This is a genomic window from Devosia litorisediminis (genome assembly GCF_018334155.1).
GTDB lineage: Bacteria > Pseudomonadota > Alphaproteobacteria > Rhizobiales > Devosiaceae > Devosia > Devosia litorisediminis.
On the sequence record NZ_JAGXTP010000001.1, the window covers coordinates 1 to 56,523 of the forward strand.

The 56,523-nt window shown below is 60.2% G+C and carries 57 protein-coding genes and 1 tRNA gene (1 of these 58 only partly in view); 31 read left to right on the forward strand and 27 right to left on the reverse strand.

The genetic code is table 11. From position 1 onward, the window contains the following. A partial coding sequence (locus KD146_RS00005; RefSeq protein WP_212656725.1) for a hypothetical protein occupies positions 1–309 on the reverse strand: 309 nt, incomplete at its 3' end. A gap of 81 nt (positions 310–390) precedes the next feature. On the opposite strand from KD146_RS00005, the gene KD146_RS00010 reads away from it, so the two are divergent. The 5 genes from KD146_RS00010 (at position 391) to KD146_RS00030 (ending at position 6,225) form a co-directional block, all read left to right on the forward strand. Beyond that, complete coding sequence (locus tag KD146_RS00010) at positions 391–717, forward strand: hypothetical protein (RefSeq protein WP_212656726.1); 327 nt, start codon at positions 391–393, stop codon at positions 715–717. 62 nt (positions 718–779) lie between these two features. After that, entirely contained in the window at positions 780–3,038 is a 2,259-nt protein-coding gene (locus tag KD146_RS00015; protein WP_212656727.1) for a mechanosensitive ion channel domain-containing protein, read from the forward strand. Positions 3,039–3,172: 134 nt separating this feature from the next. Beyond that, a complete protein-coding gene (locus KD146_RS00020) occupies positions 3,173–4,390 on the forward strand; it encodes a lytic murein transglycosylase (protein ID WP_212656728.1) in 1,218 nt (405 codons plus the stop codon). Between the two features lie 180 nt (positions 4,391–4,570). Next, the gene (locus KD146_RS00025; protein WP_249327536.1) at positions 4,571–5,581 is read left to right on the forward strand and encodes an alpha/beta hydrolase; all 1,011 of its coding nucleotides are present in this window, start codon (positions 4,571–4,573) and stop codon (positions 5,579–5,581) included. A 32-nt stretch (positions 5,582–5,613) separates the two neighbouring features. After that, on the forward strand, positions 5,614–6,225 hold the full coding sequence (locus tag KD146_RS00030) for a nucleotidyltransferase family protein (RefSeq protein WP_212656729.1): 612 nt from the start codon (positions 5,614–5,616) through the stop codon (positions 6,223–6,225). A gap of 73 nt (positions 6,226–6,298) precedes the next feature. Here the strand turns inward: KD146_RS00030 and bfr are convergent, their stop codons facing one another. The 3 genes from bfr to KD146_RS00045 form a co-directional block, all read right to left on the reverse strand. Then, positions 6,299–6,784 carry a bacterioferritin gene (bfr, locus tag KD146_RS00035; RefSeq protein WP_212656730.1) on the reverse strand — a complete coding sequence of 162 codons (486 nt, stop codon included), beginning with the start codon at positions 6,782–6,784 and terminating at the stop codon, positions 6,299–6,301. Beyond that, on the reverse strand, positions 6,750–7,040 hold the full coding sequence (locus tag KD146_RS00040) for a (2Fe-2S)-binding protein (protein ID WP_249327537.1): 291 nt from the start codon (positions 7,038–7,040) through the stop codon (positions 6,750–6,752). Before KD146_RS00040 ends, bfr begins: the two co-directional genes overlap by 35 nt. A 111-nt stretch (positions 7,041–7,151) precedes the next feature. Beyond that, entirely contained in the window at positions 7,152–8,516 is a 1,365-nt protein-coding gene (locus tag KD146_RS00045; RefSeq protein ID WP_212656732.1) for a putative bifunctional diguanylate cyclase/phosphodiesterase, read from the reverse strand. Between the two features lie 151 nt (positions 8,517–8,667). On the opposite strand from KD146_RS00045, the gene KD146_RS00050 reads away from it, so the two are divergent. Continuing rightward, on the forward strand, positions 8,668–9,498 hold the full coding sequence (locus tag KD146_RS00050) for an alpha/beta hydrolase (protein WP_212656733.1): 831 nt from the start codon (positions 8,668–8,670) through the stop codon (positions 9,496–9,498). Here KD146_RS00050 and KD146_RS00055 read toward each other — a convergent pair. Next, complete coding sequence (locus KD146_RS00055; RefSeq protein ID WP_212656734.1) at positions 9,437–10,204, reverse strand: DUF599 domain-containing protein; 768 nt, start codon at positions 10,202–10,204, stop codon at positions 9,437–9,439. The genes KD146_RS00050 and KD146_RS00055 overlap by 62 nt on opposite strands. Before the next feature lie 63 nt (positions 10,205–10,267). Then, positions 10,268–11,305, reverse strand: coding sequence for an aldo/keto reductase (locus tag KD146_RS00060; protein WP_212656735.1), 1,038 nt, complete (start codon positions 11,303–11,305; stop codon positions 10,268–10,270). Positions 11,306–11,519: 214 nt separating this feature from the next. Here KD146_RS00060 and KD146_RS00065 point away from each other — a divergent pair. After that, positions 11,520–11,596 (forward strand) — tRNA-Met (locus KD146_RS00065). A gap of 55 nt (positions 11,597–11,651) precedes the next feature. On the opposite strand, the gene KD146_RS00070 is transcribed toward KD146_RS00065, so the two are convergent. Both KD146_RS00070 and KD146_RS00075 read right to left on the reverse strand, forming a co-directional pair. Then, on the reverse strand, positions 11,652–12,440 hold the full coding sequence (locus KD146_RS00070) for a creatininase family protein (protein ID WP_212656736.1): 789 nt from the start codon (positions 12,438–12,440) through the stop codon (positions 11,652–11,654). Between the two features lie 11 nt (positions 12,441–12,451). Further along, positions 12,452–12,841, reverse strand: a complete 390-nt coding sequence (locus KD146_RS00075) for a RidA family protein (RefSeq protein WP_212656737.1) — start codon at positions 12,839–12,841, stop codon at positions 12,452–12,454. Between the two features lie 214 nt (positions 12,842–13,055). Between KD146_RS00075 and KD146_RS00080 the strand changes: the two genes are divergently transcribed. The 11 genes from KD146_RS00080 (at position 13,056) to KD146_RS00130 (ending at position 25,267) form a co-directional block, all read left to right on the forward strand. Beyond that, positions 13,056–14,066: an ABC transporter substrate-binding protein gene (locus KD146_RS00080; protein WP_212656738.1), complete on the forward strand. Its 1,011-nt coding sequence runs from the start codon at positions 13,056–13,058 to the stop codon at positions 14,064–14,066. Between the two features lie 75 nt (positions 14,067–14,141). After that, positions 14,142–14,963: an ABC transporter ATP-binding protein gene (locus KD146_RS00085; protein WP_212659037.1), complete on the forward strand. Its 822-nt coding sequence runs from the start codon at positions 14,142–14,144 to the stop codon at positions 14,961–14,963. Further along, entirely contained in the window at positions 14,963–15,823 is an 861-nt protein-coding gene (locus tag KD146_RS00090; protein WP_212656739.1) for an ABC transporter permease, read from the forward strand. Before KD146_RS00085 ends, KD146_RS00090 begins: the two co-directional genes overlap by 1 nt. 1 nt (position 15,824) lies before the next feature. Beyond that, a complete protein-coding gene (locus KD146_RS00095) occupies positions 15,825–17,141 on the forward strand; it encodes a cytosine deaminase (RefSeq protein ID WP_212656740.1) in 1,317 nt (438 codons plus the stop codon). After that, positions 17,138–18,538 (forward strand): FAD-binding oxidoreductase, encoded by a 1,401-nt coding sequence (locus tag KD146_RS00100; RefSeq protein WP_212656741.1) that lies wholly within the window; start codon positions 17,138–17,140, stop codon positions 18,536–18,538. Before KD146_RS00095 ends, KD146_RS00100 begins: the two co-directional genes overlap by 4 nt. After that, positions 18,538–19,128, forward strand: a complete 591-nt coding sequence (locus KD146_RS00105) for an NAD(P)H-dependent oxidoreductase (protein WP_212656742.1) — start codon at positions 18,538–18,540, stop codon at positions 19,126–19,128. The genes KD146_RS00100 and KD146_RS00105 overlap by 1 nt, the downstream gene beginning before the upstream one ends. 252 nt (positions 19,129–19,380) lie before the next feature. Next, entirely contained in the window at positions 19,381–20,331 is a 951-nt protein-coding gene (locus tag KD146_RS00110) for a BMP family protein (RefSeq protein ID WP_249327671.1), read from the forward strand. Between the two features lie 50 nt (positions 20,332–20,381). Continuing rightward, positions 20,382–21,929, forward strand: coding sequence for an ABC transporter ATP-binding protein (locus tag KD146_RS00115; RefSeq protein WP_212656744.1), 1,548 nt, complete (start codon positions 20,382–20,384; stop codon positions 21,927–21,929). Further along, positions 21,926–23,008 carry an ABC transporter permease gene (locus KD146_RS00120; protein ID WP_212656745.1) on the forward strand — a complete coding sequence of 361 codons (1,083 nt, stop codon included), beginning with the start codon at positions 21,926–21,928 and terminating at the stop codon, positions 23,006–23,008. Before KD146_RS00115 ends, KD146_RS00120 begins: the two co-directional genes overlap by 4 nt. A gap of 3 nt (positions 23,009–23,011) precedes the next feature. After that, positions 23,012–23,959 carry an ABC transporter permease gene (locus tag KD146_RS00125; RefSeq protein ID WP_212656746.1) on the forward strand — a complete coding sequence of 316 codons (948 nt, stop codon included), beginning with the start codon at positions 23,012–23,014 and terminating at the stop codon, positions 23,957–23,959. Positions 23,960–23,980: 21 nt separating this feature from the next. Then, entirely contained in the window at positions 23,981–25,267 is a 1,287-nt protein-coding gene (locus KD146_RS00130) for an amidohydrolase family protein (protein ID WP_212656747.1), read from the forward strand. Here KD146_RS00130 and KD146_RS00135 read toward each other — a convergent pair whose 3' ends face one another. The 5 genes from KD146_RS00135 to KD146_RS00155 all read right to left on the reverse strand — a co-directional run bounded on the left by KD146_RS00135 (position 25,268) and on the right by KD146_RS00155 (position 31,863). Beyond that, the gene (locus KD146_RS00135; RefSeq protein ID WP_212656748.1) at positions 25,268–26,350 is read right to left on the reverse strand and encodes an ABC transporter ATP-binding protein; all 1,083 of its coding nucleotides are present in this window, start codon (positions 26,348–26,350) and stop codon (positions 25,268–25,270) included. A 34-nt stretch (positions 26,351–26,384) separates the two neighbouring features. Then, on the reverse strand, positions 26,385–27,212 hold the full coding sequence (locus KD146_RS00140; RefSeq protein ID WP_212656749.1) for a carbohydrate ABC transporter permease: 828 nt from the start codon (positions 27,210–27,212) through the stop codon (positions 26,385–26,387). After that, positions 27,209–28,093, reverse strand: coding sequence for a carbohydrate ABC transporter permease (locus KD146_RS00145; RefSeq protein WP_212656750.1), 885 nt, complete (start codon positions 28,091–28,093; stop codon positions 27,209–27,211). The genes KD146_RS00140 and KD146_RS00145 overlap by 4 nt, the downstream gene beginning before the upstream one ends. A gap of 76 nt (positions 28,094–28,169) precedes the next feature. Then, complete coding sequence (locus KD146_RS00150) at positions 28,170–29,453, reverse strand: ABC transporter substrate-binding protein (protein ID WP_212656751.1); 1,284 nt, start codon at positions 29,451–29,453, stop codon at positions 28,170–28,172. Positions 29,454–29,502: 49 nt separating this feature from the next. Next, a complete protein-coding gene (locus KD146_RS00155; RefSeq protein WP_212659038.1) occupies positions 29,503–31,863 on the reverse strand; it encodes an alpha-L-rhamnosidase in 2,361 nt (786 codons plus the stop codon). Positions 31,864–32,021: 158 nt separating this feature from the next. On the opposite strand from KD146_RS00155, the gene KD146_RS00160 reads away from it, so the two are divergent. The 5 genes from KD146_RS00160 (at position 32,022) to KD146_RS00180 (ending at position 37,558) form a co-directional block, all read left to right on the forward strand. Continuing rightward, entirely contained in the window at positions 32,022–33,050 is a 1,029-nt protein-coding gene (locus tag KD146_RS00160; RefSeq protein WP_212656752.1) for a LacI family DNA-binding transcriptional regulator, read from the forward strand. A 99-nt stretch (positions 33,051–33,149) separates the two neighbouring features. Continuing rightward, positions 33,150–34,175, forward strand: a complete 1,026-nt coding sequence (locus KD146_RS00165) for an Ldh family oxidoreductase (RefSeq protein WP_212656753.1) — start codon at positions 33,150–33,152, stop codon at positions 34,173–34,175. Next, positions 34,172–35,398 carry an iron-containing alcohol dehydrogenase gene (locus KD146_RS00170; RefSeq protein ID WP_212656754.1) on the forward strand — a complete coding sequence of 409 codons (1,227 nt, stop codon included), beginning with the start codon at positions 34,172–34,174 and terminating at the stop codon, positions 35,396–35,398. Before KD146_RS00165 ends, KD146_RS00170 begins: the two co-directional genes overlap by 4 nt. A 12-nt stretch (positions 35,399–35,410) precedes the next feature. After that, entirely contained in the window at positions 35,411–36,886 is a 1,476-nt protein-coding gene (locus tag KD146_RS00175; protein ID WP_212656755.1) for an NAD-dependent succinate-semialdehyde dehydrogenase, read from the forward strand. After that, positions 36,887–37,558 (forward strand): GntR family transcriptional regulator, encoded by a 672-nt coding sequence (locus KD146_RS00180; protein WP_212656756.1) that lies wholly within the window; start codon positions 36,887–36,889, stop codon positions 37,556–37,558. It begins immediately after the preceding gene. Between the two features lie 12 nt (positions 37,559–37,570). Here the strand turns inward: KD146_RS00180 and KD146_RS00185 are convergent, their stop codons facing one another. Next, on the reverse strand, positions 37,571–38,965 hold the full coding sequence (locus tag KD146_RS00185; protein WP_212656757.1) for an L-serine ammonia-lyase: 1,395 nt from the start codon (positions 38,963–38,965) through the stop codon (positions 37,571–37,573). Positions 38,966–39,003: 38 nt separating this feature from the next. Continuing rightward, positions 39,004–39,717 (reverse strand): SDR family NAD(P)-dependent oxidoreductase, encoded by a 714-nt coding sequence (locus tag KD146_RS00190; protein ID WP_212656758.1) that lies wholly within the window; start codon positions 39,715–39,717, stop codon positions 39,004–39,006. 148 nt (positions 39,718–39,865) lie between these two features. Here KD146_RS00190 and KD146_RS00195 point away from each other — a divergent pair, with 148 nt between their 5' ends. The 4 genes from KD146_RS00195 (at position 39,866) to KD146_RS00210 (ending at position 43,112) form a co-directional block, all read left to right on the forward strand. After that, positions 39,866–40,474, forward strand: coding sequence for an alpha/beta hydrolase (locus KD146_RS00195; RefSeq protein WP_212656759.1), 609 nt, complete (start codon positions 39,866–39,868; stop codon positions 40,472–40,474). 185 nt (positions 40,475–40,659) lie between these two features. After that, entirely contained in the window at positions 40,660–42,369 is a 1,710-nt protein-coding gene (locus KD146_RS00200; RefSeq protein ID WP_269370081.1) for a GGDEF domain-containing protein, read from the forward strand. 84 nt (positions 42,370–42,453) lie between these two features. After that, positions 42,454–42,903: a hypothetical protein gene (locus tag KD146_RS00205; protein WP_212656760.1), complete on the forward strand. Its 450-nt coding sequence runs from the start codon at positions 42,454–42,456 to the stop codon at positions 42,901–42,903. 2 nt (positions 42,904–42,905) lie between these two features. Then, positions 42,906–43,112, forward strand: coding sequence for a hypothetical protein (locus KD146_RS00210; RefSeq protein WP_212656761.1), 207 nt, complete (start codon positions 42,906–42,908; stop codon positions 43,110–43,112). Positions 43,113–43,116: 4 nt separating this feature from the next. Here KD146_RS00210 and KD146_RS00215 read toward each other — a convergent pair whose 3' ends face one another. Further along, complete coding sequence (locus KD146_RS00215; protein WP_212656762.1) at positions 43,117–43,395, reverse strand: GNAT family N-acetyltransferase; 279 nt, start codon at positions 43,393–43,395, stop codon at positions 43,117–43,119. 79 nt (positions 43,396–43,474) lie between these two features. Further along, positions 43,475–44,176, reverse strand: coding sequence for a DedA family protein (locus KD146_RS00220; RefSeq protein ID WP_212656763.1), 702 nt, complete (start codon positions 44,174–44,176; stop codon positions 43,475–43,477). A gap of 112 nt (positions 44,177–44,288) precedes the next feature. Here KD146_RS00220 and KD146_RS00225 point away from each other — a divergent pair, with 112 nt between their 5' ends. Next, positions 44,289–44,675: a RidA family protein gene (locus KD146_RS00225; protein ID WP_212659040.1), complete on the forward strand. Its 387-nt coding sequence runs from the start codon at positions 44,289–44,291 to the stop codon at positions 44,673–44,675. On the opposite strand, the gene KD146_RS00230 is transcribed toward KD146_RS00225, so the two are convergent. From KD146_RS00230 to KD146_RS00240, 3 genes are all read right to left on the reverse strand, one after another. Then, positions 44,672–45,523 carry a fumarylacetoacetate hydrolase family protein gene (locus KD146_RS00230; protein ID WP_212656764.1) on the reverse strand — a complete coding sequence of 284 codons (852 nt, stop codon included), beginning with the start codon at positions 45,521–45,523 and terminating at the stop codon, positions 44,672–44,674. The two genes, KD146_RS00225 and KD146_RS00230, sit on opposite strands and share 4 nt — an antisense overlap. Positions 45,524–45,623: 100 nt before the next feature. After that, on the reverse strand, positions 45,624–46,058 hold the full coding sequence (locus tag KD146_RS00235) for an RbsD/FucU family protein (RefSeq protein ID WP_212656765.1): 435 nt from the start codon (positions 46,056–46,058) through the stop codon (positions 45,624–45,626). A gap of 12 nt (positions 46,059–46,070) precedes the next feature. Then, a complete protein-coding gene (locus tag KD146_RS00240; RefSeq protein ID WP_212656766.1) occupies positions 46,071–46,757 on the reverse strand; it encodes a GntR family transcriptional regulator in 687 nt (228 codons plus the stop codon). A 187-nt stretch (positions 46,758–46,944) separates the two neighbouring features. On the opposite strand from KD146_RS00240, the gene KD146_RS00245 reads away from it, so the two are divergent. Beyond that, positions 46,945–48,495, forward strand: coding sequence for a UxaA family hydrolase (locus KD146_RS00245; RefSeq protein ID WP_212656767.1), 1,551 nt, complete (start codon positions 46,945–46,947; stop codon positions 48,493–48,495). A gap of 10 nt (positions 48,496–48,505) precedes the next feature. Here the strand turns inward: KD146_RS00245 and KD146_RS00250 are convergent, their stop codons facing one another. Then, on the reverse strand, positions 48,506–49,033 hold the full coding sequence (locus KD146_RS00250) for a class I SAM-dependent methyltransferase (protein ID WP_249327540.1): 528 nt from the start codon (positions 49,031–49,033) through the stop codon (positions 48,506–48,508). A gap of 107 nt (positions 49,034–49,140) precedes the next feature. Continuing rightward, positions 49,141–50,055, reverse strand: a complete 915-nt coding sequence (locus KD146_RS00255; RefSeq protein WP_212656769.1) for an SMP-30/gluconolactonase/LRE family protein — start codon at positions 50,053–50,055, stop codon at positions 49,141–49,143. A gap of 215 nt (positions 50,056–50,270) precedes the next feature. On the opposite strand from KD146_RS00255, the gene KD146_RS00260 reads away from it, so the two are divergent. Beyond that, positions 50,271–51,455, forward strand: a complete 1,185-nt coding sequence (locus KD146_RS00260) for an alpha-hydroxy acid oxidase (protein WP_212656770.1) — start codon at positions 50,271–50,273, stop codon at positions 51,453–51,455. On the opposite strand, the gene KD146_RS00265 is transcribed toward KD146_RS00260, so the two are convergent. From KD146_RS00265 to KD146_RS00275, 3 genes are read right to left on the reverse strand one after another with little or no spacing between them, the layout of a single operon-like run. Next, positions 51,452–52,252 carry an anti-sigma factor family protein gene (locus tag KD146_RS00265; RefSeq protein ID WP_212656771.1) on the reverse strand — a complete coding sequence of 267 codons (801 nt, stop codon included), beginning with the start codon at positions 52,250–52,252 and terminating at the stop codon, positions 51,452–51,454. The genes KD146_RS00260 and KD146_RS00265 overlap by 4 nt on opposite strands. Beyond that, a complete protein-coding gene (locus KD146_RS00270) occupies positions 52,249–52,755 on the reverse strand; it encodes a sigma-70 family RNA polymerase sigma factor (RefSeq protein ID WP_212656772.1) in 507 nt (168 codons plus the stop codon). Before KD146_RS00270 ends, KD146_RS00265 begins: the two co-directional genes overlap by 4 nt. Before the next feature lie 15 nt (positions 52,756–52,770). Then, entirely contained in the window at positions 52,771–53,157 is a 387-nt protein-coding gene (locus KD146_RS00275; protein WP_427857075.1) for a COG4315 family predicted lipoprotein, read from the reverse strand. Positions 53,158–53,410: 253 nt separating this feature from the next. Here KD146_RS00275 and KD146_RS00280 point away from each other — a divergent pair, with 253 nt between their 5' ends. After that, complete coding sequence (locus KD146_RS00280; protein ID WP_212656774.1) at positions 53,411–54,508, forward strand: TRAP transporter substrate-binding protein; 1,098 nt, start codon at positions 53,411–53,413, stop codon at positions 54,506–54,508. A 75-nt stretch (positions 54,509–54,583) separates the two neighbouring features. On the opposite strand, the gene KD146_RS00285 is transcribed toward KD146_RS00280, so the two are convergent. Together KD146_RS00285 and KD146_RS00290 are read right to left on the reverse strand one after the other, a co-directional pair. Continuing rightward, complete coding sequence (locus tag KD146_RS00285) at positions 54,584–55,975, reverse strand: TRAP transporter large permease (RefSeq protein WP_212656775.1); 1,392 nt, start codon at positions 55,973–55,975, stop codon at positions 54,584–54,586. Continuing rightward, positions 55,972–56,523, reverse strand: the 3' portion of a protein-coding gene (locus KD146_RS00290; RefSeq protein ID WP_212656776.1) for a TRAP transporter small permease subunit. The gene runs 15 nt beyond the window's last position; only the last 552 of its 567 coding nucleotides appear in the window; its start codon lies off the right edge, out of view — the gene reads right to left on this strand; the stop codon is at positions 55,972–55,974. The genes KD146_RS00285 and KD146_RS00290 overlap by 4 nt, the downstream gene beginning before the upstream one ends.

Sequence of the window (56,523 nt, forward strand, 5' to 3'; positions counted from 1 at the left end):
CTGCCAAAAACGTATGATCTCATTACGATGTCGAAAAAGAATAAAAGAAGCCCTCACTGGAAACAGTGAGGGCTTCTTGCGTTCAAAAAACCAAAATAACAAACAAAACAAACGCCAAGGGCTGCCGGAACAACGCCGTGCTGAGAGGCTTGCACAAGGGGAGAGGCCGAGATGGAGCAGGACAGGCTGAAACCCGACTGCGACAGCTGTGCAGCATTGTGCTGCATTGCCCTGGCGTTCGATCGTTCCCTGAAATTCAGCTTCGACAAGGCGGCCGGCGAGGTGTGCCGGAACCTTGATGGCTGCCATGCCTGCACCATCCACAGTTCGTTATCTGCGCAGGGCATGGGCGGATGTGTCCAGTTTGATTGCCACGGCGCGGGTCAGCGGGTGACCCAGGATTTGTTTGGCGGTCGCTCCTGGCTGGACGAGCCCGCCATTGTCCCTGCCATGTCTGCCGCCTTCCTGAGCATGATGGATGTTCACGCGGTGCTGGCGCTGATTGATGCTGCCAGGCAATTGCCCCTTTCGGCGGCGCGTGAGCGAGAGAGGGCGACCATAGCAGCAACGCTTGCTCCATCTGAGCCGTGGACCCTGAGTTCGTTGCGTGAAGCGGTCGCGGGCGACGTGGTGCCGCGTGCGCGCGCGTTTCTCAAATCACTGGCAGCAGAGCCACAGGTTGAGAGTTTACGGGGTTCTGCCCGGTCGATACGTTGAGGGGGCGGGTGACATCAGAACCCGTTCGTCGTGTCTGTCTCCTACACATGCAAAGTTGGTCAATGCGCTACTTCTTCATTCTCGTCAGTTTGCTGGCCCTGATGTTCCCCGCCCATGCACAGACGAGCCTGTTGGGGCTTGGGGAATCGAGTGAGACCGCCTCTGAAGCGACAGGGAGCACCGACGCCAGTATCGATGCGCTGATCAAGATCATCGAGAATGACGAAACCCGGGCAGCGCTGATCGAGCGGCTGCAGCAGGCAGAGGGCGGCGAAGCGAGTGCGTCCGCCGGCGAACCGGCGTCTGCGGATCTGAGCATTGTCCGACAGGTGGCGGAATATACCCAGGCAGCGGCCGAAGGGGCTTCGGCCACCATTCTTTCGCTAGGCGCGGTGTTCATGGATCTGCAGGCCGGAATCAGCGGGACCGATGGCGCCAGCCTGTCGATGTTCATGGATGTTGTCGGTCCGGTTCTGCTGGTGGCTGTTGGGCTGTTCGGCAGCTATCTGGTGCTGCGCATGCTGGCGCATCTCTTGAGCGGCCGCATGGCTGCCGGCCTTGAGCGCAAGGGATGGCTGCGTCGTGTGGTTGGTGCCTTGCTCGCTGTGCTGATTGACCTGAGTACCGTGTTACTGGCCTGGGGCATTGGCTATGTGGTGGCCCTGAATTTTTCCGGCGCGACGCCGGGCCGGATGGGTATCAACCAGTCATTGCTGCTCAATGCTTTCTTGCTGGTGGAAATTACCAAGCTTGTGGTGCGTGCCGTATTGGCGCCGCGACTGCCAGCGCTGCGCATGCTGCCGGTGACTGATGACAATGCTGCCTATTGGTTTTTCTGGATCAGCCGGATCATTTCGCTGATTGGCTATACGTTCCTGTTTATCGCGCCGCTACTGGCAGCCAATCTGTCCCCCGCCATGGCCGCGGCGGTCAAGGTGCTGGTCATGGCCACGGCGGCCACCATTGCCATCATCATCGTGATGCAGAACCGGGATGATGTCCGCAACTGGCTGAACAGCCGTGCGGAAAAGCGTGAGGACGGCCTGGGTCACTTTCTGGTGGCGCTGGGGCGCTCCTGGCACGTAATCGCCATCGTCTATCTGCTGGCCCTGCTGGTGGTGTGGTTTGCCAATCCCGAGGAGGCATTGCCCTTCATGCTGGCGGCGACCGTGCAGTCGGTACTTGCCGTTATTGTGGGGGTGGTGATCGTCAGTGTGATTACCCGTTTTGTCAGTACCGGGCTCAACCTGCCCAGCGACATCAAGGACCGTTTGCCGCTGCTGGAGACCCGGTTGAAGGCCTTCGTTCCCAAGGTCATGCAGGTCGTACGCTGGGTAGTGATCGTGGGCGTGGTGCTCGCCATCGCGCAGGCCTGGTCGGTGTTTGATTTCGCGGGCTGGATCAGTACCGATGAAGGGCAGGGGTTTGCAGGGTCGGTGATCTCGGCTGCGCTGATCATTCTGGTGTGTCTGGTGCTTTATGTGGCGGTATCGTCATGGATCGAGTTCCGGCTCAACCCCAATTTCGGCTCGGTACCGACAGCGCGTGAAAAGACGCTGCTGGGTCTGTTCCGCAATGCCTTCACCATCGCCCTGGTGGTGTTCGGGGTGATGCTGGCGCTGGCCCAGATCGGGGTTAATATCGCGCCATTGCTGGCCGGTGCCGGTGTCATCGGTCTGGCCATCGGCTTTGGTGCCCAAAGCCTGGTGCAGGATATCATCACGGGCATCTTCATCCAGTTCGAGAATGTGATGAACGAGGGCGACGTGGTCGCCGTTGGTGACAAATCCGGCGTAGTGGAAAAGCTCACCATCCGCTCGGTGACCATTCGCGACCTGAGCGGCACCGTGCATCTGATCCCGTTCTCCTCGGTGTCTCAGGTCAGCAATATGGTGCGTGGGTTCTCCTTCCATCTTTCGGAAATGGGCGTGGCCTATGACAGCGATATTCCGGCGGTCAAACAGGCGATGTTTGATGCGTTTGATCGTCTGATGGAGACCGAGCACAAGGACCATATCCTGGACAATCTTGAGATGCATGGCGTCACCGGGTTTGGCGATTCCGCCATTACGGTGCGGGCGCGCATCAAGACGGTGCCGGGTGAGCAGTGGTCGACAGGCCGGGCCTATAACGAGATCATCAAGAGCGTGTTTGAAGAACGCGGTATTGAGATCCCCTATCCACACGTCACCTATGTGGCGCCTGCCAGTCCATCAAAGCCGTCCAAATCCACCAATATGCCACCCCAGGTGGAGGGCACCGCCAAGGCGCTGGAAAGTGACGGCCCCAATGAGGCTGATGATGGTGGCAGCGAGCGCTAGCGGCTAACGGCTTTGTGAAGCGAACAGAGGTTTGCCTTAAACCCCTCTTAATTTGGTGGGTTAATAATGTGATACGCGCCTGTTGCGGCACAGCCGGCGCAAGCTTTGCAAAATTGCGTATCACGAGGCTCGTCATGTTTTTTGCGGACGGCAACACTGTTCCGTTTTCTCGCCGCCTGTCGGCTCTGGCTCTGGGGGCTCTGCTCAGTCTGGGCAGCCTTGCGCCTGCCTGGGCCAATAGCGCCGATTTCGTGCGCTCGCTATGGCCACAGGCTGAAGCGCGCGGGGTCAGCCGGTCGGCGTTCGAGAAAGCCTTTGCCAGCTATAGCTATCAGCCCAAGGTGATGGAGCTGACGCGCAAGCAGCCCGAATTCAGCCAGACCGTGCAGCAATATCTGGCCAAGCGGGTCACCGATGGTCAGGCCAGCAAGGGCCGGGCCATGCGGCAGGAGTGGAACCAGACCCTGACCGGGGCGCAGCAGCGCTGGGGCGTGCAGCCCGAGATCGTACTGGCCATCTGGGGCATGGAAACCAATTTCGGCGGCTTCATGGGGGGCGAAAATACCGTGCATGCGCTGGCCACGCTGACCGAGGGCGGCTATCGCACGAGCTTTTTCCGCGAAGAATTGCTGACAGCGTTGCGCATCATCAGTGATGGGCATGTGAGCGCTGATAACATGACGGGATCATGGGCCGGTGCGATGGGTCATACCCAGTTCATGCCGACGAGCTTCATGCGCTATGCGGTCGACTACAATGGCGACGGACGCAAGGATATCTGGAACTCGGTGCAGGATGCGCTGGGCTCCACGGCAAATTACCTGAATAGTTTCAAATGGCGACCCGGCGAGACCTGGGGCTATGAGGTCAAGTTGCCTAGCGGTTTCGATTTCGCCAAGGCACGCAGCATGGACCGGGCGCCGCTGAGCCAGTGGCAGGCCATGGGCATCCAGCGCACATCGGGGCGGGCCTTCCCGCGACCCAATGATGTCGGCCGGCTCTATATGCCGGCGGGGGCCAGCGGACCGGTGTTTCTGCTGCTGCCCAATTTCGATGTGATCAAGCGCTACAATAATTCGGACAGCTATGCCCTGGCAGTTGGTCATCTGGCGGACCGCATTATCGGCGGCGGCGATTTTGCCACGCCATGGCCGGCCGGGGACTTTGCGCTGAACGCGGCGCAGCGTGCCGAGCTGCAGACCCTACTGACGCGCGCCGGTTTTGATACCGGAACGCCCGATGGCAAGATCGGTCCCAAGACCCGCGCGGCGGTGATCGCCTATCAGAACCGGGTGGGTCTGCCTGCTGACGGATTCGCGTCCGGGCGCCTGCTGCAGCGCCTTCAACGTTAGCAGTCTGTTAACCATACGGTAACGGTTTGGGAACACTCTGGGCCTGCTTAAGTAGAGGGCAGGCGAGTCTCAGCGATCGAGACGCCTGCCCTCGCCCATTTCCGTACCATGGTTGGACTGCCACAAATTGTTCGGTTTTATCCATTACCGATCCGCTTCCCTTGTCGAACGCATAAGCTCATGAAAACCCTGATCATCCGACTTCGTCGTGCCAGCGCGGCGCTCCTGCTGCTGGTGGCCGTTCTGCCCGTGCCCGCTTTTGCGCTCTCGGTGATGGACCCATTCAACCTGCCCACCGCCATGGATGGTGGCACCGTCAAGGTCGGGGATGGCGTTGCCTATGCAGACGGGCCACGGCATCGGCTTGACGTCTATGCGCCTGAGGCGCGGGGTGCAGCGGCGCCCGTGGTGTTCTTCATCTATGGCGGCGGCTGGAACCGTGGCGAGCGCAGCGATTATCAGTTCGTGGGGCGGGCCCTTGCGGCGCGTGGCTTCGTGGCGGTGATTGCCGATTACCGTCTGGTGCCCGAGGTGCAGTATCCCGGGTTCCTGGAAGACAGCGCCAAGGCGCTCAAATGGGTGCAGGACAATATTGCCAATTATGGCGGTGATCCCAAACGGCTGTTTCTGGCAGGCCATTCGGCGGGCGCCTACAATGCGACCATGCTGGCGCTCGACCCCTCATTCCTGCGCGAATACGGCGTGAACATGAACATTCTGGGGGTGGCGGCGCTATCGGGGCCGTATGACTTCTATCCCTTCGAATATGGCGAGGTACAGAATGCCTTTGGCGGTGCGCCGAACCCGGAAGGCACCCAGCCGATCAACCTTGTGACCAGTCAGACCCCGCCCATGTATCTGGCGACCGGCACCACCGACCCGATCGTGCGCATGCAGAATACCGAGCGGTTTGCGCAGAAGCTCAAGGATAGCGGGATTTGGGTGACCACGCGCTACTATGAAGGCTTTGGCCATATGGAGCCCGTGATTGCCATGGGTGCGGTGTGGCGTTGGCGCATGCCGGTGCTGGACGACATGGTGGCGTTCTTCCAGATGTTTGGCGCCTTTCCAAGCGGTGTGCCCTATGTGGCCGTCGCGCCCGATGCCCCCGAGCAATTGCCGGAGGCGATCGCGCCGATGGACCAGATCGTGCAGCAACTCAATGCGATGTTCCAACCCATCGAGAACTGACGCTGGCGCGGGAATCGCGCTAGCGTTGCGGCATGGGCGATCATCTTAAATTTGCCGGCGCTGATGCCGCGACGCAACGCGCGGCGCTGGTGCAAATCATGCGGTCGCAACCCGAACTGATGGATGTGCTTGAGGGGCTACGCGCGTTGGCGCTGCCCGATCCGTTGCTGACGTCCGGCGCGATCTACAACACGGTCTGGAACCATCTGACGGGGCGACCGGCCCTGACCGGGGTCAACGATATAGATGTATTCTATTTCGACGGAAGCGATCTCAGCTGGGGCGCCGAGGACAAGATGATCAGGGCGCTCGAAGCGCGCTTTGCTCACCTTCCCGTGCCCGTGCAGGTCCGCAACCAGGCGCGGGTACATCTCTGGTTCGAGCAGAAGTTCGGTAGTCCATTCACGCCGCTGACATCGTCCTCCGAGATGCTGGGGCGCTACGCATCCAAGACCCATGCTGTTGGTGCGAGATTGCTGGCGGATGGGGAGATCGAGGTCTTCGCGCCGTTTGGGCTCGACGACATGTTCTCGTTCCGCATGGTGCCCAACCCTGTGCTGAACAATCGCATCGCCCATAACAAGAAGGGCGAACGGGCGCTAACCTTCTGGCCTGAGCTGACCCTGGTACCCTGGCCCGATTGAGGGCTTTGCGGCCCCAAACAAAAACGCCCGGCGCACGGCCGGGCGGTTTGAAATTGTCTTTGGTGCGATTGGCTCAGTCGGCCTGATCGGCAGATGCCGAATTGAGCTGGCCGTATTTCTCAGGACCAATCTTGTCGAGTAGCTCGAGCTGGGTTTCAAGGAAGTCGATGTGACCTTCCTCGTCCGTCAGCAGCGCCTCGAACAGGTTCTTGGAGACATAGTCGCCCAGTTCCTCGCACAGCTCACGGCTGGCCTTGTAGGCGGCGCGGGCTTCGTACTCGCCGGCCAGATCGGCCTCGAGCACTTCCTTGATGGTCTGTCCGATGCGCAGAGGCGCAACGCGCTGCAGATTGGGATGACCCTCGAGGAAAATGATGCGCTCGATCAGACGATCTGCGTGATGCATTTCCTCAATGGATTCTGCGCGTTCCTTGCTGGCCAGCTTCTTGAAGCCCCAGTCGTCCAGGAGACGGAAGTGAACCCAGTACTGATTGACCGCACCAAGTTCGAGAAAGAGGGCCTCGTTAAGCCGCTCGATGACTTTTGCTTCGCCTTTCACGACGTACTCCGCTTCGTTGCTGCTTGAGTTTTTCCAGCCCAGACTGCAGTGAAACGAGTTCGCCGGCGGGAAGGGCTTGCTGTGCGTGGTAGTTTTCGGTGACCCGCACGATAATGTCCACCACATTCGGCACGCAACCGCCGCATTTGGCACGGCGATTGAGCTCACTGTAGACCATTGCCGGCACCACCAGTTGCCACGGATCGGCGCACAGGAGATCCAGGACGATGTCCTCAATCTCTTTGGACGTGATCATATTGCACTGGCAAACGAGCATTGGGACAGCCGTATAGAACGCGAAAACTTGCTGGCCGCATAAAGCGTCTTCATTAGGTGAATGTCAATGTCAGATTTAGCTGCAGACGTGTCAGCGGCGAGCGGCGAGCCAGTCGAGCAGCGCTTCAGCGGGCATCGGGCGGGCCATGAAGTAGCCCTGGCCTTCCTGACAACCAAGCTGACGCAAATGGCTATAGGCGAACTCGGTCTCAATGCCTTCGGCACAAACGCGGAAGCCAAGGCCCTGGGCTATGGAGATGATGTGGCGCAGCAGAAAGTCCTCATCGCCGGGCTCCTTGAGCGGGCGGACGAAGGACTGGTCAATCTTGAGCACGTCGGCGGGGATGTGAGCGATATAGGAAAGATTGGAATAGCCGGAGCCGAAATCATCCAGCGCGACATCCACTCCCGCCTCGCGCAGGCGGCCGAGTTGTTCGACCGCACAGGCTGAGTTGGTAGCCAGTGTGCCTTCGGTAAATTCAAGTTCGATATGATGGGGTTCCAGCCCAGCGGCGTCGCAATGGTGCAGTAGCACTTCGTCAAACCCGCCTTCTGACAGGTTGACGGGCGAGGCATTGATTGAGACCCGCATGGCATGGCCAGCGTCGATGAACTGGCGGTTCTGCGCCATGGCGCGAACCATCACCCAATCGGTCAGCGGAGTTATCAACGCTGTCTGTTCAGCCAACGGAATGAACTCGGCGGGCGAGATCGCGCCCAGATCAGGATGGTTCCAGCGCAACAGGGCTTCAACCCCATGACATTGGCCGGTCTGCAGGTTGATGCGGGGCTGGTAGTGCAGCGCCAGTTGATCGGTCGCGGCCATGGCATGGGGCAGATCGGCCAGCAGACGGAAGGCGCGCAGATGGGCAGCGTCCGATTTGTGGTTGTAAAAGGCCATGCCATCGGTGGCATTGCGGCTGTCCTGAGCGGCCACCAGCGCCGCGCGCAGAGATTCTGCGGCGCCCTGTGCCGCGCTGAGGGGAACAAGCCCGACGCCCACATGGGTTTTGATGGGAATGGCGTTGATGGTAATGGCGCTGGTAAATGCCTTGGCAATTTCAGACGCAACCGCCGGATATTTGGTCGTGTCCTGGACCGGCAAGACCACCGCGAAGCTGAGTACGCTAACGTGATAGATGGTCACGCTGTCGGGCAACAGCGACGCCAACAGGTCGGCGCCAGAGCGTACAAAATCTTCGGAAAACGCCATGCCCAGCGCGCGCAGCGTTTCATTGTATTGCCTGGCGTCCGCGAGCGTGACCAACACCAGCATGGAAGTGGACCGGGACTGCGCATAGCTGTCGAAATGCTCGATGAACTGTAGCCGATTGGGCAGGCGCGTGACGTGGTCATAGCGACCAATCTGCGCCAGAAGGGCAGGGTCGAGCGGGACACGCGGGTCAGCGAACGCCGTTGGCGAGGCCGTTTTCTTCCGCAGTATTGGCTGGTCCACGCGTGGTTTCCCTCTGCTCCGGCTCGGAGGATTGTCTGACAATATGTCGCAGCGCCTTAAGCGTGCGTGAATCTGTTCGCCATCAATGGGTAATCAGTGAAACAATTTTGACGCCTGGACCGTATCTTACGAGATATACAACAGGGACATCATGGCCATCTCCATACTCGGCATCATCAATAGCCTCAGCCCCAAGGATGCAGGCTCTCGCAAGGTAGCGCGCAATCTGGCGTATGGCCCTGCGGAGCGCCAGAAGCTCGATATCTACGCGCCACGCGACAGGCAGGATAATTTGCCGGTTGTGGTGTTTTTCTATGGTGGCTCATGGAATGACGGCAGCCGGGCACACTATGATTTTGTCGGGCGCGCCCTGGCGGCGCAGGGCTTTGTCACAGTGATTGCCGACTATCGGTTACTGCCCGAGGTGGAGTATCCGGGATTTCTGGATGATTGCGCTACCGCCGTTGAGTGGATTGCGGGCAATATCGGCGTGCATGGCGGAGACCCGGAGCGGCTAGCGCTGATGGGGCATTCGGCTGGTGCCTATAATGCGGTCATGCTGGCGCTGGATCCAGGCTTGCTGAAGCGGCGTGGTCTGCTGGGGAAGGTGCGGTGTACTGTCGGGCTGTCGGGGCCCTATGACTTTTTTCCATTTGATGGGCCGATCTCGCTGCGCACGTTCGGTGCCGTCAGCGAGCCCATGAGCACTCAGCCCATTCATTTCGTCAGTGCTTCGGCGCCGCCGATGTTTCTGGCCAGTGGTGACAAGGATACGCTTGTCTATTCGCGCAACACGCGCGCACTGGCGCAGCGCCTGAAGGTGGTCGGTGTTTCGGTGCACGAGCGGCACTACGCCAATCTTGGTCATCCCGGAACGCTGCTGGCGCTTGGTCGCCCAGCGCGCAGGATCGCCCCGGTGCTCAAAGAGGTGGGGATTTTCCTGCACCAGCACCTCGACGTGCGACAGAGCGTCGCTGCTTAGTTTCGGAAACCGCCGCACCCTTGTCATGCTGACGACGCGCCGCAATGACTGCAGCTGAGGCTGCAGTGCGATGGGCCGAGGAAAAGAACTCGCGATGCGCCAGGATCAGAATGGTCAGGCCACACACCAGGATCGGTAGCCATTCGGACACGAACCAGGCCACTGTTGCGACCGAGAAATAATAGGCGCGGATGCCGCTGTTGAAGTTGCGGGCCCCAAGCGAGTTCATGCGTGAAATGGCGTTGATCTCTTCCTCGGAGGCGCCGTTCTCGTGATCGACTGCGCCCAGCATGATGCAGAAATGGTTGAACTGGCGCAGCGACAGGGTGAAGGCGAAAAATGCCATCACGAACATGATCAGCATGACGACCAGATGGAGCTGGACGTCTAGCGAGGTATAGACGCGGTCCAGTGACAGGGAGTCGAGCGCTGCCATCAAGGTGGGGACCTGCCCGAATACCGCAAAGATCGCCAGGATTAGCAATACTGCGGTGGAGGCCAGAAAACTGACCGAGCCCATGATGTTGCCCGACAGGATCGCATCAAAGGGCGATTCGCGAAGCGCCGCATTGGCCACCCAGCGCCGCCGCTGCATATTCATGATGGTGGAGAGCGAGGGGCGCAGCTTCTCGATCTGCGGCACGATGATATTGTACGCCAGATAGCACAATAGCGGCAGAAAGGTCGTGATCAGTGTGGTCGACAAGGGCGCCCCCGCAATTGCGTGTTCGCCCTTGTTATAGCGTGATCCGTCAAAAAGGCGACGGCCTCAAATCGTGCGCGGGAACTGGCGGTGTACCGCGTCGATCTCGCCGAGCACTTCGGGAGACAGTCTCACATCGGCTGCCCCGATAGCCAGTGCCAGTTGGTCGGTATTGGTGGCGCCAATGATCGAGGCTGTGGTGAAGGGCTTTGTCAGGGTGAAGGCAATCGCCATCTGGGCCGGGTCCAGACCATGCTTGGCAGCGATCGCCAGATAGGCGGCAACGGCTGCCTCGGAATGCTGATTGTAGCGCCAGAACGCCTTTTGATAGTCGCCACGGCTGCCAGGGGGCACCGCGCCGCCCTGGTATTTACCGGTCAGCAAGCCGCCGGCAAGGGGAGAATAGGCCAGTAGGCCAACCTGTTCGTGGTGGCTGAGTTCGGCCATGTCCAAATCGAACTGGCGTCGCAGCAGGCTATATTCGTTCTGCACCGAGGCCACGCGGGGCAGGCCCCTAGCCTCGGCAATGCGAAGCCATTGCGCAATACCCCAGGTTGTCTCGTTGGACACGCCGACATGACGGATCTTGCCTTCCTTGACCAAGGCACCAAGTCCCTCGAGCATGTCCTCGATATTGGCCAGCACGTCGGCGGTATCCTGGGTGTGCGGGGCGTAATTCCAGGAGCCGTCAAAATTGTAGCTACCGCGCGAGGCCCAGTGGATCTGGTAGAGGTCGATATAATCGGTCTGCAGGCGCTTGAGGCTGTCATCCACCGCGATGCGGATGGTCCTGGCGCTGGCGCGGGAATTGTCGCGCATGAAATCGACGGGACCGCCGGCGATCTTGGAGGCAAGGATCCACTGATCGCGCTTGCCGGTCTTTTTGAACCAGGTGCCGATGATTTCTTCGGTCCGACCCGATGTTTCGGGACTGCGCGGCACCGCGTAAATCTCGGCGGTGTCCATGAAATTGAGCCCGGATTCAAGCGCCATGTCGATCTGGGCGTGGCCCTGCTCTTCGGTGTTCTGGCTGCCCCAGGTCATGGTGCCCAGGCAAATTTCAGTGACCCGCAGATCGGTGCGGCCAAGCGGATTCAATTTCATTGTGACAAATCTCGGGTGCGGTATCGGGATGGGATCACATTAAACGATCTCATCTTGAATGGTAGGTTTGGGGCGCAAAAAACCGCGGCGTCAAAAAAGCGTCACTTAAGCGCGTTTGGGGGTTGAGCTATCAAACGCTTCCCCCTATATAGCCCTCACGTCGCGGCACGGGCCGCACCGATGATAGCCAATCAGGCATTGTTATCGACTTTGACGCGGGATGGAGCAGCCCGGTAGCTCGTCAGGCTCATAACCTGAAGGTCGCAGGTTCAAATCCTGCTCCCGCAACCAAAAAAGCCCAGTAAGCTCATTCGAGTTTACTGGGCTTTTCCTTTTTGGGTTCCCGCTAGCGTTTGCCGGGCAGGGGCATGGCGACGACTTCGGCGAGCATGTCGAGCATGCCGGCGACATTGGCCTGCGCGATAGTCTGGCCCTTCTCGGCGGTGGCGATGGCAGCATTGCCGACAGCGCCTGATGGATTGATGTCCGAAGCGATCCAGGAATAGACGTGGCCGAAGGCGCCTGTGGGGCGGAGATAGCGGAATTGCTGTTCGTCGCGGGCAGCAACGGAGCCAAAATCCTCGGCGCGCGCCATATCCACAAGGTCCGGGCGAAAGTGCAGGATGAGTGAGGTCTCGGCGTCTCCGCCGTGAATGCCGTGGCGACGTTCGAGGTCGGAAAGCACGCCGTCAGGCATAAAGCGCCAGCCGCTCTTGACCGCCAACATGCCCGCTCGCACGCGCAATTCGCGCGCGACAATGCCCATGATCTCTTCATTGCCCCCATGGGAATTGACGAAGACGATCTTGCGCACCCCGGCGCGGGCGACTTCAAGACCAATCTGGGTCCATGCGTCGATCAGGTTGGTCGCGGTGTGGGTTATCGTGCCTTTGGCCCAGATGTGTTCGTTGGACTTGCCAATGGCCTGAACCGGCAGCACGCGAATATCGAGTTCATCGGGCGCGCTGGCGACCAGCAACTCCATCATTGAGGTGTTGATGATGGTGTCGGTGCCCACCGGCAGATGGGGGCCATGCTGTTCGACCGCAGCGATTGGCAGGATTGCGATAGTTTTTTCGGGATCGAGATTTTCGAATTCGCGGGCGGCAAAGTCGGTCCACCAGATTTTACGCATGCGAGTAGTCCTCAGGCTGGTCCGGCCGCAAGGGCCTCGATTTCAACGACGAATTCAGGCCGGGCAAAGCCGGCAACGATCATCAGCGTGGATGCGGGATAGGGTGGGGCGAACAGCGCATTGCGCACTGCCATGTATTCGGCCAGATGCGCCCGCCCTGTCACATAGGCGTTGATGCGCACGATGTGCTCCATGCCCATCCCGGCCTCGCGCAGGATGGCTGCGATATTGTCAAAGCAGATCCGGGTCTGGGCGGCACAATCGGCGGGCACATGCTTGTCTGCGGCAATGCCCAATTGTCCTGAGCAGAACACCAGTCGCTGTCCCGCAGGGACGACAACGCCGTGGCTGTATGGCGCGAAGGGCGGGTGAATCTCGGGGGGATTGAGGGGCGTGGTCATGGTTTTCCGTAGGCTTGAGCGCGGAGGCTATCGAGCGGTCATACACTTGACCAGTGCAAAAGCGACAAAACTGCACGCATAGCAGGCATTCACCAGATGTGCCTATTTTTTGGGTTCACAGTCGCGGTCGAATACGGAAGTCTCTCAGACCGGCGAGAGAGCTCGCGACAATTTCTTGCTGCGGCACCAAGACCGCAGCGCAGGGAGCGCAAATATGCATGTTTCGATCAAGACGACCCTTCTGGCTGCCATGGCGCTGGCTGCCCCGGCAGTGTCAGCCCAGGAGCTGGATGCGGTGACCTTTGGCACCAACTGGCTGGCTCAGGCCGAGCACGGTGGCTATTATCAGGCCGTGGCTGACGGTACCTATGAGAAGTATGGCCTGGATGTCAGCATCCGGCAGGGTGGGCCGCAGGCACCAAACGGGCAGCTGCTGATTGCCGGCCAGCTCGATTTCTACATGGGTGGCATGTCCACCATCGACTCGGTCAAAGAGGGCATTCCTGTCTTGGCCGTGGCCTCGATCTTCCAGAAAGACCCCCAGGTCCTGCTGGCCCATCCTGAGGCAGGGTTCACCGATCTGGCCAGTCTGGCCGGCGCAAGCAAGATCATCATGGGCAAGGACGCGTTCTTTGCGGGCTACTACCCCTGGATGAAATCATCGCTGAGCGGTTTCACCGATGAGCTCTACGAACCCTACACCTTCAATCCGGCGCCGTTTATTGCGGACGAAATGGCGGTGCAGCAGGGTTACCTGACGTCTGAGCCCTACGAAATCGGCAAGCAGACTGGCTGGGATCCAAAAGTATTCCTGCTGGCCGACTATGGCTACGACCCCTACTCGACCACTATCGAGACGCGTCAGGACATCGTGGACAACGATCCGGACATGGTGCAGCGTTTCGTCGATGCGACCGCGATTGGCTGGTACAATTACCTCTATGGCGACAACACGGCCGCCAATGAGCTGATCAAGGCCGACAATCCTGAAATGACAGATGGTCAGCTCGCCTATTCGCTCGAAAAGCTCAAGGAATACGGCATCGTGGTCTCCGGTGATGCCGAAGAAAACGGCATTGGCTGCATGACCGATGCGCGCTGGAGCGATTTCTACGCGACCATGATCGAGGCCGGTGTCTATGAAGAGGGCATCGATATCTCCAAGGCCTACACCACGCAGTTCACCTGCAAGGGTGTCGGGATGGAACTGGCCGCGGCCGAATAAGCCTTTGAAAGCTTCCGGTGCGGGCGCTCCTGCCCGCGCCGTTTAGCCCTAATCCGGGTTGGTATAGTGACCGATATTGCCTTGTCTGCGGCTCCCGCCGCATCGCCTCAGACTGCGCGCCGCCTCGTGGTGGCCATGCATGATGTTTCCAAAGTTTTTTCCAACGGTACCCTGGCGCTCAAGGGCATGTCGCTTGATGTGAAGGCTGGCGAGTTCATTTCGCTGCTGGGCCCTTCGGGCTGCGGCAAGTCCACCGCGCTGCGCATTATTGCCGGCCTGGGTGCGCCGTCTTCGGGCAGCATCGACTGGCCGTCTTCGCGGATCAATTCCAAAGGGCTGCCGGAAGGCGATGTCGGGTTCGTTTTTCAGGACCCAACGCTGATGCCCTGGGCCACCGTGTTCGACAATGTCTTCCTGCCGCTCAAATTGCGCGGCATCTCCAAAGCTTCGGCTACCGAAACCATTATGGAAAACCTGGCCTCGGTCGGGCTAGCCGATTTCGCCGCTTCCTATCCGCGCGAACTATCAGGTGGCATGCGCATGCGTGTTTCTATTGCGCGTGCCATGGTCACCAAGCCCAAGCTTCTGCTGATGGATGAGCCATTCGCAGCGCTTGATGAAATCACGCGACAGAAGCTCAATGACGATGTGTTGCGGCTATGGAAGCAGCATGGCGTCACGGTCATCTTCGTGACCCACTCGGTCTACGAGTCCGCATATCTATCGAGCCGCATCGTAGTGATGCGCGCGCGCCCGGGGCAGGTCTATACCGATATGGCTGTGACCCAGCCGGCCGAGCGTGATCAGGCCTATCGGGTATCGGAGGGGTATCGGCAAACCTGTCAGGATGTGTCCGATGCCTTGCAAGGCGCCATTGGCGCGGCGGAGGTGCACTGATGAGCACTGTTCCAAATACAGCCAGCGAAGCTGGAACCGATAGCGCTGCAGGCGTGCTGCTGGCGCAAACACCCAAAAGCGACAAGATCCTGCAGAACGTTATTCCGGTCACCACCCTGGTGCTGACCATTGCGCTCTGGCAGTTGCTGGTCACGATCAACGAAATTCCGCGCTATATTCTGCCCAGCCCGGTGGATGTGGCCATTGCCCTGTTCACCGATTCAAGCACGCTGTGGCCTGCGATGATGGTGACGGTGAAAATCACCTTGATGGCGCTGGCCCTGGCATTGGTTGGCGGGGTCGGCCTGGCCATTCTGCTGGTGCAATCGCGCCTGCTGGAGCTAGCGCTGTTTCCCTATGCGGTGGTGTTGCAGGTGACCCCGATCATCGCCATTGCGCCGTTGCTGCTGATTTATGCGCCCGATACCCAGACCGCCCTGCTGATCTGTGCATTTCTGGTGGCGTTTTTTCCGATCCTGTCCAACATGGCGCAGGGGCTCAAGAGCGTGGACCATAACCTGCTCAATCTGTTTGAGCTCTATGGAGCTTCGGGCTGGCAGACCCTGTTCTATCTCAAGATTCCGGCGTCTATGCCGTACTTTATGGCTGGGCTGCGGATTGGTGGTGGTCTGGCGCTGATTGCCGCGGTGGTGGCCGAATTCGCTGCCGGTTCGGCCGGGCAGGGCTCGGGTCTGGCGTTCCGGCTGATCGAAAGCCAGTATCGCATGAACCTGCCGCGCATGTTCGTCTGCCTGATCATGCTGAGCGCTATCGGCATCATCATTTTCGGGCTGACCTCACTGATCTCCTGGCTGGTGCTGCACCGCTGGCATGAGAGTGCCATCCGGCGGGAGAACTGAGATGACGATCACACTTCCGGCAGCGGGCAGCTACACGCTGCGAAATGCTTCGGTGCCCGCCTCGGTGATGGACGACGCTGCATCCGGCGCGCTGCGCACGGTTGATATCGCGGTGACCGGTGGGGCAGTCAGCGCCATCACCCCCGCCAGTTCATCGCCGACAGCAGGCGGCATTGATCTGGACGGTGGCATCGTCCTGCCAGCCTTTGTTGATCTGCACACCCATCTGGACAAGGGACATATCTGGCCACGTCGGCAAAATCCTGATGGCACCTGGACCGGTGCGCTGATGGCGGTGCTGGACGACCGACAGGCCAACTGGGCGGCGTCGGATGTGGAGCGGCGCATGGATTTTGCGCTGCGCTGTGCCTATGCGCATGGCACGGCAGCAATCCGCACCCATCTGGATATGGCGCCCCCACAGCATACGATCAGCTGGGATGTATTCGAAGCGATACGCGCGCGCTGGGCAGGGCGCATTGAATTGCAGGGTGTGGGGCTGATGGGCCCTGACACCATTCTGGATCCGGCAGCATTGCGCGCAATCGCCAAGCGGACCAAGGCGGCCGGTGGCGTGCTGGGTGGCTCGACAGCGGTCCATGCCGAGAACCCTACAATCATGCGGCGCCTGCTCGAAATGGCTGGCGAATTCGATCTGGATATCGACCTGCATACCGATGAGTCGCCTGATCCTGCCGCAAGCGCCTTGCGCAGTCTGGCAGACGCCGTGATTGAAACGGGTTTCACGGGCACTGTGGTGGCAGGCCATTGCTGTGCGCTGGCCAACCAGCCTGCCGATCAGGCGCAAGCCACGATCGAGCGAGTGGCGCAATCTGGCGTGGCGGTCGTGTCGCTGCCCATGTGCAATATGTATTTGCAGGACCGCGACAATGTCGACCGGGTGCGCACACCGCGCTGGCGTGGGGTCACCTTGCTCAACGAACTTAAGGCGGCAGGTGTGCCGGTGGCCATTGCCTCGGACAATACCCGCGATCCTTTCTATGCCTATGGCGATCTGGACGGCTTTGAGGTGCTGCGCGAAGGCGCCCGCATTCTGCAGTTTGATCATCCCCAGGCTGATGCCTTTGCCTGGGCGCGCTCGGTGGGCGCTGACCCCGCTGCGATTGCCGGGTTTGCCCATGCAGCAAAGCTGGCGGTGGGCGTTTCTGCCGATCTGGTGCTGTTTGGTGCCCGCAACTGGACCGAACTGATGAGCCGCCCCCAGTCGAATCGCACCGTGCTCCGCGCCGGTGCGGCCATCGACACCACATTGCCTGACTACCGCGAACTCGACGACCTGATGGGACCACACCTGTGACGATATCCAGCTTCCGTGCCGAACTCGGCGACATTCCTGTTGAAGACCATCCCCGCATTGTGCAGCAGCGCAGCCGCGATCACTATTGGTACTCGCCCGTGCTCAAGGCCAAGCTTGATCATGTGACCGCAGAGATCGTTGTTTCCCCGCGCAACAATGAAGAGGTCAAAACGGTGCTGCGGGCGGCCTTCAAGCACGGCATCGCGATCACGCCGCGCGGCGCGGGTACCGGCAATTATGGCCAGGCCATGCCGCTATCGGGCGGCGCGATGCTCAACCTGATGAATATGGACAAGGTGCTCGAAATCAAGCCGGACCGGGTGCGGGCGCAAGCCGGTGCGGTGATGGAAAAAATCGATCAGGAAACGATCGCTGCGGTGGGTGGTGAATTGCGCTTTCACCCCTCGACCTATCGCATGGCTTCGATCGGCGGCTTCATCGCCGGTGGGTCAGGTGGCGTCGGTTCGGTCCGCTGGGGCGGCCTGCGCAATCTGGGCAGCATATTGGGGCTCAAGGTCATAACCTGCGAGGCCGAGCCGCGTGAACTCGATCTGGTGGGAGAGGACATTCTCAAGGTGGCCCATGCCTATGGCACCAATGGGATCATCGTTGAAGCAGAGATGCCGCTGGCGCCAGCCCATGGCTGGATCGACATGGTGGTGGGCTTTGACAACTATATGGATGCCAGTCGCTTTGCCCTGGGCGTGGCGCTGCAGGACGGTCTGCTGGTCAAGGAAGTCTCGACTTATGCGGCCCCGATTCCGGAGGCCTATTTCAATCGCCACAAACCCTATCTCAAGGATGGTCAGTCGGTTGTGCTGCTGATGGTGGCGCCGGTGGCCGCCGATGCGATGACGCTGTTTGTCAGCCATCACAAGGGTGATCTGCGATACCGCTCCGACAAGGCGACCGAAGAAGAACTCAAGCGCCTGCCGCCGGTCTATGAACTGGCGTGGAACCATACGACGCTACGTGCGCTCAAGGTGGATCCGACCATCACCTATTTGCAGACGCGCTATCCCAGCCTTGAGCATCTGGAAAAGATTATCTCGCTGCTGGGCGATGAATTGCCCATGCATATCGAGGTGACGCGCCAGGATGGCGTGGTCACTTTGGCGGGGCTGCCACTGGTGCGATACACAACCGAGGCGCGGCTGGATGAGATTGTGGCCATTCATGAAGCCAATGGGTGCGATGTGTTCAATCCACACCGCTATACGCTCGAAGAAGGTGGCATGAAGCGCACTGACCAGAAGCAGCTCGATTTCAAGCGACAGTCCGATCCAAAGGGTATTCTGAACCCCGGCAAGATGGTGGCTTGGGAGAATCCGGATTTTGATTTTTCGGCAGGCAAGGTCTGGCTGTTTGATGGTCTCAACTCGGTAGGAGCCGCCTGATGCGTGTCCATGTCATTCACGCACACCCGGTGGAAACAAGCTTTAACCGCGCCTTGTTCAATGCCGCGGTTGATAGCCTGGCCAAGGCCGGGCACAGCGTCGACGCGCTCAATCTTTATGATGAGGAATTCCCCGCCGTGCTGACCCGCGAAGAGCGTCTGGGCTATCACGAGGTGCCGGACAATATCACGCCGGCCATCGCCCCTTACGTCGAGCGTCTGCGCGCGGCAGACGCGCTGGTCGTGGTGCATCCGGTGTGGAATTATGGCTATCCGGCCATTCTAAAAGGCTATTTCGACCGGGTATTCGTGCCTGGGGTGTCCTTCACCATGGAAGGGGGCGACGACCGAGGGCGGCTGGTTCCATGCTTGACCAACATCAGGAAAGTCGCGTTCATCACCAGCTATGGTGGCAATCGGCTGCGCAGCTGGGTGATGGGTGATCCGCCGCGCCGGCTGGCTATGCGCTGGGGCTGGGCAACCTTTCGGTCCCGACCACGCTATCTGGCACTGTACGACATGAACAACTGCACGCCGACCAGACTGGAGGGGTTCATTGATAATGTCCGCACAGAGATGAGCGCCTTCTAGTCGTACCCCACAAGCTGCTCCGCGCGTAATACTTGACACCTCTGCTCTGGATTTTTCCGGTAGCAGGCCAATTTCGCTTGGGTAATTTATGGGCTGCAGGAAGTTTGACTAAAAGGTCAATTTTCGTCTTGCCAAGGTCCTGCACTTGCCTCCTAGATAGGCGGCAGGGAAGCTTGGGCAGAATTTGCACAACCATGGGAAAGTCAGATGACCGATAAACTGAAATTGGGCAGACGCGCGTTCGTTACGACGATGGCGCTCGCAACAACGCTGGCATTGTCCGTTCCAACCTGGGCACAGGACGTGCTCAAGGTTGCGGCGATCTGGACGGTTCCGGTGGAGCAGCAATGGGCGAGCCGCCTGCACAATGCGCTGGTGGCTGCCGATGAGCGTGGCGACATTGAGTATGTCTACTCGGAGAACACCTCCAATACCGATTATGAGCGCGTGATGCGTGAATATGCCGAGCAGGGGATTGGCCTGCTGGTCGGTGAAGCGTTTGGCGTCGAGCAGCCGGCTCGCGAAGTGGCCGCCGAATATCCCGAGATCAAGTTTTTGATGGGCTCCTCACTGCCGCCGGCCGAGCCCAATTTCGCAACCTTCGACAACTTCATCCAGGAGCCAAGCTATCTCACCGGAATGATCGCTGGCGCCAAGACAGAAACCAATATGATCGGCATGGTTGGCGGATACGCCATTCCCGAAGTGAACCGGTTGATGAACGCTTTCATGGCCGGGGCGCTGTCGGTTAATCCGGATGCCAAGTTCTCGGTCAACTTCATCAACTCCTGGTACGATCCCCCAAAGGCCAAGGAAGCGGCCTTTGCCATGGTCGATGCAGGTGCTGATATTCTTTACGCCGAACGTTTTGGTGTGTCCGATGCGGCCAAGGAACGGGGCATTCTGGCGATCGGCAATGTCATCGACACGGCTGCCGATTATCCCGGCACCATTCTGGCCAGCGCGCTCTGGCATGGCGAGCCCATGATCGATCAGGCCATTGCTGATGTGAAGGATGGCAGCTTTTCCGCCAGCGACTACGGAATCTACGCCTTCATGAAATATGGCGGCTCGAGCATGGTTGCCGATGCTGATTTGGCCGGTGCCGACGTAGTGGCTGCCGCTGAAGCCAAGGGCGCTGAAATTACCGCCGGGACCTTCGAGGTCGAAATCGACGACACCGAGCCCAGCTCGACAATGTAGTCTTGTTGCCGGGCGCCAGATGCGCCCGGCACAACATGCCTGGGGGATTTATGCAGCAGGCTGACGTCGTGCTTTCGCTTGAGGGCATCACCAAGCGTTTTGGCAAGCTCGTGGCCAATGATGGGCTTGATCTGAGCCTGGCGCGCGGCGAGATACTGGCCCTGCTGGGCGAGAATGGCGCCGGCAAGACCACGCTGATGAATATCCTGTTCGGCCATTATGTGCAGGATGCCGGAATGGTCCGCGCGGCCGATCAGGCCGGTGCATTGCAGACATTGCCCAGTGGATCGCCAGGTGCGGCGCTGGACGCCGGTATCGGCATGGTGCACCAGCATTTTACTCTGGCCGAGAACCTGACGGGCCTGGACAATATCCGGCTGGGCACCGAGCCATTGCTGGCGCTGGGTGGGCGTCGTGCTGCTGCACGCAAGAAGGTGCAGCAGATCATTGCCGAAAGCGGGCTGGAGGTCGATCTTGACCGCCGCGTGGCAAGTCTGACCGTAGGCGAGAAGCAGCGGATTGAAATTCTCAAGGCGCTCTATCGCGATGTTCGTGTGCTTATACTGGATGAGCCGACGGCCGTGCTGACTCCGCAGGAAGCCGATGGGCTGTTTGTGGTGCTGCGTCGACTGGCCGAGAACGGGTTGGGCGTGATCTTCATCTCCCACAAGCTGGGCGAAGTGCTGGCCGTCTCGCACCGCATCATGGTGCTGCGCGCCGGCCGCAAGGCCGGGGAATTGGTGACCGCAGATGCAGATCGCCGCGCCATTGCCGATCTGATGGTGGGCAAGGCTGTTGCCGAAGTCAGCCGCACCGCGGCGAGCCCAGGCAAGACGCTGCTTGAATTTGACGATGTGCATTTGCGGCAATCATCAAACCGGCAATCGCTTCGCGGCGTCAGCTTTGCGCTGCGGGCTGGCGAGATTGTTGGCCTTGCGGGCGTTTCCGGCAATGGTCAGGCCGGTATTGCGGCGCTGATTTCTGGGTTGTCGGTGCCCGATCAAGGGGCGTTGCGCCTATACGGCAAGCCCGTCACTCAGTCCGACCCGCGCACGCTGGTCGCGGCCGGGGTGGCCCGCATGCCCGAGGATCGCCAGCATGACGGCGTGGTGGGCACGATGAGCGTGGCCGACAATATTGCCATTGAAGAGATTCGTGCCGATGGTTTTTCGCGCTTCGGGCTGCTCGACCGCAAGGCGATGCGGACCCGCGCCAGCAGTGCCATCACCGATTACGATATTCGCTGCCCGGGGCCAGAGGCCGAAGCGCGGCTGCTTTCGGGCGGCAATGTACAAAAGCTGATCTTGGCGCGAGTGCTCGAGCGTGCCCCTCGCGTCATTTTGGCAAATCAGCCGACGCGGGGGCTCGATGTGGGGGCGCAATCTGAGATTCATCGTCGCATAATTGCTGCCCGCGATCGTGGTGCAGCCGTGCTGGTGATCTCCGAGGATCTCGATGAATTGTTTGCGCTGGCTGACCGGTTTCTGGTTATCCATGCCGGAGAGGTCAGCGAAGCGGACCCTTCCAGCGCGCTGGACCGGGGCACGGTTGGGCTATTGATGGCCGGACAGTCCGGGAATGTGGCGGTGTCCGTATGAGCTTTCGTCTTGAACCCCGCGCAGATGCCTCCTTTGCGCTCAAGCTGATGGTGTCGTGCGGCGCCGGGTTGGCGGCGTTGCTGCTGGTGGCCATTCCCGTGCTGTTTGCCGGTGCCGCGCCCTTTGAGGCTTATGGCTTGATTATTCAGGGCGCGTTCGGCTCGATGTTTGCCCTGTCTGAAACCCTGACCCGCGCCACGCCGCTGATCCTTACCGGACTGGCGGCCGCGGTCGCCTTCCGGGCCAAGCTGTGGAATATCGGGGCCGAGGGACAGCTCTATATCGGGGCGCTGGCCGCGGTTCTCATAGGCGGTGGTCTGCTACAACTGCCGGCGGCGCTGCTTATTCCCACAGTGATGATTGCCGGCTTCATTGCCGGCGGATTGATGATGGTGGTGCCGGCCATCCTCAAGCAGCGCTTCGGCGCCGATGAGGTGGTGGTGACGCTGCTGCTCAATTTCGTCGTCATTCTGCTGGTGCAAATGCTGATCGAGGGCCCGCTGAAGGACCCGTTGGCGATGGGGTGGCCGCAATCGGTGCCGTTGCTGGCGGAGGCGCGGCTGCCAAAGCTGCTGCCGCGTCTGCGCATGCATTGGGGGCTGGTGATCGGGGTGGCTTCGGCACTGCTGCTTTGGGTCATGGTGCGCAAGACGGTACTGGGCTTTGAAATTCAGGCGGTGGGCGAGAACAAGGCCGCGGCCCGGTTTGCCGGTATTCCGGTCAATGCCACCATGCTCAAAGTGGCGCTGTTTTCGGGTGGTCTGGCGGGGCTGGCCGGGGTTAGCGAAGTTGCCGGCGTAAAGGGGTATCTCTCGGCTGATCTGTCGCCGGGCTTTGGTTATTCAGGGATCGTGGTCGCCATGTTGGCGGGGCTGTCGCCCATCGGCACGGTCTTTGCGGCGATCTTCGTGGCGGCCGTGTTTGTCGGTGCGGATTCGATGAGCCGGGCTACTGGCATCTCCAATTACTTAGCGGACCTTGTGGTGGCGCTTTCTCTGCTGTGCGTACTGGTCGGCGGCTTTTTTCTACGCTTCCGCATTCGCTACGAAGCAGCGGCCAGGCCGGCTGGAGGCGCCTAGATAATGGATGTACTGCTTGAGATTTTCGGGTCTGCAAATTTCTGGGCTGCCGCCATCCGCATTGCCACGCCACTGATCTTTGGCGTGCTTGGGGCGCTGGTCTGCGAGCGCGCCGGGGTGCTCAATCTAGGCATTGAGGGCATTTTTGTTGCGGGCGCGATGGCGGGCTGGCTGGCGGTTTATCTTGGCGTGGGATTGTGGGGTGGGGTGCTGGTGGCTGCGTTGGCCGGGGCAGCCTTTGGTCTGTTGCACGCCTTCCTGACCGTCATTCTGGGGCTTTCCCAGCACGTCTCGGGCATTGGCATTACGCTGCTGGCGACCAGTCTGAGCTATTTCACCTATCGAACGGCCTTGCCCGATGTCAGTTCGCCGCCGCGCATTGTGCCATTCCAGCCACTGGATATTCCTGGTCTGACCGATCTGCCTTTTATCGGCCCGGTACTGTCGCAGCAGACATTGTTGACCGTGCTGGCTTTTGCCTTGGTGGGCGTGGTGGCGCTGGTGCTCTATCGCATGCCTCTGGGCCTGGCGATCCGCGCAGTGGGTGACAATCCCGCTGCCGTCGAGGCACAGGGGCTCTCGGTGCAGGGGCTGCGCATTGGCGCGGTCGTGGTCGGCTCGGCGCTGATGGCGCTGGGCGGGGCGTTTCTGACCATGTCGGCGTTCGACGCGTTTTTCTTTGGCATGGTCAATGGCCGGGGGTGGATCTGCATTGCGCTGGTGGTGTTTGCTTCCTGGCAGCCCGGCAAGGCGCTGCTGGGGGCGCTGCTGTTTGGTGCCTTTGATGCATTCCAGATCCGGCTGCAGGCCGAGATTGGTCAGGTGGTGCCGGGCCAGGTGTTCCTGATGCTGCCCTATCTGCTCTCCATCGTGGCGCTTGTATTGGTTGCGCGGCGGGCCGACTATCCACGCGCGCTGCTGCAGCCCTGGTTCAAGGGCCAGCGTCACTAGTTCATGTCCTGAGGAATTACCGTGTTCGATCTCAAGCTCACCAATGCCAGCCTTGCTGATGGCCGCACCGGCGTCGATATCGGTGTCAGCGCGGGGCGCATTGCCGCCATAGAGCCTCGGCTTGAGGGCGAGGCCGCTGAGGTGATCGACACCGAAGGGCAGTTGGTGTCGGCCCCGTTCGTGGATTGTCACTTCCACATGGACGCGACGCTATCCCTTGGTCTGCCACGCTACAACGAGAGCGGGTTGTTGCTCGAAGGCATCCAGATCTGGGGTGAACTCAAGCCGCTACTGACGCAGGAGGCGGTAATCGAGCGCGCCATGGCCTATTGCGATCTGGCGGTCAGCCAGGGGCTGCTGGCCATTCGGACCCATGTCGATATCTGTGATGACCGTCTGCTGGGCGTTGAGGCCCTTCTCGAAGTTCGCCGACTAGTCGCGCCCTATATCGACCTGCAATTGGTGGCCTTTCCACAGGATGGCTATTATCGCTCGCCCGGCGCGGTGGAGTTGCTCAATCGCGCCCTCGATATGGGCGTCGATGTTGTCGGCGGCATTCCGCATTTCGAGCGCACCATGGCCGACGGTGCGGCAAGCGTCGAAGCGCTGTGCCGGATCGCGGCGGACCGTAATCTGCTGGTCGATATGCATTGCGACGAAACCGATGACCCGCTCAGCCGCCATATCGAGACACTGACCGCGCAGACGCAGCGCCTGGGGCTGGGTGGCCGCGTGGCTGGATCGCACCTGACCTCGATGCACTCAATGGACAATTACTATGTGTCCAAGCTGCTGCCGCTAATGGCCGAGGCTGGCGTCGCTGCCATCGCCAATCCCAATATCAATATCGGTATTCAGGGTCGGCACGACAGCTACCCCAAACGGCGCGGCATGACCCGCATCCCCGAAATGCTGACCTATGACATCACCTGCGCCTTTGGGCAGGACTGCATGATGGACCCCTGGTATTCGCTGGGCCAGGCCGACATGCTTGAGGTAGCCTCGATGGGTCTGCATGTTGCGCAGATGACCAGCCGCCATGCCATGCGCCAGTGCTATGCGGCCGTTACCACCGGGCCGGCCAAAATCATGCATCTGGATGGCTATGGCGTGGAAGTTGGCTGCAAGGCCGACATGGTGTTGCTGCAGGCGACCAATCCGATTGATGCCATCCGGCTCAAGGCCACGCGACTAGCGGTGATTAAGTCGGGTCGCGTAATTTCGCGCACCGCACCCCGATTGAGCGCGCTGGGGCTGCCAGGGCGGCCACAGCGATTAGATCCATCGAGGGTCGGCCCGCAGGCTTGATCAGACGGGCAGGCGGGAATTGCCGGTCTCGTCGAATACCACGGCGCCATCGGTGGCGATGGTGAGTTGCAGGGTCTGATCGGGCTTGAGGTCGTGATCCTTGTCGAGCACCACCAGCCAGCTTTCCCCCGAGGGCAGGCGCAGGCTGACATTGGTTTCATTGCCCAGCCGCTCGACCAGGCTGACCTGACCCACCAGATTGCCCGATGTAGTCAGTGTCAGATTGTGGGGCCGGATGCCCAGCGTGACCGTGTCACCGATCTTGAGACCATCAGTAGTGGCGGGAATGCTGGCGGAGGCAACGTCCTTGCTCGAGACCGTGACCGCGCCGGGGCCGATGGCCTCGATCATTACTTTGGTAAAGTTCATCTTGGGTGAACCGATAAAGCCGGCAACGAACAGATTGGCGGGCCGCTGATAGAGTTCGATGGGCGAGCCAACCTGCTGCACGACGCCGCCATTGAGCACCACGATCTTGTCGGCCAGCGTCATGGCCTCGACCTGGTCATGGGTCACGTAGATCATGGTGGCGCTGAGGTCCTGATGCAGCTTGGCCAACTCCATGCGCATGTCGACACGCAGTGCCGCATCGAGATTGCTCAGGGGCTCATCAAACAGGAACACCTCGGGCTGGCGCACGATGGCGCGGCCAATGGCGACGCGCTGGCGCTGGCCGCCCGAAAGCTGGCTGGGTTTGCGATCGAGCAGATGTTCCATCTGCAAGATGCGCGCGGCGTCACGGATCTTCTGGTCGCGCACATCCTTGGGGGTCTTGGCCAGCTTCAGCCCGAAGCCGACATTGTCATAGACCGTCATGTGCGGATAAAGCGCGTAGCTCTGGAACACCATGGCGATGCCGCGGTCGCGTGGCTCGACCTGATTGCACAGCACATCACCGATCCACAGTTCACCCGAGGTGATGTCCTCTAGCCCGGCGATCATGCGCAGCAGGGTGGACTTGCCGCAGCCCGAAGGGCCGACGAATACCACGAATTCGCCCTGCTTTACGGTGAGATCGACGCCCTTGATGACTTCGACTGCGCCATAGCTCTTATGCAGTGATTTGAGTTCGAGTCCGGCCATCTGCCTGCCCCTTCTGAATAGTGATAATTGCCAATCAGCCTTTGACCGCGCCTGCCGTCATGCCGGCAACGATCTGCCGGTTGAAGAACAAGAAGACGATCAGCGGTGGAATGGTGATGAGCAGGATGTTGGTGAACAGTAAATTGTAGGACGTGTTGAACTGGCTCTGGAAATTATACAGCGTCAGTTGCACCGTCGCGTTCTGGTTGCCCGGCAGGTAGTAGAGCGGGTTGGTGAAGTCGTTAAAGATGGTCACTGACTGCACCACGATATTTGTCACGGTGACTGGCCATAGCAGTGGCATGATCACGCGGAAAAACACATCCATCGGCCGCGCGCCATCGATGATGGCGGCCTCATCGAGATCGCGTGGAATCGTGGCGATAAAGGCGCGATAGAGCAGGATGGAGAACGGCAGGTGGTAGGCGATCTCGATCAGGATCAGGCCATGCAGTTTGGCAAACAGCCCCAGACCCTGCAGCAGCACAATGGTGGGAACGATGGCCGGTGGGATCATCAACCCCGCCAGGATCAAGAATTCGATCATGCCATTCCAGCGGGTTTTGCGGCGCTGCAGCACGAAGCCAACCATGGCGGCGAAGATCACCAGCAGGGTAACGCTCGAGACAGTCAGAATGGTGGAATTGATGAAGGCGGTCAGCAGCATCCAGTTGCGGGTGGTGACCACCTCGACGATGTTCTCCCAGAGATAAATGCTCTGCGGCCAGGAAAAGTCGAGCAGATTGGCCTGTTGCTTGCCCTTGAGTGCGGTGAGCAGAATGAAGGCGAAGGGCACCAGGAAGACCACGGCCGAAACCAATATGGAAACGATGGTCAGCCAGTAGCGGCGTAGAAAGCTCATTCGTGGCCCTCCTTGCGGTTGAGCAGCATGGTCAGGGGCACCACAAGGATGGCGATGAGCACGAAGAGCACCACATTGCCGGCGGTCGACAGGCCATAAAAGCCGGCCTGGTATTGCTTGTAGATCACCGAGGCGATGGTGTCCGAGGAGAAGCCGGGGCCGCCGCGTGTCATTGCCCAGATCAAGTCGAAAGTGCGCAGGCCGCCAATGAAGCTGAGGGTGATCACGGTCACCGTAGCTGGGCGGCAGAGCGGCAGGGTGACGTACAAAAAGCTTTGGAAGGAGGTCGAGCCATCAATACGGGCGGCCTCGTAATAGTCCTTGGGAATGGCGACAATGCCAGCGATATAGATCACGGTGGCGAGGCCAACGCCTTTCCACACATCAACGAGCGCGACCGAAATCAGCGCCAGATTGGGATCGACCAGCCAGCCGGGGCCCTTGATGCCCAGCGCGGCCAGACCTTCATTGATCATGCCCTGTGTGGGGTGCATCAGCACGGTAAAGGTGATGCCCACGCCGACCGTGGAGACCAGCACGGGAAAGAAAACCACCGAACGCAGATAGCCGCGTGCAGCGATCTGGCTGGTCAGTAGCACGGCCAGCAACAGCCCCAGGATCACCTTGAGCCCCGAACTGATGACGGCGTAAATGACGGTATTGAGCAGGCCTTTGATCAGGAAGGGTTCGCGGAAAAACTGCGCGAAATTGTCCAGCCCGATAAAGGTAGAATTGAACAGGGTCCAGCGGGTCAGGCTGAAGTAGAACGAGGCGAAGGTCGGCGCCAGAAACAGCACGCCATAGATGATGGCGGCGGGCAGGAAAAACCAACCCGGATAGGTTGTAGCGCGGGAGCGTGCCGGGCTGGTGACGGTGGCCATCGCGATAGTCCTCAGACGTCAAAAGAGTGGTTCCGGGCAGGAATCTCCGCCCGGAACGTGTCATTGTGGGAGTTGCTTACCAGCCTTCGAGGCCGAGTTGCTGGGCCTGCTTGCGCACATCCTGATCATACAGGGCGGCGCCGTCTGCCGCCGAGCGGATGCCCGACCCGACTTCCACCGTGATCTGTTCCAGGGCAGGCCCCTTGATAGGCGAGAGGAACTCCAGCGCAGGCGCATTATTCCCGCCGTCTGCGAAATATGGCAGCATGTCGCTCACGGCTGGCGGCACATCTGCTGGCAGATCGCAGCCGCTGATCAGGTATGGCCCGGTCGCCCCAACAGTGTCGTTGCGGATGGCACAGGCTTCCGGGCTGGCGACGAAAGCAGCGAATTTCTTGGCGGCTTCTTCATTGCTGGTGCTTTGGGGAATGTACAGGGAATCCGGCATCCAGGTGGTCAGGCCATTGGAGCTGTCACCGGGCTGGGCAAAGAAGCCGACATCGGCCAAGTGTTCAGGATTGCCCTCAGCTATCGCACCGATGGCGAAGGTCAGCATGGGATAGTGCGCGCCTTCCCCATTGGCGACCATGCGGATGCCGTCACTGTACTTGGCTGCGCCGAAGTCCTCGTTCATGTAACCAGCCTTAGAAACAGCCTCGAGCCGTTCAAAGCCGCTCATCGCTGCCGGTGTGGTGGCATATTTGGCCGTGCCGGCTGTGTATTCCTCGGCAAAGGCGGGAACTGCTGCCTGTACGTTGTAATAGTCCGCCAACACAAACAGCTGGCTGGTCCAGGTGTCGCCATAGGTCTGGATCACGGCAACCTTGCCGGCAGCCTTGATCTTCTCGTTATTGGCCATGAATTCGTCCCACGTGGTGGGGACTTCGAGGTCGAGTTCATTGTAGATCGGAATATTGTACAGGATGCCGCCGCCCATGGCCGTTGCATAGGGCGCGCCGTAGACCTCGCCGCCCGAAGAGACGACAGACTTGAAGCTGTCCTGCACATTGGCCTGCCAGGGCTCATTGGTCAGGGGCAGCAGGTTCTGCTGGGGGTTGATTGCCTGGAATAGTGAGCCCGAGTTGTAGGTGAACACATCGGCCATCACGCCTGTAGCCAGCCGTGTCTTGACAATGTTGTCACCTTCACCGCCGCCCGGGCGGGTTTCGATGTCGATGCTGATTTCAGGGTTTGCTACTTCAAAGGCTGCAACGTAGGCCTCGAACACGGGAACCGTCTGGGGCCCGTTGTCGATCAGCAGAGTCAGATTGACGCTCTGGGCCCATGATGGCGCAGATAGTGCCGTAAAGGCCAGTAGGCCGACGGCAAAACGCGCCGTCTTGGTGAAATTGGCAGTCATTGGTTTCCTCCCTATTGAACTGCATGCTTGGTCGGCTCGCTATGCGCCCCTACGGGGTGCGCACATTGACGTTGGGGCGATCGTGCGCTTGGCGCACGGGCACCGAATAGTCGAAGGTGATGGTGTGTTTGCCGGGGCTCAGTGTCGGTTCGGTACCTGCCATGATGGTGGCGCCATCAAGCTGGGCATTGCGATAGGCCGGGGACAGGCGCAGACGCCCTGTGCTGCCCTGAGGCACTTCGACTTCATAGCGGACATGGTCACCATCAAGTGCCCAGCCAGCCCGGATCAGACCGCGCGGGCTGTCGTGATGGGCGGCCACAGGCGACAGGCCATCGAGGATGGTGGGTTCAAAGATGATGGATTCAAAGCCGGGCGCCGCCGCGTCGGGCCGGAATCCGGCGACACCTTCCAGAAGCCACTGGCACACAGCACCATAGGCATAGTGATTGTAGGAGTTCATGCGCGGATTGTAGATGGTGCCATCGGGTTCGATGGCGTCCCAGCGTTCCCAGATCGTGGTGGCGCCCATTTTGACCTGGTAGAGCCAGCCGGGCACATCCTCCTGCAGGAAGACATCGGCGGCTAGGCCCAGCTCTCCAATCTTGACCAGGGCCGGTAACAGGGCCGGCGTGCCGATGAAGCCAGTGCCGATGCGGCCGTCGCTGCGGGCGATGGCATTTTTGAAATAGCGCTTTGCGGCAGCGTGTTTGTCGGCGGGGATCAGATCGTGCAGGAAGGCCAGCGCATAGGAAGTCTGGTCGTCTCCACCGACGCGGCCTGACGGGGTAATGAACTCCCGGGCAAAGGCGGTTTTGACTTGTTCGGCCATGTCGGCCAGACGCTGGGCCGTCTTGGTGTCACCGGAAATTTCGGCAATCTGGCTGACCAGTTTTGCGGTGATGTGCAGGTAAAGCGTGGCAGCGGCATCATCGCTTATGGTGGGCAGCGGCTTGGCGCTGGGCCCCTTGGGCTGGAGCCAGTCACCAAATGAAAAGCCTCGGGCGCCCCAGGCGCGGGGTGGCTGAACAATCGGGCCGTCGCTGATAGACCAGACGAAGTCGACCCATTTGACCATGGCGGGTAGCACTTCGTTGAGGATCGCTGTGTCGCCATAGTGCAAGTAGACCTGCCACGGCACGACCGCGATAGCGTCACCCCAGCCCGTGCTGCCGAAAAAGCCTGGATAATGCGTGTCATCCATCTTGGTGGGGTCGGGAACCACATGGGGTACAGCGCCGTCTTCGCGCTGATCGGCCATGACGTCACGGATCCATTTGTGGAAGAAACTCTGGGCGTCGGCCAGATAGCAGGCCGTGCCCGCAAAGACCTGTGCGTCGCCCGTCCATCCCAGTCGCTCATCGCGCTGCGGGCAGTCCGTGGGCACTTCAATGAAGTTGGAGCGTTGCGACCAGATGGTGTTGAGAAACAGACGATCCACCAGCTTGTTGGCTGAGGTGAAGCTTGCCTTGATTTCGGTCACCGAGCTGATCGGCACCGAGACCACATTGGATACTTTGGCCTTGCCCTCGATGGTGATGCGGGCGAAGCGAAAGCCCTGGAACGTAAAGAGCGGGCGGTAGTCTTCGGCGCCATTGCCCTTGAGCGTATATTCAATGCGGCATTCAGCGGTGCGCAGATTGCCATTGTAGAAGACCCCGTCCTTGTCGAGGATTTCGGCGTGCTCAACGATGATGCGAGCGCCGGCTTCGCCGATAACGGTAAAGGCGACATAACCGCCGCAGTTCTGGCCGAAGTCGTAAAGGATGCGGCCCGCGTCATCGCGCCAGGTCTTGGTTGGCTGCAGGGGCTCAAGTTCACGAACGGGCGTGGTTTCGTGGGCCACCAGGCGCGCAGTGTCAAAGGCGATAGCCTCGCTGCCGGCGGTAGCGGTTTGCGCGAAGCTGGCGTCGTAGATTTCACCAAAATAGATGCCGGATTTGCGCACCGGCAGTTCGCCGCTTTCCCAGCTAGCGTCGGTCGACAGCACTACGCTGCCATCACCATCGAGCAATTGGGCAATGGCGGCGATACGGTCGCCCCATGTATTGAAGATAGGACGACCGCCCCACATCATCTGAGAGCGCAGCCAGCCGTCAGCCAACCAGATTTCCATGGTGTTTTCGCCGGCCACCAGCAGGTCCGAAACATCATAGGTCTGAAAGCTCAGGCGGGTTTCATAGCTGGTCCAGCCAGGTGTCAGAATATCGTGGCCGACCCGCTGGCCATTGATGAAGCAGACATAGAGCCCCAACGCGCTGATATGCAGGGTCTTGCCATTGGCGCGGGTGTCCAGCGTGAAGGACTTGCGCAGGAACGAGCCGGGCGTGCCGACACCGTGGTCGCTGAGTGGCGCCACCATCTGCGCAACCCAATTGACGTCGACCGGCTGTGTGGATGCGGCATGCATAATCGCTGCGTCGTTCACGCGGAATTCCTCCCATAGACACCGGTAGACCCGGTTGTAGACTGTTCTACGTATAGCGTTCTACATTTTGATTGGCTTGGCAATAGGCACCTTGCTGAAAACATGCGAGAAGTGGTCGAAACGAGGAATCCCAAAGTCGCATGGCCAAGACCGTATCGTCCCCACCCAAGCCCGCAGAGCGGATCACGATCCGCGAAGTTGCCCAGGATGCGGGCGTATCGGTTGCGGCGGTGTCCAAGGTGCTACGGGATGCCTATGGGGTCAGTGATGCGTTGCGTGCCAAGGTGCGCGCTTCGATGGACAAGCTCAACTATCGCCCCCGTGCATCGGCGCGCGGCATGCGCGGCAAGACCTATACGCTGGGGCTGATCTTCCCCGATCTGCGCAACCCGTTCTTTGCCGATGTCTATGCCGGGGTAAACTCGGCGCTCGAGCGCACGCAGTATCAGGCCATGCAGGGCTTCAGCACCACGCCCGCCGCTTTGATTGAAGCGATGATTGATCGGCAGATGGACGGGTTGATCCTGATTGGCCCCAATGAAAGTGCTGCCTCACTGGCGGCCACTGGCGCGCGTCTTCCACTGGTGACCATTGGCCAGCATGACAAGAGTGGCGACGGATATGACACGGTCAATAATGATGACCAACTCGGCGCTCGTCTGGTCGTTCGTCATCTCGTTGGCAATGGTTTTCGCAATATTGCCATGCTCAGCCTGATGCAACCGGCCTCCACGGTCATTGAGCAGCGCGAACTGGGTTATCGGCTCGAAATGATGGAGCAGAAATGCGGTGGGACCATCAACATCGTTCGCGCGCCACAGGTCGTACGCGACGTACAGGTGGCTGTGCGGCGATTGCTCGAAAGCAAGGAGCGGCCTGATGCGATCTTCTGCTGGACTGATCTGATGGCGTTCGAGGCGATCAGCGTCGCGGTTGATCTGGGGCTGTCCGTGCCTGACGACATTGCCATTGTCGGCTATGACAATACGATGTTCTGTGACTTCGCCCAGAACAGCCTGACCAGCGTGGACCAGTCCGGTGAATTGCTGGGGCTACAGGCAGCGCGTCTGGTTGTTGAGCGTATCGATGGGCGTAGCGCCGCCGATCATTTTACGGTGCCTCCGCGTATCGTTGCGCGAAACAGCTCGCGCCCACGCAAGCCGATCTGAAGGCAATAGCTCGCTGTATCGTTGGGTCGATTGGACCGCGTTGACATCGTGGTGGGGACCGCGCATTTTCCCAATCCTATATCGTATCGGATTTCCCCTATGACGCTGGTTTCGGTTCAAGATTGCAGGCGCGCCGCACAGGTTGCGCTTGAGGGCGCAGGCGTTGATGTCGAGGCTGCCCAGTTGCAGACCGATCTGCTGCTGGATGCGGAGCTGCGTGGCGTACCCTCACACGGCTTCTTGCGCTTGCAGCGGATCATTGAGCGCATTGGCAATGGTGTCGCCGATGCTCGTACGCGGGGTTCGCACCATTGGCGCAGCGACAGTTTTCTCAGCGTTGATGGTCAACAAGGGCTTGGCCCGGTGGTGGCGCAACATGCCGCAGAAGTCGCTGGCGCGCGGGCGCGGCAGACCGGCATCGCGGTCGCGGCGATCAACCACAACAATCATATCGGCATGCTGGCCTGGTATGCCGAAGCGATCGCCGAGGCCGGGCTGGTCGCGATCATTCTGACCACCAGCGAGGCTCTGGTGCATCCGTTTGGCGGCAGCGTGGCGCAGCTGGGCACCAATCCCATAGCCATTGGCGTGCCGACCGAGGCCGGTCCTTTCGTCATTGATCTGGCCACCAGCCTGGTGTCGATGGGTGAAATTCACGACCACGCACATCGCGGCGCAAAGCTGCCCGAGGGTTGGGCGCTGGATGCCGAGGGCCAGCCCACTACCGACCCCAATGCCGCCAAGCATGGTGCCATTGCCCCGTTCGGCGCGGCCAAGGGCTATGCGTTGGGTCTGGGGTTTGAATTGCTGGTGACAGCACTAACTGGTGCGGCGCTGGGCCGCGCCGTCACCGGCACGCTCGACGCCGAACGCCCCAGCAATAAGGGCGACGTGTTTATTGTGATTGATCCGCTATCGGGGCAGGGGGCGGCGTTGTCGGCGTATCTCGAGACCGTGCGCAAGACCAGGCCCATGCCCGGCTTTGACGCAGTGATCATTCCCGGCGAGCGTGGCCGGGCGCGCAAGGCGGCGCGGCTCTCGGCGGGGATTGAACTGGCGGACAATGTCTGGGCCAACATGCAAAAACTGCGCGATGCGGCGCTGGCCGAAAAGGAAGCACCATGAGCCTGTTCGCCCTGCAACGCGCGCCGCGCACAATCGTATTCGGGTCCGGTCAACGGGCCTCGCTCGCCATGCATGCCCGCGCCCTGGGTCAGAAGGCGCTGATCGTCACCGATGAACGGATGGGCGGCAGCGCCGCGCTTGGCGAACTGGTCGATGCGCTCAAGACTGCCGGAGTTGCGGTGGCGGTGTTTGATCGCACCCTGCCCGAGGTGCCGCTGGACTGCATTGATCAATGTGTAGCCTTTGGCCAGAGCTTTGGGCCTGATCTGGTGATCGGGCTGGGCGGTGGCTCATGTCTGGATATGGCCAAGGTCACGGCCGTTCTGCTGGCTCATGGTGGCTCGCCGCGTGATTATTTCGGTGAGTTCAAGGTGCCCGGCCCAGTGCTGCCGCTGATTGCCGTGCCGACAACAGCGGGTACAGGGTCTGAAGCAACGCCGGTAGCGGTGGTCGCCGATAGCGAACGCCTGCTCAAGGTGGGTATTGCCAGTCCGCATATCATTCCGCTGGTGGCGATCTGCGATCCTGAACTGACGCTGAGCGCGCCAGCCGGTCTGACCGCGATTGCCGGTGCCGATGCACTGACCCATGCCATTGAAGCGCTGACGGCGGGACCGCGCAGTGTTGATGCCGGGACCAGCCATGAGCATGTGTTTGTCGGCAAGAATGCGCTCAGCGATGGCCATGCGCGCGAAGCCATCGGCTATCTGGCGCTCGGATTGCGCCGCTCGGTCGAGAACTGCCAGGATCTTGCCGCCCGCGAAAGCGTGATGTATGGCGCGCTACTGGCCGGACTGGCCTTTGGCACGGCGGGCACCTCGGCGGCGCACGCCATTCAATATCCGGTCGGTGCGCTGACCAAGACGGCGCATGGCGCAGGCGTTGCGTGTCTGCTCCCCTATGCCATGACCTTCAATCTGGGCCATGCAACAGCGTCGATGGCCGAGGTCGCTGTGGCGATGGGGGTGGCCGAAGCGGGCGATGATGACCGGGGCAATGCCGAGCGGGCCATTGTTGCGGTTGAAACCCTATTTGGCGCTATCGGCATTCCAGCCAATCTTGCGGCGCTGGGTCTGGCTCAAGATCAGCTGGACTGGACCGCTGAACAATCTCTGGGGGCTGCGCGTTTGGTCAAGAACAATCCGCGTCCACTCGATCTGCCTGCCATGCAGGCCATTATCAATGCGGCTTTCTCCGGCGATCGCCACCGGCTCGCCAATTAAGGAATCAATTTCATGCTGTCTCTTCCTGAAGCGCTCAAATCCCTTGGCATTGAAGCTGCCCTCAAGACGGACCTTTATATTGGTGGCGCCTGGCGCGCCGGGGCCGAAGGCAAGCGGATCGACGTGCTCGATCCCTCCACCGGCAAGGTCATTGCCAGCATTGCCGATGCGACAGTCGATGATGGTCTGGCGGCGGTCAAAGCCGCCCATGATGCCCTGCCGGCATGGGCCGCAATGGCGCCCCGGCAGCGCGGCGAGATCCTGCGCAAGTGCTGGGAGCTGATGGTGGCGCGCACTGAGATGTTCGCCCGGCTAATCAGCCTTGAAAATGGCAAGGCGCTGCCCGATGCGCGCGGTGAAGTCACCTATGCGGCCGAGTTCTTTCGCTGGTTTTCCGAAGAAGCCGTGCGGCTGAATGGTGATTTTTCGACCGCGCCGAGCGGCAATAACAAGATCCTAGTGACACATCAGCCGATCGGGGTTTCCGTGCTGGTGACGCCGTGGAATTTCCCCGCCGCCATGGCGACCCGCAAGATAGGTCCGGCCCTGGCCGCGGGCTGTACCGTTGTGCTCAAGCCAGCCACCGAAACACCGCTGACCGCCTATGCCATGGCCGCGCTGATGGAAGAAGCGGGCGTGCCCGAGGGCGTGGTCAATGTCGTCACCACCTCAAGCTCGGGGAAGCTGGTTTCGGCCATGTTGCATGATGATCGGGTGCGCAAGCTCTCTTTCACCGGCTCGACCGCGGTGGGCCGCAAACTACTGGTTGAAGCGGCCGATCAGGTGATCAATTGCTCGATGGAACTGGGCGGCAATGCCCCCTTCGTGGTGTTTGATGATGCCGATCTGGACAAGGCGCTCGATGGCGCCATGGTAGCCAAGATGCGCAATGGCGGCGAGGCCTGCACGGCGGCCAATCGCTTTTATGTACAGAGCGGCATTGCCGAGCGCTTTGCCAAGGGACTGGCCGAACGCATGGGCAAGATGACGGTCGGCGTCGGCTATGACGAGACCGTCACCTGCGGTCCGCTGATCAATCAGGGCGCGGTCGATCAGATGGGCGATCTGGTCAAAGACGCAGTGGCCAAGGGCGCCAAGGTACTCACCGGTGGCACCGCCAGCGGCGGCGAGGGTTTCTACTTTCCCCCCACCGTGCTCACCCAAGTGTCTGGCGACGCCGAAATGGTGCGCGACGAGATATTTGGCCCCATTGCGCCGATCTCGGTGTTCGAGACAGTTGACGATGTGGTGGCCCTGTCCAATGACAGCGAATATGGGCTGATCGCCTATGTGTTCACCGAGGACCTCAAAAAGGGCCTGAAGGTTGCTGAGCGGCTTGAGGCAGGGATGATCGGGCTCAATCGGGGTCTGGTGTCGGATCCCGCCGCGCCGTTTGGCGGGGTCAAGCAGTCGGGTCTTGGCCGCGAGGGTGCGCATCATGGCATCATGGAATTCTGCGAAACCAAATATATCGCTGTGAGCTGGTAGATGGCGGTTCCAAGTGCGGTGGCCGGATTGCTCCGGCGACCGGCCCGGTTGGGCGACGAGGTCTATAGCGCTATCTTTGCCCGCATCATGTCACTGGAGATCGCGCCGGGCACGCGTATTTCGGTAGACGCGGTGGCCCGGCAACTGGGTGTGTCGCAGACTCCGATCCGTGAGGCGCTGACCCGACTTGAGGCCGAGGGGCTGGTCATCAAGACTCATCTGATAGGCTATAGCGCGGCGCCGCAATTGAGCGCGGCACAGCTGGCCGATCTCTATGAGTTGCGCCTGTTGCTCGAGCCGTTCACCGCGCGGCGGTGTGCAGAAATAATGCCGGAGCCGGTGATCGACCACCTGGCCAGTCTGTGCGCGGAAATGGAAACGCTGTCGCGCAGCGAAGGGCTGGATGCCTATGCGCAGTTCGCCCAGCTCGATATGGCGTTTCACGACCAGCTGGCCGCAAGCGCCGGCAACGGTCTGGTAGTAGAGGCACTCTCGCGGCTGCACACCCATGTGCATCTGTTTCGTCTGGTGTTCAATGCGCGCGCTACCGACACGGCGCTGGCCGAGCACGACGCGATCGTCAAAGCGATCGGGGCGCGCGATCCGGACGCGGCTGAAGCAGCAACGCGCCGCCATATTATGGAATCGCGCGACCGGTTCGCTGCGCGCTAGGTTTGCGGGTTTTCAGCACGCCACCACATTGACGGCCAGGCCGGCCAGGCTTGTTTCCTTGTAGCGCTCGCTCATGTCCAGCCCGGTCTGGCGCATGGTCTCGATACAGGCGTCGAGCGGCACCGCATGTGTGCCATCACCCTTGAGCGCCAGTGATGCAGCGGTCACTGCCTTGACCGCGCCAAAGGCGTTGCGCTCGATACAGGGGATCTGGACAAGGCCGGCGACGGGATCGCAGGTCATGCCCAGATGATGCTCCAAGGCGATTTCAGCGGCGTTTTCGACCTGTTCGGGGGTGCCGCCCATAATGGCGCAGAGGCCGCCGGCCGCCATGGCCGAGGCCGAACCCACTTCGCCCTGACAGCCCACTTCGGCGCCAGAGATCGAGGCATTGTGTTTGATGATGCCGCCTATGGCAGCGGCGGTCAGCAAATAGTCGCGAATGGTCTGGGGCGTGGCGGCGGCGTTAAACTTGAGGAAGTAGCGCATTACGGCGGGGATGACACCGGCGGCACCATTGGTGGGTGCGGTCACGACGCGACCGCCGCCAGCATTCTCTTCATTGACGGCCATGGCGTAAAGACTGAGCCAATCATTGGCCATTAGCGGGGTGATCTCGTTGCGCTGCCATTGCGGTTCGAGCTGCTCGTGGATGGCCTTGGCGCGGCGCTTCACGTTAAGTCCGCCGGGCATCACACCGCTTTGCGCGATGCCGCGGTCAATGCAGCCATCCATGACATCCCAGATTTCGTCAATGCCTCGATCAAGCGCAACCCGTTTGCGGGTGGCTTCTTCATTGGCCCGCTTCATGGCGGCAATCGACAGGCCTGAGGCTGCGGCCATGGCCAGCATGTCCTTGGCATGAGCAAAGGGGTAGGGCACATCGGCCTGCGCTGGTGAGGCGTGCTTGAGGGCTTCGAGTTCTTCGGCGCTGACCACAAAGCCGCCGCCAATGGAATAGAAGGCGCGGCGCAGCAGCAATTGGCCGTCGCTGTCATAGGCCGCGAACTGCAGACCATTGGGGTGGCCGGCCAGGACGGTGCGTTTGTCGAACAACAGATCGACTGCGGGTCGAAACCGGTACTGGGCATGGCCGGGTGGATGCACTGTCCCGCTTGCTTCGACCGCAGCGACCAAACCATCCATGGCATCGGGGTCGACGGTTTTGGGATCCTGTCCGCACAGGCCAAGGGTGACGGCACGGCCGCTGCCATGGCCAATGCCGGTAAAGGCCAGCGAGCCATGCAGGCTGGCGGTCAGCGCCGCTGGGCGGGCATTGGCGGCGCGTGGCCAGTCGCTGCTGGCCAATTCATCGAGAAAGCGCCGGGCAGCGGTCATGGGTCCCATGGTGTGGGAACTGGAGGGGCCGATACCGATTTTGAAGACGTCGAAAATTGACAGGAACATGCCGCCATAGTGGCAGAGCGGCGCGCCGACGCAAGGGCTTACCAGGGCAGGGGCAAACCAGTGTGATCAAGCAGTTGACCGCTCTCAATGGGGCGGAGACGTTCAATCACACCGAGCAGCCTGTCGGCGGCAGCCTCGGGTGGCACAGGCGTATAGGCATTATTGCCGAAAGGGGCGGACAGCGTAGTGGCAACAGTGCCTGGATGCATGCAGACACAAATTGCTTCAGGCCGGTTGCGCCGCAATTCGATGGCTGCGGTGTGCAGCAACTGATTGAGCGCTGCCTTGGCAGCGCGGTAGCCATACCAACCGCCCAGATGATTATCGCCGATACTGCCCACCTTGGCGGAAATGGCGGCAAACACGGCCTTGCCGTGACGCGGCAATAGCGGCAGCAGGTGCTTGGCCAGAAGGGCCGGGCCCGTGGCGTTGATGGCAAAGCTGCGCGCCAGATTATCGGCGTCCAGATGGCGCCAGCTTTTTTCGGGCTGCATGGCGTCGTCGTGCAAGAGACCAGTGGCGACAACAACCAAGCGCAGAGGGAGACCAATTTCGACAATCCTGTCGGCGGCGCCGGCGATGCTGGCTTCATCGGTGAGGTCAAAATCGCCTGCGGCGCGCGATAGTCCAAGCACCTGCTCAAACTGGCCGCTTTTGACAAGCGCAGTCTGCACCGCGTGGCCAATGCCGCCGCTGGCGCCAAACACTACGGCCAAGCCACCATTGGGGAAGGATTGCAGCTGTGCGGTCATGTTGGAGCCTCCATGCTAGCTCATACGCGGCATGGCATCGGCTGGTTCAGATCGTTTCAGAATCGGCAACAGTGTGTGGTGGCATTGGCGATTGTGCCGGACGCCGATGGCGTCGATATCTGAGTGAGCAATTTTCAGGAGGTCTACGATGGCCGATTACCAGTATCGCGAAGCAGCAGGTGCTGATGCCAATGCACCGCTATTTGTGGTGTTCCATGGCACCGGTGGTGACGAGAACCAGTTTTTCGATCTGGCCGGTCAGTTGATGCCAGGTGCGCGCATTGTGGCGCCACGTGGCGATGTCAGTGAAGGCGGCGCTCTGCGCTATTTCCGGCGCACGGGCGAAGGCGTCTATGACATGGATGACCTGGCCAGGCGGACTGCGCAAATGGTTGGTTTTGTTGAAGCTCTTAAGGCCGAGAACAAGCCCAGCGCGGTGATCGGGCTCGGCTATTCCAATGGTGCCAATATCCTGGCCTCGGTGCAGTTTGCAGCGCCCGAACTGTTTGACGCCACCGTTCTGATGCACCCGCTGATCCCGTTTACTCCGCCCACGGCCGACTTCAGCGCGGCAAGAGTATTGATCACCGGCGGGCAGCGCGATCCGATTTGCCCGTCGGTCCAGACCCAGGGCTTGCATGACTACTTCGTTGCCCAAGGCGCCGAGACCACGTTGAGCTGGCATGCCGGTGGGCACGAAATTCGTCCCGAGGAACTGCGTGAAGCCCAGACGTTTCTGGCCTCGATGCAGCCATAGCCAAATCGTGCTGCTTGCGCCTCGGTTCGGGGCGCAGGCGTGACAAATCGCCAGCGCGAGCAATCCGTTAGTGGCTTTTTGACGGGTCTTTTGAGATAGTGTGATTCAGGGCGGAGACGCCCCCTCCCTTGCGAGCGAGGCGCACCATTTCCGATCTTCGACACAAAATCGCCAGCAGCCTTCGTGTGCGGGTGCTGATTTTCGTGCTGCTTGGGTTTGCCGCGGTCGCTGTTCCCGCCTATGCGGCCTTTAACTGGATGGTGGGCACCACCATCATCCAACTCGGCACGCTATTTGCGGAAAAGCAGATCCTCTATGATCGCTATCGCGGGCTTGAGGCGCTGACACGCGAGGTTTCGCTGGCCGAAACCCTGGCGGGATCGCAGTCGATCCGCGACTGGGCCAACAATGAGAGCGACCCTGTCCTGCGGCGACGCGGCATCGCCGAACTCGAGCATTTTCGCCAGTCCTTCACCGACCACAGCTATTTTTTTGCCATGGGTGGGTCGGGCAACTACTATTTCAATGACGCCAGCAATAGCTATGCGGGCGATCAGTTCCGCTACACGTTGGACCCCGACAATAGCCGTGACGCCTGGTATTATCGCACTTCAGCGCTGGGCGAAGGCTGTCATCTCAACGTCGATAATGATGCCAATCTGCGCGTCACCAAGGTTTGGATCAATTGCGTGATCCGCGAAGGTCGCAACGTGCTCGGCATTCTGGGCACCGGCATTGATCTGAGTGCGTTTATCGATGAGGTGGTCAATGTCCCGCAAGTGGGTGTGACCTCGCTGTTCGTGGACCGGCTTGGCGCTGTGCAGGCGCACCGCGACAAGGATTTGATTGATCTGAGTAGCCTGACAGCGGAAATGAGTGCCAAGCGCACCGTGTTTTCCCTGGTCGACAGCATGCTTGATCAGGAGGCGCTTCGTCTGCTGATGGAGGATGTTGCGGCGGGCGACGTATTGGTCAAATCCCAGTTTTTGCGCGTCGGCGGCAAGGATGTTCTGGTGGGCGTGGGCTATCTGGACAAGCTCGGTTGGTTCAACGTCACGCTGATGGATATCGATACCATTATTGATCGCCGGCTGTTTGTGCCGATTGGGTTGCTGCTGGCAGCCATGATGGGTCTGGTGGCTACGGTGATGGTGCTGGTATTCAAACGGCAGGTGCTGGACCGGCTTAGGCTGCTCGAAAGTGTGGTGCGCAGTGCGCAGGCCGGCGATTTTGGTCCGGTGCGGGCGATTGGCGCAGCGCAGAAACCCGACGAGGTGGGCCGTTTGTCGACGGCGTTTGCGGAGATGGCCGAGGTTGTTTCGGAGAATACCAGCGAGTTGGAAAACCGGGTGCGGGCGCGTACCGAAGAACTCGAGCAATTGGCGTTCCGCGATGGTCAGACCGGCATTGCCAATCGCCGGGGCTTCATGGCGGCGTTCAGCGCTGTGCCTGAAGGCCAGCGACAGGGGCTGCTACTGGTCGATATCGATCATTTCAAGATCATCAACGACACGTTCGGGCACGCAGCGGGCGATGCGGTGGTGGGCGAGATCGCGCAGCGTATCGTGGCTGCAATCGGCCCCGGCAATGTCTGTGCACGCTGGGGTGGCGATGAATTCATCGCCCTGTTGCATAACATGTCGTCGCAAAAGCTGACCGAGCTCGCTCAGGGTGTAATGACCACCATCAATGGTCGCCCCATTGCGCTACCCGACGGACGCTCCTGCATGGTCACCACCAGTGTGGGTGCGTGTCTTATTGAAGCTGGCGAGTCCATCGAAATGGCCACGGAGATGGCCGATACCGCCCTCTATATGGCCAAGGGCGCTGGCCGCGATCAGGTCGTGGTGTTCAACCCAGAATCCGCTGCTCAACCGCGCGCTGCCCGCGGCTAGCAATTGTTGTGTCACTGCCGGGGTGTATAGTTGTTTCGCTGAGCAAAGGCTTTGACGTCAGGTAAAAAACGGAGGGGAGATGATATGCGCATACTGTCCAGATTATCGCTGACCCTATCGCTTTGCCTGACCATTGCCGCCTGCAGTGGCGCCAATACGGGCTTGCACAATATTCAGTTCTCAGGCGCTGCGGAGGCCTTCCCGGCCGATTATCAAGTCCGGGCCCGTCGCTATCTTGGCGCTGAGGCAGGCTTGACGGTCGCGGTTTCCTATCCCCGACTCACGCTGGGGGAAACAGCATTGAGTCCCAAACGTTGGTACGTCTGTCTGCGCGGTCTGGAGCCAACAGGATCGGCCCCCGATGGGTTCAGGCCGGTTCTCGAAATCGCCGAAAATATGATGAGTGCACAATCGCGGCCGGGGACTTATGACGTGGTGCTGGTCCTGCGCGCCAGCGGCACCAGCACAGCTATCAAGGGTTATGACAGCCCACTGTGTCGCGAGGGGCGTTACGAGGTCCTGGCGGCGGCATAGTCATGCAGTTCAAGGTCACCCATGCCCGCTATATTGCTGACCGACGGCGGCTGGAATTTACCGCGTCAGGCGAGCGCAATGGCTGCCTGTTCACAGTCGTGACAGATGTGACGTGTCTCAAGGAACCGCAGACTCCCGAGAACGTGCATCTGGTGGCGCTGGCGCGGCTGACAGAAATCTTCCGGCAGCGCAGCGCGTCAGGCTTCTAATTGTTCAGGCCTTGATATCGGACCATTTGGGGTGGCGTCGAAACTGGGCAACTACATAGGAGCACACCGGGGTGATCCTGAAACGGTTCTTGCGGGCATCGGCGACGGCGAATTCCACCAGCTTTGCCGCGATGCCTCGGCCTTCAAACGATGGCGGCACGCCGGTGTGGTCGATGATGATGCCGCTCTCGGTCTTGCGATAGGTCATTTCCGCCTCGGCCGTCGGGGAGAGCTTGATGACATAGCGGCCGCTGGTTTCGCCATCTTCGCGTTGGACAGTCATTTCATTGTCGTTCATGGCGCGGCCTTGCTGCTGGAGTGAAGGAAGATATGAGGCTGGCAAGCTCGCAGTGCAAGCGGGTTCAGCCGGTGGTGTCATTCTGACCCCAGCGCGCCTGTATAGCGCGGCCAAATTTGCCCAGCCAGGGCGCAAAGAAAAGCAAAATGTGGCGATGGAAATGCAGCAGCACAAACAGGGCGGCGAGGATCAGTGAACCGACCATAATGACCAGTTCAAGCGAAAGCCCGATCGATTTGAGCCATGCGGTGAGCAGCAGGCCGGGCAACAGATGGGCGGCGGCCCAGAGCAGCGCTGAACTGACATTGATGATCGTGAAGCGGGCATAGGGCATGCCCATGATCCCGGCCACACCGGGAATGACGGCTTTGACACCCGGAATGAAGCGGCCCACAAAAACAGCCTTGCCGCCGTGACGGGCAAAGAAGGCCTCGCCGCGTTGAATCAGCGCACGCTGATCGCGGAAGGGCCAGATTTCGGTGATGGTGTCCTTGAGAAAATGGCCGATCAGATAGGAGAGCGCATCGCCAATAACCGCGCCCAGCACGGCCGCGAAATAGACTTCCCAGAATGGCAAGCGCCCCTCGGCGATAAGTCCGCCAGCCAGCAATAATACTGGCGTTGAAGGCACGAAAAGGCCCAGCACGAAAATCGCTTCACCAATGGAAATGGCGAAAATGAACCAAAAGGTTAGCCAGAAATTTCCCGAAACGGCGTTGAGAAAAATCTGCAGATCGGCCGAGATGTTGTGGAACAGATCGAACATGCCGGCGGGCTCTCATGGGCTTGGGCCGGGCGAACCGTCCAGCAGAGGTTGACTTATGGCCGCCTGAACGTTGAGGCTCAAGCTTTATCCTAATGAGAATGCCATGAGCCAGTTGCTGCACCACATGATTGCTTCCGGACCACGACCGGTAGCCCCCTTCTCCCACGCCGTTGAAAGCGATGGATGGGTGTTCGTTACCGGCCAGATGCCGACCGACCCAGAAGCCCCTGATGCGGAACTGCCAATAGGTATCGTCGCGCAGACCACGCGGGTGATGGATAATCTCAAGGTGGTGTTGGCCGGCATTGGGCTTGGGTTGGAGCACATCACCATGGCGCGCATCTACCTGACCCAGTTCGAACGCGACTATGACGGTCTCAATCAGCTCTGGCCCAGCTTCTTTGAAGCAGGGAAGTTGCCAGCGCGGACAACCATTGGGGTCACAGCGCTGGCAGTGGGTGCATTGGTCGAAATCGACCTGATCGTCAAAAGGCCTTAGGCCGACCAAGCCTTGACGGACTGCTGCTGCTCGCCCAGGCCTTCAATACCCAGACGCATGACATTTCCAGGCTTGAGCCAGACGGGCTCAGGCTTGACGCCCATGCCAACACCGGGCGGGGTGCCTGTGGTGATGATGTCGCCGGGCTGCAGGCTCATGAACTGGCTGACATAGGCGACAACGTGGGCGACACCGAAGATCATGGTCTTGGTCGAGCCGTCCTGAAAGCGCTTGCCGTCCACTTCGAGCCACATGCCCAGCTGCTGGGGATCAGCGACTTCGTCGCGCGTGACCATCCAGGGGCCGATGGGGCCGAAGGTGTCTGCAGACTTCCCCTTGACCCACTGACCGCCACGTTCTGTCTGGAAATGGCGCTCGGAGAGATCGTTGACCACGCAATAGCCGGCCACATAGTCCAGGGCGTCTGCTTCATCGACATAGCGGGCTTCCTTGCCGATGACGACGCCGAGTTCGACTTCCCAGTCTGGCTTGATCGAGTTCTTGGGAATGATCACATCGTCGTTGGGACCGATTATGGCACTGGTGGCCTTCATGAACAGAATAGGCTCAGCAGGAATTGGGGCGCCGGTTTCGGCAGCGTGATCAGCATAATTCAGGCCGATGCAGATGAACTTGCCGACATTGGCCACGCAGGGTCCGATGCGGTCGCCGGCGTCAAGCTGGGGCAGGGAGCTGATATCGGCGGCAGCAATCTTGGCCAAACCGTCGGCGCCCAGCGTGGCACCGCCGATGTCATCGACGATACCGGAGAGATCGCGGATCGAGCCGTCTTCGGCCAGAATGGCGGGCTTTTCTGCGCCCTTGGCGCCAATACGAAGCAGTTTCATGTGCAGAGGTCCTTTGTCCCGTAAGCCGTTGCCATGGCAATAAGGCTAACATGTTAGTGTGTCGAGGGCGACCTTGGTCCAATCCGTTCGGTTGGGACAATCAATCGGCTGGCCGGATCACGCCTTTCTTGAGGATGATATTGCCATAAAGCCGGCTCTCGCCGCTCTGCACGATGGCGTAGCCCTTTTTGACGCGCTCGTAGAAGGCAAAGCGCTCCAGCGAGGAAATGCTCATGCTCGGCTCGTGCTGCTGCAGGATGCCTTCAAACGCATCGACGACGGGTTCGCGGCGGGTCGGATCGCCCACGGTCTGCATGACGATGGCGGCCTCATCAACGAAGTCGTCGAGCGGCAGCAGGCTGAGTACGGCGTCCAGAATCTCGGTGGCGCTTATGCCGTCCATGCGCACCAGAGCCGGGCCCGATGAATCTGCTGGGAAATTGGCGTCGACAATGGTGATTTCGTCGCCATGGCCCATGGCGCGCAGAATTGCGAGCAGGTCTGGTCCGAGAATGGGTGGGATGGACTTGAGCATGAAATGGCCTCCTCAGCCGAAGGGAAAGCTGTCGCTGTCGGTGCCCAGTGTGGCGCCATCGGCAAACAGTTCCGGGTGTTCGCGGGCAAAGGCGAAAAGTTCCACCATCACTGCGTCGATATGAGCGCGGATGGCGGCAATAGCCTGCTGCTCTTTGCCGGCCAGAATGCCGTCGAAAATGGCCTGATGTTCGGCAATGGTAATGGCCAGGCGCCGAGGTGTGACAATCAGCCAGCGGGCGCGGTCGAGATTGGCGCGGGCCGAATCAATGATGCCCTTGATCTTGGTGAATTCCATGGCCCGATAGATAATGTCGTGGAACTCGATATCGATCTCGTGAAAGGTTTCGGCATCGTCGCGTTCGGCGGCTTCGCGCTGCTTGGCCATATTGGTGTGCAGGGCGTCGATCAGTCCGCTGTCGTGACGGCCAATGAAGACGCGGAGCGCTTCACTCTCGAGGCCTTTGCGGATCAACATGTATTCGCGCACATCGGCGATGCGCACCAGCGAAACGGTCGAGCCGCGTTGCGGGGCGATGTCTACCAGACCTTCAGTCTGTAGGCGCGCCAGCGCCTCGCTCACCGGAAAACGGGAGACACCCAATTGCTCGCAGACCAGCGACTTGTCGATGGCGCTGCCGGGCGGCAGGGCGAGCGACACAATGGCGTGACGCAGCACATTGGTGACCTCGGTGGTCACATTGCCTCTGGTCAGCACGATAGGTGCGCTCAGAAAAGAATAAGGACTTGCTTCCGTTTTCATGCTAACATGTTAGTTAGAGCCGTGGTGCTTTACAACGCCCATCGCTGCCTATTGCCGGCGCAATCTGGCGGTTTATGACGGCGAGGTAAAGCACAGTTGAGATCCGACCCCTGAAAGCACATCCATGTCTGACACGATGACCCGTCCACAGCCGCGTACGCTGGTGTTGAACCCGGCCGACAACATTGCGGTGGCCCTGAGCAATCTTGATGTAGGCAGCGTCACGCTGCAGGGTCCGTCCATCGTGCGGCGTGTGCCCAAGGGGCACAAATTTGCGATCCGCCAGATCGCTCAAGGTGAGCCGATCCTGAAATTCGGTCAGATCATCGGTTTTGCCAAGGAAGCCATTGTTCCCGGCGACTGGGTGCATGAGCACAATTGCGGCATGGGTGGTCCCGATGGCACGTTGAGCCATGACTATGCCTTTGCCGAAGGTGCCGTGCCGCCCGAGATGATTGCGGTGGAAGACCGCGCGACCTTTGAGGGCTATCGCCGGGCAAATGGCAGTGTCGGCACGCGAAACTATGTGGGCATCCTCACATCGGTGAACTGCTCGGCGACCGTGGCCAAGTTTATTGCCGAAGGCATCAACCGCTCCGGTGTCCTTGATGATTATCCCGAGATCGACGGCGTGGTACCGTTCGTACACGGTACGGGCTGCGGCATGGAAAGCCGTGGCGAGGGGTTTGATATCCTTAAACGCACGCAATGGGGCTACACTTCCAACCCCAATCTGGGGGCGGCCATGCTGGTTGGCCTGGGCTGTGAAGTGTTCCAGATCGGTCGCATGAAGGAGATGTATGGCATCACCGAAAGCGACACGTTCCAGACCATGACCATTCAGGAGCGTGGCGGCACGCGCAAGATCATCGAATGGGGCATCGAGCAGATGAAGGAAATGCTGCCCATTGCCGCGCGCGCCAAACGCGAAACGGTCGATGCGTCGGAACTGACGCTGGCCCTGCAGTGCGGTGGCTCGGATGGCTATTCGGGCATCACCGCCAATCCAGCACTGGGTTATGCCGCCGATATTCTGGTGCGCAATGGTGGTACCGCCATCCTCAGCGAAACCTCGGAAATCTATGGCGCCGAGCACTTGCTGACGCGGCGCGCCGTGTCGCGCGAGGTCGGTGAAAAGCTGATCAGTCGCATCCACTGGTGGGAAGATTACACCAAGCGCAACCATGGCGAGATGAACAATAATCCATCGCCCGGCAACAAGCTGGGCGGTCTGACAACGATTTTGGAAAAGTCGCTCGGCGCGGCAGCAAAGGGTGGCACCACGCCGCTCACGGCTGTCTACGAATATGCCGAAAAGATCACCGAAAAGGGATTTGTGTTCATGGACACACCCGGCTTCGATCCGGTCTCGGCGACGGGCCAGGTGGCTGGTGGCGCCAATGTTCTGGCCTTCACCACGGGGCGCGGCTCGGCCTATGGCTGCAAGCCAGTGCCTTCAATCAAGCTGGCGACCAATTCGGACATGTATGAGCGCATGACCGAGGATATGGACATCAATTGCGGCGACATCATCGATGGCGTTTCGATCGAGGACAAAGGCCGCGAGATCTTTGATCTTATTCTCAAGACAGCCTCTGGCGAGCAGACCAAGTCGGAAGCTCTGGGATATGGCGACAACGAGTTTGTGCCCTGGCAGGTCGGCGCCACGATGTAGCGATCGGTTATTATCTCAGCCGATAGACTGACGCCTGCCGTTGTGTTGTCTGCCGCGCGTCACCGACATCGCCGACTGCGTATGAAGCTATTGGTACGAGTTGATCCACGGGCAGATCGCGGCGCTGTGGGTCGCCGATCAACACGGTGATGCCGACTGCATGACAGCGCTGCAGAAAAGGCAGCATCCGGCCTGCCGTTTCCGCATTGTAGAAGACGTCACCGCCTGCGATCACAGCGATATCGATCGGCGGTGGGCCGTCCAGATCAATCTCGACAAGGTCAATCATACAGCAATTGGCAGTCGCATTCAGCGCTATGGCCGCCCGGCCATAGGCGTCGATTTCGGCGGCGATGGCCGTTGCGCCCGCCATGGTGGCGGCTATTCCGACAAGGCCTGATCCCGCCCCCAGATCAAGTACGGTCCTGCCAGCGATCAGCTCGGGATGCGCCCTAAAGTGGTGGGCGAGCGCCAGGCCACCAGCCCAGGCATAAGCCCAGTAGGGAGCCGCCGCGTCGCCGGTTTTTGCCTTGGCCAAGTGGGACAGGCGGCTGCCCGAGTGGGCTATATAAAGACTGATTTCGGGCAGGCCTGGCACAGCTTGCAGCTGTAAATTGGCTTTTATGAACGCGGTAGCATCGTGGCTCAACGCCGCTGCACCCCCTGAATATTGACATGGGTCGACATCAGGAACTGGTTGCAGGTGATGAATAGCCGGTTCCGCTTTGGTCCGCCGAACTCCACGTTGGCGGTCTTGGCGCCGGTGTGGATGCGGCCAAGCAGTGTGCCTTGGGGGTCATAGACATTTACGCCCAACCCGGCACTGCTCCAGATATTGCCCGCAACATCAAGACGGAACCCATCAGAGAGCCCGCTATCGATATCGGCGAAGACCTTGGGACTGGTCAACCGGGCGCCCTCGACATTGAACTGACGGATCTGGATGGGCCATTCGGGGTCATGGCTGCGACCGGTATCTGATACGTAAAGCAGCGATTCATCGGGCGAAAAGGCCAGTCCATTGGGCTTGGCAAAGTCGTCGGCGACCACGGTCAGTGAGTTGTCTGCGGGATCAAAGCGATAGACGAAGCAACCGGGCTGCTCCTGTTCAGAGCGATAGCCCTCATAGTCCGAAACGATGCCGTAGGGCGGATCGGTGAACCAGATCGTGTCATCGGATTTGACCACCACGTCATTGGGTGAGTTGAGGCGTTTGCCCTGATAGCTATCGACCAGAGTAGTGATCGTGCCATCATATTCGGTGCGCAGTACGGCGCGGGCACCGTGCGAGCAGGAAATCAGCCGACCCTGACGGTCGCGGGTGTTGCCGTTGACGAAATCGGAGGGTGCGCGAAAGGTGGTAACGCCAAGTCCGGGCACAAATTTTAGCATGCGATTGTTGGGAATATCGCTCCACACCAGGTAATTGCCATCGGCGAACCAGACCGGTCCTTCGGCCCACAGGCACTGGTCGTAATGGGTTTCGAGGGGCGCGATGCCGATCGTGAGTTCCTTGAACCGGTTGTCGATAATCTCAAGTGCGTCGCCGCTGATTGCCATAGTCGCCCCCTCTCGTTTTGTGCGCATTTGATGGCAAGCAGTGTCGAGTGGCAAGTCGATCTGTCATGAGATGTGGCGGCCCGTCAGCCCGACGAGCGCGAGGGCCCTCGTTTCTCAATACTCGCGATGTATGCAGTGCTTGGACGCGTCCCACCAGCAATTGACGACTAACATGTTAGTTGCTAGGGCATGCGGACAGTTCAGGAGCGCCGCACATGTCCAGTCTCGACAAGATCCTCACCGTTGACGAGATGAAAACCCAGGCGCGGCGTTCAGTGCCCAAGATGTTCTTCGAATACGCCGACTCCGGCAGCTATACCGAGGGCACCTATCGCGCCAATGAGAGCGACTTCAACAAGATCAGCCTCAAGCAGAAGGTGGCCGTCAATCTCGAGGGACGCAATCTCAAGACCGAGATGCTGGGCAAGCAGATCACCATGCCTGTTGCGATTGCACCTGCTGCGACGGGCGGCATGCAGATTGCTGATGGCGAGATCAAGGCCGCCAAGGCAGCCGAGAAATTCGGCGTGCCCTTCACGCTCTCGACCATGGCGGTGTGCTCGATCGAGGACATTGCCGATAACACGAGCGCGCCATTCTGGTTTCAGCTCTATGTGATGCGCGACCGCGACTTCATCGAACGGTTGATTGATCGGGCCAAGGCAGCGAAGTGCTCGGCGCTGGTACTGACCATGGATCTGCAGATCCTGGGCCAGCGTCACAAGGACATTCACAACGGGCTCTCCACCCCGCCCAAGTTCAACGCCAAATCGGTATGGCAGATGATGCAGCACCCCTTGTGGTGCGCGCGCATGCTGGGCACCAAGCGGCACACCTTCCGCAATATTGTGGGGCATGTGGGGGGCGATCACGATCTGGCTTCGCTCTCGGCCTGGACGGCCAGCCAGTTTGATCCAACGTTGAACTGGGCTGATATCGCCTGGGTGAAGAAGCGCTTTGGCGGCCCGGTAATCGTCAAGGGCGTGCTGGACCCCGAAGACGCCAAGGCTGCGGTCGACAATGGTGCTGATGCCGTGATTGTTTCCAATCATGGCGGTCGCCAGCTTGACGGCGCGCCCTCCACCATTCGGGTTTTGCCCGAGATCATGGATGCCATTGGCAAGCGCACGGAAGTCTATCTCGATAGCGGCATTCGCTCGGGTCAGGATGTGGTCAAGGCACTGGCCTATGGTGCCAAGGGCACCTTTATCGGTCGCCCCATGCTGTACGGGCTAGGCGCGGGCGGTGAAGCCGGTGTGACCCGGGTGCTGGAGATCATGCGCAAGGAACTCGACACCACCATGGCGCTGTGCGGCGAGCGCGACATTCTCGATGTTGGGCTGCACAATATCTATTCCAACGACATTCTTCCCCGCAACGCGCCGGTCGCCAACGCCTAGCTGCGATAACGTGCGGCGCTGATGTCACCTTCGGTGAGCTGGACGTAAACCGCCTGGGACACCGCTTGCATCTGATCGACGGGCAGGGTGCCAACCACTGTGCAGGTGATGCGGGCGTTGGCCCAGTAAAAGGCCTCGGTATTGTCCACACTGGCCAATTGGGTGACCTGTTGCCGGTCGGGGAGCGCGGCCGTCACATAGACGGTGATGCGCTGCTGGCTGGTATTCTCATACATTAGCTGGGCTGCCCGGCCGCCCAGTTCCGGTTCGCCCGGCAGCAGTCGACCACCGACCAAGGCAAATCCCTGGGCGCTCAGATCGGGCATGCCCAGATTGGTGTCGAGACGGTTGGAGAGCCAGCTCGAGAGATGGGCACTGTCATCGCCGCCCACTTCGACTGCATGACGGTTTTCGGCGACAAAGACCGTGTGGGCATTGACTGCATCGGCGATCAGCGTGGCGCTGGCTGTGGGGGCATCAAAAACAGGTCGGGCAAACCAGCCGGCGCCCAGACCGAGTGCCAAAAGTACGACTGCCGCTGCGGCCCAGCGCCAGATCCGGCCACGGTGCTGGATCTGTTCGGCGGCAATTCGGCGCGCGCGCAAGCGTGCCGGAACCGGTTCGGCAGCGACGGGGTCGAAAAGGCTCTGCAATGCCTGGGTCTGGCGCTGCATCAAGGCGAGTTCGGCGGCTGCGTCGGGATTGGCCGCCAGATAGGCCTGGACGGCCGGGATCTGTGCAGGATCCAGCTGTCCATCGACGAAGGCCATCAGTGTGTCACGGGTGATCAGGCTCATTTTACCGTCCTCAGATGCGGCTCGGCGGGTGTGCCTGTGGCCAGACGCAGGGCATGGCGGGCCCGGCCCAGCCGGCTCATCAGCGTACCTAGCGGGATTTTGAGAATGGCGGCGGCCTCCGCATAGGGCAGGCCTTCAAGGGCGATCAGCAGCAAGGCTTCCTTCTGCTCCAGTGGCAGGGTGTCGATAGCACGGGCCGTTTCGGCCAGTGCAATATGGCCCGGTTGCGGGGCGGGGGTCGAGGGCTCGGGAACGCGGTCAAAGTCCACCGGTTGGCCACGCCGCTGTGCCTGGCGCAATTGATTGCGATGCAGGTTGAGCAACACAGTGAATAACCAGGCGCGGACTGGTCCAGTGGGTCGGAACAGGCCGCGTCTGGAAATGGCGCGTTCGAGGCAGTCCTGAACCAGATCGTCGGCCAGATCGGCATTGCGTGTCAGCGCCCGGGCATAGCGCCGCAGGGCCGGTACGCAGGTTTCGACCTGATCAAGGAAATCGCTCACTGGACCGCCGGGGGCTTATTGAACTGCAAGATGCCAGACGCCGCCGACGCCGTCACCTGTGGTCTCGCCGGGCTGGGTGTCGTTGATCCAATAATAGAGCGGCGCGCCCTTATAGGCCCACATGCTGGTGCCGTCGGTGCGCTCGACAACGCTGAATGCGTCATCTGCCGTGGCACCGTCATCGGCCAAGAGCGGGGGCCAGTTGGCGGCGCACTGATCGTAGCAATTGCTGACGTTTTCGCTGTCCTTGTCGAAAATGTAAAGCGTCATGCCATTGGCATCGGTGAGCACTGTCTGGCCAGCAATGTCGGCTGCTTTGACCGCGCCGCCAGCAAGCTCCTGGGCCAGGGTTGGTGCGGTCAGAAAGGCGAGTGCGGCAGCGCCTGCCAGAATTGAACGAATAAGCATGGAAATCTCCCTCTGGGTTCGGGCCACGAATGCGGCCTTCACTGACATCAACAGCAGGCGCGGCGGTTTAATCCCGTCGATGGAAAAGAAATTGGGGTGGTCCGATTATGCTGTCTGAGCAACATGATGCTGGACACGACGGCGCTACATTGCTTTTGTAGCGCCAACTGGTGCGCGCCATCTGGGAGAGGGTGGACGTGACACTGGCATCGCACGCAAAAGTGCGTGCGAGTTAGGGAGAAATAGAATGAAGAGACGCGAATTCTTCAAGTCGGCCTCGGTCGCTACGATCGGTGCTGCGGCAGCAACAACGCTTGCCACACCTGCCATTGCTCAGGATGTCTACAACTGGCGCATGGTTACCACCTGGCCCAAGAACTTCCCCGGTCTGGGCGTTGGCGCACAGAAGCTGGCTGATCGCATCACCAATGCCTCGGGCGGTCGCCTGAATGTTCAGGTGTTCGCATCGGGCGAAATGGTGCCCGGCCTTCAGGCTCTGGATGCCGTGATCGACGGTTCGGCCGAAATGAGCCATGGCGCTGCCTATTACTGGCAGAACAAGAGTCAGGCACTGAGCTTCTTCACGGGGGTGCCATACGGCATGACCAGCCGTGAACTGGCTTCCTGGGTGCGCTATCTCGGCGGCCAGGAACAGTGGGACAAGATCTACGACCAATTCGGCCTCAAGGGCTATCTGTCGGGTGATACCGGTACTCAGGCTGGCGGCTGGTTCAAGAACGAACTGACCGGCGTTGCTGATGTGCAGGGTCTGCGCTTCCGTACGCCTGGTCTGGGCGGTCAGGTCTGGGCCAAGCTTGGCGCCTCGGTGACCAATATGGCAGCTGGCGAAATCTTCGCTGCGCTGCAGTCCGGTACGCTTGATGCCGCTGAATTCGTTGGCCCGTACAACGATCTGGCACTGGGCTTCTATCAGGTTGCCAAGAACTACTACTTCCCAAGCTTTGTTGAGCCGGGTCTTGCCACCGAACTGGTGGTCAACAAGTCCAAGCTGGCTGAGCTGCCACCTGATCTGCAGGAACTGGTCAGCGTTTGCGCCCAGGCATCCTATGATGACGTGGCGTCGGACATGTACGCCAATGATCCGCGCGCACTGCGCTCGCTGGTTGATGATCACGGCGTTCAGGTCCGCGCATTCCCGGATGAAATCCTGGAAGCCGGCGCCAAGGCATCGATGGAAGTGATTGCCGAGATCCGCGAAGGCGGCGATGCACTCACCAAGGAAACGGCAGAGAGCTTTATCTCGGCCTTCAACCTGCTGCGTGAACGCACCGAAGGTACGGATGCACCGTTCCTCACCGCACGTCAGAAGTACATCAAGTACTAAGCTGTCAGTCGGATCTAACAAAGAAAAGCCCGGGCTCGCGCCCGGGCTTTTTGCTGTTTGGAATACTGCGTCTGCCTAGTGGTAGAGCAGTTCGGGTAGCCATGTCACCAATTGGGGGAACATGAACAACAGGGCCAAGCCCACCACCTGCAGCAGCACGAAGGGGATGACCCCGCGATAGATCATGCCGGTGCTCACCTGTGGTGGCGCCACGCCGCGCAGATAGAACAGTGCGAAGCCAAAGGGCGGCGTGAGGAAGCTGGTCTGCAGATTTACGCCAACCATGACACCGAGCCAGATTGGATCGACGCCAAGCGTCAGCAGGACTGGTGCGGTGATCGGGATCACGATGAAGATGATCTCGAAGGTGTCCAGGATGAAGCCGAGCATGAACATGATCAACATGACGATGATGGTGGCGCCAATGGCGCCGCCGGGCATGTTGGACAGGAAGGCATGCACCAGATTGTCGCCGCCCATCATGCGGAAGACCACCGAGAATACGGCAGCACCGAACAGGATGATGAACACCATCGATGTGATGGTGGCGGTGGAAATCACTGCCTGGCGCAGGATGCTGAAGGTGAACTTGCGGTTGGCGATGGCCAGCACCATGGCGCCTACCGAGCCGACCGATGCGGCTTCTGTGGGGGTGGCAATGCCGCCCAGGATCGAGCCGAGCACGGCGATGATCAGCAGAAGTGGCGGCACCAGAGCGACCATGACTTCGCGGGCCAGGTGCTTTTTCTCATCTTCAGGAACCGGGGTTGCCGGCGCCGAAGCGGGATCGGTGATGGCTTTGTAGATCACCCAGCACAGGTACAGGCCGACCAGCATCATGCCGGGCAGCAGGGCACCGGCAAACAGTGCGCCAACCGAAACGGGTTCGGGCGCGAAGTTGCCTTTTTCCATCTGAACCTGGGCGTTGATGCCGGCAAGCATGTCGCCCATGAAGATCAGCACGGTGGAGGGTGGAATGATCTGACCCAGCGTGCCCGAGGCGCAGATAACGCCCGTGGCCAGCTTGGGATCGTAGCCCGCCCGCAGCATCGCCGGCAGCGAGATCAGGCCCATGGTGACCACTGTGGCGCCCACAACGCCGGTGGAAGCGGCCAGCATGGCGCCCACGATAATGACGGAGATGCCCAGGCCGCCGCGCAGATTGCCGAAGAGCTTGCCCATGGTCAGCAGCAGGCGCTCGGCGATACCACTGCGCTCAAGCATGACGCCCATGAAGACAAATAGCGGCACAGCGACCAGAGTTTCGCTGCTCATAAGGCCGATATAGCGACCAATGATCGAGGCATAGTTAGAAGGGTCATAGACCCCCATCAGCCAGCCGACCACGCCAAAGATCAGCGCGGTACCAGCCAGGGAAAAGGCGACGGGGAAACCAATCAGCAAGACGCCAATGACGCCCACGAACATGAGGCAGGCGAGAATTTCGCCGATCAGAACAGCACTCACGGGGCGGTCTCCGCTTCTTCGTTGTTTACGTAGCGCAGATGCGCGGGCAGCAGGTCCTGCTGTCCGGTCAGCACCAGAATGGCGCGGCAGGCCATGGCGATGCCTTGCAGGCCGACCAGTACGGCAAACACGATGATGAAGCTCTTGAGCACGAACAGGCCCGGCATGCCGCCGACATTGCCCGAGGCCTCCTGATAGCTCCAGGAGCGGGCGATGGCGGGCCAGCCATAGGTCAGGACGACGTAGATAAAGGGCAGCAGGAAGACCACCACGCCGAACAGGTCGGCAATGGCTTTCCAGCGGGTCGAGGCGGGGCGGTAGAAGATGTCAACGCGGACGTGATCATCGCGCAGCAGCGCAAAACCGGCAACGCCGGTGAACATGGCGCCGCTCAGCCAGACATAGAGGTCCTGCATCCACAGCACGCTGGTTGAAAAGACGTAACGCTGCACAACAACGGTGAAACAGACCAGCACACAGGCCAGCGCCAACCAGGAGAGGGTTTCGCCAGCCACCCTGTTGATGGTGCTGATCCCCCTGACAATCCA

What these genes read in the sequence shown, in the direction of transcription:
- KD146_RS00040 (WP_249327537.1), bottom strand. Translation starts at nt 7,040, where the DNA reads ATGATCACGTCCAAAGAGATTGAGGACATCGTCCTGGATCTCCTGTGC.
- KD146_RS00205 (WP_212656760.1), top strand. Translation starts at nt 42,454, where the DNA reads ATGCGCATACTGTCCAGATTATCGCTGACCCTATCGCTTTGCCTGACC.
- KD146_RS00020 (WP_212656728.1), top strand. Translation starts at nt 3,173, where the DNA reads ATGTTTTTTGCGGACGGCAACACTGTTCCGTTTTCTCGCCGCCTGTCG.
- KD146_RS00015 (WP_212656727.1), top strand. Translation starts at nt 780, where the DNA reads ATGCGCTACTTCTTCATTCTCGTCAGTTTGCTGGCCCTGATGTTCCCC.
- KD146_RS00165 (WP_212656753.1), top strand. Translation starts at nt 33,150, where the DNA reads ATGACGCTGGTTTCGGTTCAAGATTGCAGGCGCGCCGCACAGGTTGCG.
- KD146_RS00185 (WP_212656757.1), bottom strand. Translation starts at nt 38,965, where the DNA reads ATGTTCCTGTCAATTTTCGACGTCTTCAAAATCGGTATCGGCCCCTCC.
- KD146_RS00175 (WP_212656755.1), top strand. Translation starts at nt 35,411, where the DNA reads ATGCTGTCTCTTCCTGAAGCGCTCAAATCCCTTGGCATTGAAGCTGCC.
- KD146_RS00220 (WP_212656763.1), bottom strand. Translation starts at nt 44,176, where the DNA reads ATGTTCGATCTGTTCCACAACATCTCGGCCGATCTGCAGATTTTTCTC.
- KD146_RS00140 (WP_212656749.1), bottom strand. Translation starts at nt 27,212, where the DNA reads ATGAGCTTTCTACGCCGCTACTGGCTGACCATCGTTTCCATATTGGTT.
- KD146_RS00120 (WP_212656745.1), top strand. Translation starts at nt 21,926, where the DNA reads ATGAGCTTTCGTCTTGAACCCCGCGCAGATGCCTCCTTTGCGCTCAAG.
- KD146_RS00280 (WP_212656774.1), top strand. Translation starts at nt 53,411, where the DNA reads ATGAAGAGACGCGAATTCTTCAAGTCGGCCTCGGTCGCTACGATCGGT.
- KD146_RS00105 (WP_212656742.1), top strand. Translation starts at nt 18,538, where the DNA reads ATGCGTGTCCATGTCATTCACGCACACCCGGTGGAAACAAGCTTTAAC.
- KD146_RS00230 (WP_212656764.1), bottom strand. Translation starts at nt 45,523, where the DNA reads ATGAAACTGCTTCGTATTGGCGCCAAGGGCGCAGAAAAGCCCGCCATT.
- KD146_RS00050 (WP_212656733.1), top strand. Translation starts at nt 8,668, where the DNA reads ATGGCCATCTCCATACTCGGCATCATCAATAGCCTCAGCCCCAAGGAT.
- KD146_RS00080 (WP_212656738.1), top strand. Translation starts at nt 13,056, where the DNA reads ATGCATGTTTCGATCAAGACGACCCTTCTGGCTGCCATGGCGCTGGCT.
- KD146_RS00060 (WP_212656735.1), bottom strand. Translation starts at nt 11,305, where the DNA reads ATGAAATTGAATCCGCTTGGCCGCACCGATCTGCGGGTCACTGAAATT.
- KD146_RS00075 (WP_212656737.1), bottom strand. Translation starts at nt 12,841, where the DNA reads ATGACCACGCCCCTCAATCCCCCCGAGATTCACCCGCCCTTCGCGCCA.
- KD146_RS00110 (WP_249327671.1), top strand. Translation starts at nt 19,381, where the DNA reads ATGGCGCTCGCAACAACGCTGGCATTGTCCGTTCCAACCTGGGCACAG.
- KD146_RS00090 (WP_212656739.1), top strand. Translation starts at nt 14,963, where the DNA reads ATGAGCACTGTTCCAAATACAGCCAGCGAAGCTGGAACCGATAGCGCT.
- KD146_RS00025 (WP_249327536.1), top strand. Translation starts at nt 4,571, where the DNA reads ATGAAAACCCTGATCATCCGACTTCGTCGTGCCAGCGCGGCGCTCCTG.
- KD146_RS00215 (WP_212656762.1), bottom strand. Translation starts at nt 43,395, where the DNA reads ATGACTGTCCAACGCGAAGATGGCGAAACCAGCGGCCGCTATGTCATC.
- KD146_RS00195 (WP_212656759.1), top strand. Translation starts at nt 39,866, where the DNA reads ATGGCCGATTACCAGTATCGCGAAGCAGCAGGTGCTGATGCCAATGCA.
- KD146_RS00190 (WP_212656758.1), bottom strand. Translation starts at nt 39,717, where the DNA reads ATGACCGCACAGCTGCAATCCTTCCCCAATGGTGGCTTGGCCGTAGTG.
- KD146_RS00030 (WP_212656729.1), top strand. Translation starts at nt 5,614, where the DNA reads ATGGGCGATCATCTTAAATTTGCCGGCGCTGATGCCGCGACGCAACGC.
- KD146_RS00155 (WP_212659038.1), bottom strand. Translation starts at nt 31,863, where the DNA reads ATGCATGCCGCATCCACACAGCCGGTCGACGTCAATTGGGTTGCGCAG.
- KD146_RS00150 (WP_212656751.1), bottom strand. Translation starts at nt 29,453, where the DNA reads ATGACTGCCAATTTCACCAAGACGGCGCGTTTTGCCGTCGGCCTACTG.
- KD146_RS00095 (WP_212656740.1), top strand. Translation starts at nt 15,825, where the DNA reads ATGACGATCACACTTCCGGCAGCGGGCAGCTACACGCTGCGAAATGCT.
- KD146_RS00265 (WP_212656771.1), bottom strand. Translation starts at nt 52,252, where the DNA reads ATGAGCCTGATCACCCGTGACACACTGATGGCCTTCGTCGATGGACAG.
- KD146_RS00070 (WP_212656736.1), bottom strand. Translation starts at nt 12,440, where the DNA reads ATGCGTAAAATCTGGTGGACCGACTTTGCCGCCCGCGAATTCGAAAAT.
- KD146_RS00125 (WP_212656746.1), top strand. Translation starts at nt 23,012, where the DNA reads ATGGATGTACTGCTTGAGATTTTCGGGTCTGCAAATTTCTGGGCTGCC.
- KD146_RS00255 (WP_212656769.1), bottom strand. Translation starts at nt 50,055, where the DNA reads ATGGCAATCAGCGGCGACGCACTTGAGATTATCGACAACCGGTTCAAG.
- KD146_RS00260 (WP_212656770.1), top strand. Translation starts at nt 50,271, where the DNA reads ATGTCCAGTCTCGACAAGATCCTCACCGTTGACGAGATGAAAACCCAG.
- KD146_RS00180 (WP_212656756.1), top strand. Translation starts at nt 36,887, where the DNA reads ATGGCGGTTCCAAGTGCGGTGGCCGGATTGCTCCGGCGACCGGCCCGG.
- KD146_RS00235 (WP_212656765.1), bottom strand. Translation starts at nt 46,058, where the DNA reads ATGCTCAAGTCCATCCCACCCATTCTCGGACCAGACCTGCTCGCAATT.
- KD146_RS00245 (WP_212656767.1), top strand. Translation starts at nt 46,945, where the DNA reads ATGTCTGACACGATGACCCGTCCACAGCCGCGTACGCTGGTGTTGAAC.
- KD146_RS00170 (WP_212656754.1), top strand. Translation starts at nt 34,172, where the DNA reads ATGAGCCTGTTCGCCCTGCAACGCGCGCCGCGCACAATCGTATTCGGG.
- KD146_RS00135 (WP_212656748.1), bottom strand. Translation starts at nt 26,350, where the DNA reads ATGGCCGGACTCGAACTCAAATCACTGCATAAGAGCTATGGCGCAGTC.
- KD146_RS00145 (WP_212656750.1), bottom strand. Translation starts at nt 28,093, where the DNA reads ATGGCCACCGTCACCAGCCCGGCACGCTCCCGCGCTACAACCTATCCG.
- KD146_RS00210 (WP_212656761.1), top strand. Translation starts at nt 42,906, where the DNA reads ATGCAGTTCAAGGTCACCCATGCCCGCTATATTGCTGACCGACGGCGG.
- KD146_RS00160 (WP_212656752.1), top strand. Translation starts at nt 32,022, where the DNA reads ATGGCCAAGACCGTATCGTCCCCACCCAAGCCCGCAGAGCGGATCACG.
- KD146_RS00115 (WP_212656744.1), top strand. Translation starts at nt 20,382, where the DNA reads ATGCAGCAGGCTGACGTCGTGCTTTCGCTTGAGGGCATCACCAAGCGT.